Origin of the sequence: Ruegeria sp. HKCCA4812 (assembly GCF_013034245.1) — a bacterium.
In the GTDB taxonomy this organism is placed as follows: Bacteria; Pseudomonadota; Alphaproteobacteria; order Rhodobacterales; family Rhodobacteraceae; genus Ruegeria.
In genome coordinates, this window is record NZ_WQFQ01000001.1 from 614,724 (window position 1) to 670,742 (window position 56,019).

Sequence of the window (56,019 nt, forward strand, 5' to 3'; positions counted from 1 at the left end):
AGAGCGGCGCGAGATCGGGTTGATGTTTCAGGACTTTGCGCTGTTTCCTCATTTGAGCGTGGCCAACAACGTGGCCTTTGGCCTGAAAGGCAGCAAGGACGAAAAACGAGCCCGGGTCGAAGAGCTTTTGCGCAAAGTGGACCTGATGCGGTTCATCGACGGGTTCCCGCATCAGTTGTCGGGCGGCGAGCAACAACGCGTGGCCCTGGCCCGCGCTTTGGCGCCACGGCCCCGGATCATGCTGATGGACGAGCCCTTTTCGGGCCTCGACAACCGTCTGCGCGACGGTATTCGGGATGAGACGCTGTCCATTCTCAAGGAAGAGGATGCGGCCGTTCTGCTGGTCACGCACGAACCGGAAGAGGCGATGCGGATGGCGGATGAGATCGCGCTGATGCGGCGCGGCAAGATCGTTCAGCAGGGCGCGCCATACAATGTCTATACCCGGCCGGCGGACAAGGCGGCCGTGGCCTTTTTCAGTGATGTCAACGTGTTGAGGGCGCAGGTGAACGGAGCGCTGGCAGACACGCCGTTCGGCCAGTTTCTGGCGCCGGGTATTCCGGATGGAACGGATGTCGAGATCGTGTTTCGCCCCCAGCATGTCAAACTGGATTTCGATCGCAACGGCAAAGGCCCGCTGCCGACCGCAACTGATGGCGTTGCCGCGCGGGGCGTGGTCGAGCGCGCGCGTTTTCTGGGAAACGAAAGCCTGGTCGAGTTTCGCATGGACTACGACGGCTCGATCCTCAGGGCGACGGTTCCGAATGTCTTTGTGCCCAATCCGGGCCGTGTCATGTGGCTGACCATTCGTCGCGACAAATGTTTCGTTTTCCCCGAGGCGCAGAGTTAACCTCTCGATTTCCGTGCAAGTGGTGCGCGAAAGCCTCAGATTGCAGGGTCGCGTCGCTTGCCGCATCGCGGGGCTGGGTCTATCAAGGGCCAAACGCGGGGGTAAATCGGGCACATGCGTATTCTTCTGACCAATGATGACGGGATCAACGCTCCGGGCTTGATCACGCTGGAGGCGATCGCTGCCGAACTGGCAGGTCCGGGTGGTGAGGTCTGGGTGGTCGCGCCCGCCTTTGAACAATCGGGTGTCGGGCATTGCATCAGCTATACCCATCCCACGATGATCGCCAAGTTGGGCGAACGGCGTTATGCGGCGGAGGGGTCGCCTGCGGATTGTGTGTTGGCAGGGCTGCATGACGTGATGTCAGACTGCCCGCCGGATCTGGTCCTGTCCGGCGTGAACCGGGGCAACAACTCGGCCGAGAACACGCTTTATTCGGGCACTATCGGCGGAGCGATGGAAGCGGCGCTGCAGGGGGTACCTGCGATTGCTCTGTCACAGTATTTCGGCCCGCGAAATCTGGGGCTGGACGACCCGTTCGAGGCTGCCGCGCGGTTCGGGGCCGATCTGGTCCGGCGTATTTTGGATGCAACCCCGGTCGAGCAGGGCGATTACCGCTTGTTTTACAACGTGAACTTCCCACCTGTCCCGGCAGATGAAGTGCGCGGTACGCGCGTTGCCGCGCAGGGTTTCCGGCGCGACACGCATTTTTCGGTCGAGCCGCACAGCTCGCCCTCGGGGCGGCGGTTCCTGTGGATCAAGGGTGGCTATCAGCATAACCCGACTGCGCCGGGAACGGATGCTGCGGTCAATCTGGAAGGCTATATCTCGGTTACGCCGATGCGTGCCGACTTGACCGCATATGACATGCTGGAGGCATTGAAGGCGGTCGAATGAGCGGACTGGACCCGGAAACCGTGATGCAGTTCCTGTTTGCCCTGCGCAAACGGGGGGTCACGGATGCGCGCGTTCTGGAGGCAATGGAACAGGTTGATCGGGGCCGCTTTGTCACCGGCCTGTTCGCAGATCGCGCTTACGAGGACATGCCATTGCCGATCTCCTGCGGTCAGACGATCAGTCAGCCGTCGGTCGTTGGTCTCATGACGCAGGCGCTGGACGTTCGGCCGCGCGATACCGTGCTCGAGATCGGAACCGGGTCAGGTTACCAGGCCGCAATCCTGTCGAAACTGGCGCGCAGGGTCTATACGGTCGAACGCCATCGGCGGCTGGTCAGCGAGACAGGGAAGCTTTTTGCCGATTTGGGGCTTACGAATATCACGGCCATGTTGTCGGATGGATCCTTTGGCTTGCCGGAACAGGCTCCGTTTGATCGGATCATCGTGACGGCTGCGGCCGAAGACCCTCCGGGACCGCTCTTGGCGCAGCTGAAAATCGGGGGTATTATGGTTTTACCCGTGGGTCAGTCGGACACGGTGCAGCAGTTGATCAAAGTAACGCGCACCGAGGCCGGTCTGGACTATGAAGAATTGACGTCGGTCCGTTTCGTGCCTCTGCTTGAGGGGCTTGGCAAGGACGAGGCGTAACAGGCTTGATAAATTGGTCGTCGAAACCCCGGACAACAGGGGCAGGCGTTGAGGACAGAATTATGAGTGCAGTATCCAAATCAGCTATGCGTCGCTGCGCGACCGGAGTGGCCGCTCTGGCCATTCTGGCCGGGTGTGAGGGGCCACTGGATTACGACCTGCGCGGTCAGGTCGGCGGATTTTCGACCACTGATGCAGTGCAGTCGGCAACAACGTCGCGCCCGTCGCCCGACAGCCGGGGGGTGATAACCTATCCGAACTACCAGGTTGTCGTGGCCCGACGGGGCGACACGGTGCGCGATGTGGCCGCGCGTGTCGGCCTGCCCGAGGGTGAGCTGTCGCGGTTCAACGGCCTTCAGACAACCGACACCCTGCGAGAGGGCGAAGTTCTCGCCTTGCCGCGTTCGGTAGGTGCAGGCAGTGGCGTAGATATCGCATCAGTTGCCGGAGCCGCCATTGATCAGGCCCCTGAAACGGGGGGCGTCCGGACAACGACGCTGGAGCCTGCCAAGCCAGCCCCGGCGCCCGTCGCAAGCGGGCCGGAACCTGTCCGCCACAAGGTCAAGCGCGGCGAAACGGCTTACACGATCTCGCGCCTCTATCAGGTGCCGGTGGAATCGCTGGCGGAATGGAACGGCCTGGGGTCCGACTTCACCGTGCGTGAAGGTCAGTTTCTGTTGATCCCGGTCAAGAACCAGTCCGCGCCACGTCAAAGCGCTGCTGCAGCGGCACCGGTTGCGGCCACCGAGGTAACGGAGCCGGGGCAGGGATCGCCGACGCCGACGCCTCCAAGTGCCACGCAGCCCTTGCCCGACGAAAAGGTTGCGCCGCGTGCTGAAGCCCCTGATGTGACGGCCGAAGCCCCGACAAACACGCGATCTACGGCCCTTTCCCTGCCGGTCAGCGGCACCATCATCCGCGGCTATAAAAAGGGCAAGAACGAAGGTATCGACATCGCTGCGGCCCCCGGCACAGCCGTCAACGCGGCTGAGGCGGGAACCGTAGCGGCAATCACCGCGGACGCGGATCAGGTTCCGATCATCGTGGTCAAACACAAAAACGATCTGCTGACGGTCTATGCCAATGTTGATGACATCGCCGTCAAGAAAGGGGATCGTGTGCGCCGTGGACAAAAGCTGGCGCAATTGAGGGGCGGAGACGATGCCTATGTGCATTTCGAGGTGCGCAAAGGTTTTGAATCAGTGGATCCGGATCCCTACCTAAAATGATACATCGCTCGTTTCGGGCTGTGCCTCTGCCCGAAACACTTCTGAATACGGCTGCCTGTCAGGCGTTTGGGTCGTAGTCGCTCAGACGTTTGCCGGGCTCGTCTGCGAAGATCTCTGGCAGCGGCGAGACGGATTCGATCAGGTCGATGCGGAAGACGCGGAAGCCGTTGCGCAGTTCGCACCATGCTGTGAGCGTCCAGACGCGGCCCCAGTACTCCATGTGAAGCGGACGGATTGTGCGTTCAGTCAGAACGCCGTCAATGCGACGGTAGGACAGCCGAAGCTTTTGGCGTGATTTGATGGCCGCGCGGATCGGAGCCATATAAGCAAGCCCGCGGGCTGCATCTGCAAAAGGGTAGACCGCGAATTTCCAGCTATCGGCTTCGGCCACAACCTGTGTGGGCAGAACGGCATCGATCTTGTCTGCCAGAGAGTTGGCGGCGGCTTTCAGGTCTGGATCTGCGGCCTCGGCCACGATCGCCATGCCGAGGTTCAGGGCCTCAAGCTCGGCCGGGGTCAGATTCAGCGGCGGCAGGGTGATCTGCTCGCGCACCATGTAACCCACGCCGCGCTCTCCTTCGACCGGAACACCCGAGGCGACCAGTGTGTCCATGTCGCGATAGATGGTACGGACCGACACTTCCAGCTGGTCCGCGATGTCCTGCGCGCGGTGCAGTTTGCCGTCGCGCAGGATCTGGATGATATCGAACAGGCGGTCAGTTCGTCGCATGACACGCCGTCCGGACCGCGCCTAGGCAGTCATGTTCCATAATACAGCCTCATGGCGCATCTGAACGCTTTCAGGGTTGATGGCCGCCATCATGCCTGCTGCACATTCCTGTTGCGGGAACTGCGCCGCAGCGTCCTGCGCGGCCTTCATGTCCGTCCAGACAACATAGTCGGTCCAGCGGCCGTCTGCGCCCTGACTGAGCTGTCGATGGGCAAAGCCGGGCGCGCTGCGAACAAAGGCTTCGGATGCCTTGCTGAGCTTTACGAACTCTTCAGGGGTGGTGCCGTTGGCAAGAGTGAAGGTGACGATTTCAGCAACATGGGTCATGTGAGTCTCCGTTGACCAGGTTTCGATGCCATCGTTTTAGCCACTTCCAACTGACATAAACCTGTCAGTTGGAAAATGCGAGCCCATAGTTTTTTGCAGATGAGGTCAATTTTCGACCTCAATCCGTGCCGGATCCCTTTTGGGACAGGGCCTGGCGGCGTAAACACGGACCCAGTTCATATTCCCGGCGCACAAAGGCGCCGATGAAAAAGGAGAAATGAGATGCTGAACAATATTGGCCTTCCCGGTCTTCTGCTGATCGCCGTTGTGGTTCTGGTTCTGTTTGGTCGCGGCAAGATCAGCTCGCTGATGGGCGAAGTCGGCAAAGGCATCACCGCGTTCAAGAAGGGCGTGAAGGACGGTTCGGAAGAACTGGAACAGGACGCGTCGGAACTGGCCAAGGACGTGACGCCTGAAACCGAGAAAGACAAGGCGTAAGCGCAGATGTTTGATCTGGGCTGGACCGAACTTCTGGTCATCGGCATTGTCGCCCTGATCGTCGTCGGGCCGAAGGACCTGCCGGTTTTGTTCCGCAATGTCGGGCGGTTTGTCGGCAAGGCCCGTGGCATGGCACGCGAATTCAGCAGCGCCATGAACGAGGCCGCCGATCAGGCTGGTGTGAACGAGATCAAGAAAGGTCTCAACGCCGCTGCGAATCCGGTTGGCTCGGCCATGGACGGCGTGAAACAAGCCGCGCAGGATATGGCAAAAAGCATGGATCCCACCAAGTTCGATCCTGACAGCGAAACCGGTAAACTGGCAGCCGAGCGAGCCGAACAGGCCAAGAAAATTCAGGCCTCAACGGCCCGCGCTGCCGCCGAGCGCAAGGCCAAGGAAGCTGCCGAGGCACTGGCCAAGGCCGAAGAAGCCGAAGCGGCGCTGAAGACTGAAGGCGAAACATGACCAAGACCGACGAGATCGAAGATACCTCGGCCCCATTGATCGAGCACCTGGCCGAGCTGCGCACGCGGTTGATCCACTGCGTCGTGGCTTTTCTGGTCGGGATGATCATCTGCTTTACGGTGGCCACGCCGATCTTCAATTTTCTGACCAACCCTTTGTGTGAGGTCCTGACCGAGCGCGGACAGGATTGCGGCCTGATCTTCATCTCGCCGCAGGAAGGGTTCTTTGTCGCGATCAAGGTCTCGCTTTTGGGGGGCTTCATTCTGGCGTTTCCCTATATCGGGATGCAGATGTGGCGCTTTGTGGCTCCGGGCCTCTACAAGTCAGAGAAGAATGCGTTTCTGCCTTTCATGCTGGCCTCGCCCTTCATGTTCCTTCTGGGCGCGAGCTTTGCCTTCTATGTCGTCACGCCCCTGGCTTATGACTTTTTCCTTGGGTTCCAGCAATTCGGCGCTGAAGGCGAAGCCGTGGCTGATGGCGCGACGGCCGCGCCGCTGAGCGTGGTGTTTCAGGGCTCGGCACAGGAATACCTGAACCTCACGATCAAGTTCATCGTGGCCTTTGGGCTGTGCTTCCAATTGCCGGTTCTTCTGACCCTCATGGGCAAGGCAGGTCTGGTCAGCGCCGAGGGTCTGGGGGCCGTGCGCAAATATGCTGTGGTCGGCATTCTGGTGCTGGCGGCGATCGTGACGCCTCCTGACGTGATCACGCAGATTATCCTTTTTGTCGTGGTCTATGGCCTCTACGAGATTTCGATCTTCCTGGTTGCCCGGGTTGAAAGGAAGCGAGAAGAGCAGTTGCGGGCCGACGGCTATTATGACGATGAAGAAGCCGAAGCGGACGAAGATCTGATGCGGGAATTCGAAGACGACAAGTAACCTGCTGAAACAACAGCCGAGGCGCGCCCCGTTCGGGCGCGCCTTTTTCGTTCGCGGGCCTTGTTGCGCCAATCAGAACATGCTTTGAACCGATCCGTATCTGACCGGAGGAGCCGATGGACGACCAAGCCCTGAACCGTATTGCTGCCGCGTTGGAGCGCATGGCGCCGGCGCCTTTGGCCACACCGGATTTCAATGCGGCCCCGGCCTTTGTCTGGCATGTGGAACCGGAACGCTTGGAGCCGGTTGAACAGGTCAATCGCGTCGATCTGGATCTGCTGGTCGGCATCAATCGGTCGCGCGACACGTTACTTGACAACACCCGCCGCTTCGCGGCCGGCTACAAGGCAAACAATGCACTGTTGTGGGGCGCGCGCGGGATGGGCAAATCCAGCCTCGTGAAGGCCGTCCACGGCACGCTGAGCGCAGATCATCCTGACCTGAAGCTTGTGGAGCTACAGCGCGAGGATATGGGCTCGGTCGCGCGTCTGCTGAACCACCTGCGCGCGGCGCCTTATCGGTTCATCCTGTTTTGCGACGACCTCTCGTTCAGTCACGATGACCAGCATTACAAATCGCTCAAGGCCGTTCTGGATGGCGGTATTGAAGGTCGCCCGGAAAACGTGGTGTTCTACGCGACCTCGAACCGTCGCCACCTGATGCCGCGGGACATGATTGAAAACGAACGTTCCAGCGCCATCAACCCGTCAGAGGCGGTCGAGGAAAAGGTATCATTGTCCGACCGCTTCGGTTTGTGGCTGGGATTCCACCCCTGCGATCAGGACGAATATCTTGCCATGATCGACCGCTATTGTGCCGCCTATGGCGTTTCGGTCGATGCCGAAATCCTGCGCGCCGAAGCAATCGAATGGCAGGCCACACGCGGATCGCGTTCAGGCCGTGTCGCGTGGCAGTTCTTCGTCGATCTGGCCGGGCGCAACGGCGTTCATATCGCCTGATCCCGGCTTCATCTGGCCAAAAATATCCCCGCCGGAGGCATGGCCCGTCAGGGCCATTTCCTAAAGCAGCGCCAGGATCCGCGCAGCCTCATCAGCCGTGCTCGTCAGTGCATCGCGATCTTCGCCCGGGTGGAACCGGGCACGCACGGCGGTCGGCATCGGTGCTGGTTCCACGATCGAAACGCGCGGACCGGTGCGTTCGGTCTCGGCCGCCCAACTGCGGGCCAAGGCCATTTGCGCGGCCTTGGTGGCACCATAGATGCCATAGAACTTCTGTCCGGCTTTCGGGTCATCGAAGAATACCGCGTGGCCGTTTTCACCCAGCAGCGGCGAGACATATGGGATCAGAACCGAGGTTGCGTTTGCATTCGTGTTGGCTGCCTTGGTCCATTCCTTTGGGTCAACGAAATGTACCGGCGTCAGCGCCGAGGTGTGAATGGCCGTATGCAGCCACAAATCCACCTTGCCCCAACGGTCATGGATCCCGCGGCACAGGGTTGCCATCGCGTTCGGATCGGTGATGTCCATCGGTGCCAGCGTGGCAGAGCCACCCTTGGCCTTGATGCGATCGTCCAGTTCTTCCAGCCCGCCAGTGGTCCGGGCGACGGCGACGATGTGGTACTCGGGCGCCAGCGCTTCGGCCAAGGCAGCGCCCAGCCCGCGCGAGGCCCCGGTTATCAGGGCGATTTTGGTCGTATCGGTCATGCCTGCGGTTTGAACCCCCGCGCGCGGGGCGTCAAGATGTGATCAGCCGCCAGGGATGGCGATACGTCTGGTCTGGCCGCTTTGTCGCAGCATTATGCCATGCTCATCAATCGCGATAACTGTGCCCGAGGCAACGCGGCTTCCGGGTTTTACTTCTTTCACGCGGCCTGATGACAGGCGCATCAGGGCGCGCATATCCGCTTTCGGCCCGAATACGCCCAGAACCGAGACGGAATTCTTCTTCAGCGCGCCCCGCTGTGTGGCCGCGCTTTGGACTTTGGCGTTCGACATGATCCGCGGTCCGGGGCGTGGCCCGGACCCCTTTTTGAGTGAGTGGTCGCGGCCAGATAGCAAAACGCTCAAGCGAACAAAAGCGCTGCACGGACAGGTGTCATCGCGATTTGGCGCCCTTGAAAAAAGCCCTTGTGATTGCGTGGAATTCGCCGACTGGTTGTGGCAGATTTCCACTCATTCACATCACATGACAGCAATCAGTCCGGTCGACAGCTATCGGCTGGCCGGGATGATCCGCCGTTTTGATTCGCTTTTCAGAACGGAAAATTGACTGTGTCAGTCCCGTTTCGTCCGCTCAGCCCGAGGCCAGTTTCGCCGCATTCCAGGACCCGCCCGGAACCTGCATGTCGGCGCGCTTCTGGCTGACACGGCTGCTGTTCTCCAGATTGTCCAGATAACCTTCGCTGACGCTGCCCGTGATGTATTTGCCGTCAAAACAGGAACAGTCGAAGGCTTCGATCTCGGGATTACCTTCCTTGGCGGCCCAGATCAGATCTTCCAGGTGTTGATAGAACAGGGCGTCGGCACCCAGTTCTTCGCGGATCTCTTCGATTTCCTTGCCGTTCGCGATCAGCTCGGCCTTGGTGGGCATGTCTATACCATAGACATTGGGGTATTTCACCGGCGGCGATGCGCTGGCGACATAGACCTTCTTGGCCCCGGCATCGCGGCACATCTGAACGATCTTCTTGATGGTGTTGCCCCGTACGATGGAATCGTCGATCAGCAGAACACTGTGGCCGTCGAATTCCAGCGGCACGGCATTCAGCTTGCGGCGGACGGATTTCTGCCGTTCCGCCTGACCCGGCATGATGAACGTACGCCCGACATAGCGGTTTTTCACCAGCCCTTCGCGATAGGGGATGCCGGTGATCTTTGCGGCTTCCAGAGCCACGGGGCGGGCGCTGTCGGGCACCGGTATGATCCGATCGATTTCCAGCCCCGAGTCCTGAATCTGTTTTGCCAGCGTCTGGCCCATGCGCATTTGCGTCTTGTAAACCGAAACACCGTCCAGCAAAGAATCCGGGCGCGCCAGGTAGACATACTCGAATATGCAGGGCGTCAGCTTGCCTTCGACCGCCTGATACTCGTGCATGTTGCCGTCCAGATCGATCAGGATCGCCTCACCCGGGCGAAGATCACGCAGCTTTTCAAAGCCGTTGATGCCAAAGGCCACGTCTTCCGAGGCAAAGGCATAATCATCACCGTCTCCGTCCACTTCGCGTTTGGCGACCGAAAGTGGGCGAATGCCAAACGGATCGCGGAAGGCCAGCATACCGACACCCGCGACCAGACAGATCACGGAATAGGCGCCCTGAACGCGTTCCATCGTCATCTTCACACCGGCAAACAGATTGCGGATGGGTTCGCCGTTGCCATTCACCTTGATCGCGTCCGCCACTTTGTCGGCCAGCACGTTCAAAAGGATTTCAGAGTCTGACGTGGTGCGCAGGTGCCGGCTGTATTTGCCGGTAACCTTTTCGCGCTGCTCAGCGGTGTTGGTGATGTTGCCGTTGTGAACCAGATAGATGCCGTAAGGGGCGTTCACGAAAAAGGGTTGCGCTTCGGCCGCGCTGAGGGACCCCGCCGTCGGATAGCGCACATGACCCATGCCCACACGACCCAACAGGGTTTCTGCATCCTGGGCGTTGAACACATCCTTGACCAGACCGTTGGCCTTCTTTTCGCGGAAGAACTCGCCGTTGTAGGTCACGATCCCTGAGGCATCCTGACCCCGGTGCTGCAACATCAGCAGCCCGTCATAGATTTCGGCAAACACATCATGTGTCCGGCTTGCGATTCCCAAAATCCCACACATTTACGGGGCTCCAACTTCTATGACGATTTGACCTGAGGGTTGACCGCCGTTCGGCTTCGGATCCTCTGCAAGGCGCGTGCTGTCAGTTTGGTGGCAGGCGACAACGACGCCAATAGGGCGACCATCACAACGACCAGCGCGCATTCGAACAGAAAGAACAAGATCGGTGGCTCCGATTCCGTGGCGGGTTGGCCTCCACATAATGCCTAATGGCGTGGCTGTCATCAAAGGATCACACTCACCTATTGCCGCAGGTCAGGATTTCGCAGATCGGGGCAAGTTCACGAAGGAGATGACATGTGCAATCATATGTGCTGTCATGCCAATTAATATGTGCAAATCAGGATGGGTGAAGCACGCAAAGGGCCGGAATGTGGCAACATAAACCTCAAAAGAAGCAGGAGCGGATCAAACAACGGTGCCACAGGTGCCGGGGAATGGGCCGGGCGCCCTGTCAGATCTGCAACGGGGCGGGCGAAGTTGTCAAAAGCCGGGATATTCTTGGCAAACCGATCTCCAGCCGGTGCGACGGGTGTTTCGGGCTGAAAACGATCCGCTGTACGGTTTGTGGCGGGGAAGGGTACATTTGAATAGAAAAAGCCCGGACAGTGCCGGGCTTTCATCATGCAATGCACCTTGAGTTTACCCGTCAGCTGGTGCCGTGGTTTCGGGTTGTTCGTTTCCTGCCGTGCAGCTGGCAACCAGTTCCTCGTATTGTGCGGTCACCCAACCCAGAGCGGCTTCGGGGTTTTGCTCTTCAATCTGACTGCTGAACTGCTCGAACACCTTGGCCGAACGGCTTTCGTCCACGATTGTATAGGACTGGCCGGTCATGACCGTGTCATAGACAAAGAAGGCGATTGCAACCAGCAGAATACCGCGCGCGATGCCGAAGAACAGCCCCAGCGCCTGATCCAGGCCGCCCAAAGCCGAACGCTGCACCAGCGATGAAAACAGCGGTGTGAAGATGCTGACCACAATCAAAGCCAAGGCAAAGACGGCTGCAAAGCCGGTGATCACCGAAAGTTCACAGCTGTCGCGCAGGAAATCCCCAACCACCGGGATTTCTTTGACCAGCGGTACAGCCTGTGGGGCAAAGATGAATGCCAGAACGGCCGCCGCGACCCAGCCTGCAATGGCCAGAACTTCGCGCATGAAGCCACGTGAGTAGGCCAGCAAGCCCGACAGCACGATGATCAGGGCGACGACCCCGTCAATTATTGTAAAACCTTCCATGGCCCTCGCCTGTTCTTTTTCTGCCCCTCAAGGCGCGACTTTAACCTGCTCCGAAGGTTTCGCCAACAAACCCCACCAAATCAGAGGGTCGGGTGAGTGTCAGACCTGCCACAGTGCCGGTTTTACCACCAGCCGGAGCAATTGCCGCCGTGAAACCAAGTTTTTGCGCTTCTTTCAACCTGTTTTCGGTCTGTGGGGCCGGTCTAAGTGCCCCGGACAGCGAGATTTCTCCGAATACGACCGTGTCGGCGGGCAATGCTGTGTCTTCGCGGGCACTCAGAAGGGCGGCGGCCACAGCCAGATCGGCGGCGGGTTCGCTGACTTTCAGACCTCCGGCAACGTTGAGATAGACGTCGAGCCCGGCAAAAGGAATGCCGCAGCGGGCCTCGAGCACCGCAAGGATCATTGCCAACCGCCCGCTGTCCCACCCGACAACGGTGCGGCGGGGCTGTGAGTGGGGCGAGGGTGCGACCAGAGCCTGCAATTCGACCAGCACGGGACGGGTGCCTTCAATGCCCGCAAAAACAGCAGAGCCGGGGCTTGGCCTGCCACGTTCGGACAGGAACAGGGCCGAGGGGTTGGTCACTTGCGCCAAGCCCTTGCCGGTCATCTCGAACACGCCGATTTCGTCCGCTGGCCCAAAGCGGTTCTTGACCGCGCGCAGGATGCGGAACTGGTGGCCGCGCTCGCCCTCGAAGTAAAGGACGGTGTCAACCATGTGTTCGACCACACGAGGGCCCGCGATCTGGCCTTCCTTGGTGACGTGGCCAACCATGATGATCGAAACACTGTGCCGTTTCGCAAACGTGGTCAGTTCATGGGCCGCGGCCCGGACTTGTGATACGGAACCGGGTGCGCTGTCGACATTGTCCGCCCACATCGTCTGAATCGAATCGATGATGGCCAGGCCTGGTTTTTCGGCTTCCAGCGTCGTGAGGATGTCGCGCAGGTTGGTTTCGGCGGCGAGTTGAACGGGGGCGTCCTCAAGCCCAAGACGGCGGGCGCGCATACGAACCTGTGCGCTGGCTTCTTCGCCCGAGACATAGATGGTTTTCACGCCCGCACGCGCGAAACGCGCTGCGGCTTGCAGCAGCAGGGTGGATTTCCCGATGCCGGGGTCTCCGCCCACCAAAAGGGCGGAGGCCGGGACCAGCCCGCCGCCCAAGACGCGGTCCAGCTCCTCGACCCCGCAGAGGGTGCGGGGCGGCGGTGTTTCCTCGGTGGACAAATCCGTGAGTGCGATGGACTGGCCGCGTTTGCCGCCGAGGGATTTTCTGGCCGGGCCAGTCGATATGGGCGCGTCCTGAACAATGGTGTTCCATTCGCCGCAACCGTCGCAGCGTCCGGACCATCTTGTATGCGTCGCACCGCAGGCCGAGCAGGAGAAGGATGTCGTCTTTGCCATGACGCACTTGGTGCCCGAGCTTGGGCGGTTCTTCAAGCCCTTGCGGGCTTTCCTCACCGCCGATGGCGCGCTGCGGCCTCAGGCCCGGTTGGGTCATCGCCCGAAGCGGGCGCTGGCGCGCCTATTCCGCCGGTCGAAGGGGCGACATTGCAACCACGCTGGACGCCTTTGAGGCGCCATTGTTGCGCGGTGTGTGCAGTTGGGTCGACAATTCGGGCAGAAGCTCGAACAGCTCATCCCGCAGGCGGGTAAGTTGCGACCTGGCGATCGTCTCTTCCATTTCCACATCCCGCGTCCATTGACGCAATTCGTTCTGGATGACCTGCGCCTCTTCCAGACGTTGTTGAAACAGTTCGATCTCTTCCTGCCGTTGTTGCAGGAACATCCGCGCGCGTTCGACCTGCGCATCGCCATAGGTCCGGGCCAGTTCCTGACTGATCTGGCTCATCTGCGCGGCCAGTTCCAGGATCTCGGGCTCGAGCGATTGCAGGTCGGGGTGCTGGCGCAGAAACCCCATGCGTTCCTTGACGGCGTCAAACTCGGACGACATCATGAACAGCCCGCCGCGATCGGCGGCATGGGCCATTTGGTACGCGTCCGCGATGTCCTGCATATTGAGCGCAAATTTGCGGTGGTTGTTTTCTAGCGCCATCATTCGGGCATTTGCCGGCAGGTAAAACGCCAGCATGAGAATCAGCGCTGTCAGGCCAATCTGGATGAACATGCCGGCATCCTTTGCCGGTACCTCGCCAAATCCGGCCTGCATAGAAAGCCAGGGCAATACGCCAAAAGCGGATAGCAGTGTGGCTGAAACGGCCAATAAGGCCGCCAAGCAGATCAGGAAAAAAGTCAGTCTTAAAAAGGCATTCTGAAATTGCAATGTAATACTGTGGAGGGCGGCCATGATCGTCGAACTCCTTCTCAAACCGGTACACACCGGGCCAAAGCGGAAGGTAATCTAACGATTGCGTGCGATCCGCTGCGGACCCGAAAACTACAAAACACTGCTGCTCGAAATATGAAGATGATACTTAGATTTGTGTTTTCAATCAATTAGGTCTGAGCTTTTCGTGAAGTGGATGTCATCTCTGTAATATGGCCAAGCACGATCGACGCCAAAATGCAGGCCGTGAACAGGTAGAGACCCCATGCGGTCTCAACGGTGGCGTAAGAGATGCCCTTGGCCAATGTGATGTAGAGCGCGATCAGGAAAATGTCGGCCATCGCCAGCTTGCCGAGGATATTCAGCGCGGGTTGGACGCGGGCATCCAGCAGATTCCATTGGATCAGCGCGGTGCCGATGGTTTTGATGTAGGGCGCGAAGAGGGCGAAGATGGTGACGATCAGCGCAAGGAAGACGTCGGATTTCCACAAGGATTGCAGCCCGGTGATGACACTGATTTCGCTGAGGCCGAAGATCGGCAGAAACCCCGCGCGCATCAGCGGGGCGAACCACGCGATGGGGTAGAGGATCAGGAGGGAAAGGGTGGCGAGGCGGAGGGGCATGACTGGGCGTCTAGGTAAGATTTCGAAATTTGCGGCGATGATTTGATATGGTTACCTTAAACCAGCACTCGCCACTGAGTTATTTTTAGACGGGGAAGAATGATGTCGGGTTTTGTGGCCTTCAAGTCAATTGTCGATCCATCGGACTGTGATTTTCTGGGGCATATGAACGTGTCCAAGTATTTTGCGGCATGTTCGGATTCCGTTTTTGCGTTGCAGGCAGAGTTGGGGCTGACGTCCGAAGACATGCGGTCGGGAAGAAAGCTATCCTTTGCGGTGGTCTATGCAGAAAGCAATTTCCTTGCGGAATTGAGTGCCGGCGAGGCGATCCAAATGGAAAGCGAAATCCTGAAAGTAGGAACGAAGTCCATGACTTTCAGCCACAAATTAGTTCGAGTGATGGACGGTGAAACGACATTTTCGACGGTTTTCAAATGCGTCTTGCTCAACCTGCAGACAAGGCGCGCCGAAGCTATTCCTCAGGACGTTATCGAACGCTCGGCAAAGTGGCTGGCAAAGAGCGAAGATTAACGCACAGCCTCAATCGGCCCCTCTGCACTCCCGCTGATGAACTGCTCAACATAGGGATCACCAGACGCATCCATCTGGCCCACCGGACCGGTCCATTGGATAACACCACCGTGCAGCATGGCGACGTTGTCGGCAATCGCGCGGACGGAACTCATGTCGTGGGTGATGGTCATCGCGGTGGCGCCCATCTCGGTCACGATTTCGCGGATCAGATCATTGATGACGCCGGACATGATCGGGTCGAGGCCGGTGGTGGGTTCGTCGAAAAAGATGATCTCGGGCTCGGCGGCGATGGCGCGGGCAAGGCCCACACGTTTTTGCATCCCGCCTGACAACTCGGCCGGAAAGCGGTCGGCCACGTCGGATTTCAGACCCACGCGGCGCAGTTTTTCGATGGCGATTTCGCGCGCTTCCTCGGTTGGGCGCTTCAACGATCCGCGCAGCAGGCGGAAGGCGACGTTCTGCCAGACGGTCAGTGAATCAAACAGCGCCGCGCCCTGAAACAACATCCCGAACCGGGCCAGAAACGCATCTCGGTCGCCCTTGCTGGCATCTTTGCCGTCCACATAGATCATGCCGCTGTTGGGTTTGATCAGGCCCAGAATGCATTTCAGGGCGACCGATTTTCCGGTGCCCGAACCGCCGATGATGACCATCGAGGTGCCCTTGGGGATCTCAAGGTTCATGCCTTGCAGCACGTGGTTGTCGCCAAAGGCCTTATGTACGTTCTCCATCCGGATCATAGCGAGAAGAATACCCCTGTGAGAACGAAGTTTGCGGCCAGGATCAGCACCGCTGCGGCCTCGACCGAGCCCTTGGTGGCGCGGCCCACGCCTTGTGCGCCGCGGCCGGAATTCATGCCGTAGTAACAGCCCATGATCGCCGCGATCAGGCCAAAGGCCGCGCCTTTGACCAGCGACGAGACGATGTCACGGGTTTCAAGGAAATCGACCGTGTTTTTCAGATAGGCGGCCGGGTTGAAGCCCAGATTTTGCGTGGCGACGGTGTAGCCCCCGGCAATTCCGATGATGTCACCCACTGCCACCAAAGCCGGCACTGTGATCAGGGCGGCCAGAACCCGCGGGGCGGTGAGGTATTTCATCGGATGCGTGGACAGCGTGACCAGCGCGTCGATCTGTTCGGTCACTTTCATCGTGGCGATCTCGGCCGCGATCGAGGATGTCACGCGGGCGGCAATCATCAGGCCGACCAGAACCGGGCCGAGCTCTCGCACCATGCCGATGGCGACGATCTGGGGCACCACGGCTTCGGCGTTGAAACGCGCGCCGCCGGCGTAGATCTGCAACGCCAGCGCACCGCCGGTGAAAATCGCGGTCAGGCCGACGACCGGCAGGGACAGCCAGCCGATGTTCAGCAGGGCCATGCCAAATTCGCGCGGATAGAAGGGGGGGCGCAGAATATGCGAAATCGCATCAAGCGCGAACAATGCCACCCGGCCAAAGGCCGCAAGCAGGCTAAGAACTGTGCGGCCCAGACCTCCGAGCGCGGTGAGCGGGTTCATTCCACATAGCCCCGCGAATAGCGATTGCCCATTGATGTGAGAATTTCATAGCCAATTGTACCGGCAGCTTCGGCCAGGTCATCGACGGTCTGATGGCCATTCAGGATACGCAGGCGTTCCGGGTCTTTGGGCAGGTCTGTGACGTCCACCGTGATCAGGTCCATCGAGATACGGCCAACAACCGGGCAGGGCTGATTTCCGGCGAAGGCGTCGATGCCGCCCCCGATGGCGCGATGCAGGCCGTCCGCATACCCGGCCGCGACGGTGGCGATACGGGACGGCCGGCGCGCCACCCAACTGTTGCCGTAACCAACGGTTTCGCCCACGGCCAATCTGCGCACCTGAATGACAGGCAGATCGACGGTGACAACGGGTTTGGCATCCGCAAAGGGCAGGCCGCCATACAGGCCGATGCCCGGGCGGCAGAAATCGAAATGGAACTCGGGCCCCAAAAGCATACCGCCGGTCGCAGCCAAAGAACGCGGCGCGGCGATGCCGTCGGTCATCTCGCGGAAGGTTTTGAGCTGCTGCCGGTTCATCGGATGGTCCGGCTCGTCCGAGCAGGCCAGATGAGACATAACAACGGCTGGGTTCAGGGCCTCGGCCCTTTGGCGTAGTTCGGCCCAGTCGGCGGGTTCCAGCCCCAGCCGGTTCATGCCACTGTCCAGCTGAATGCCAAAGGGATGGTCGGGCAGGGCCTCCATATGGCGCTGATACTGCTCGCCCGAGTTGATCAGCGGCGTCAGGTCGTTGGCGCGCAGAAGGTCTGTGTCGCCCTCCATATGGCCGGAAAAGACTCCGATCATCGGGCCGGGGCCGACCGCATTGCGGACAGCGGCGCCTTCTTCTGCGGCCGCCACAAAAAACTTGCGAACGCCTTCCTCGGCCAGCGTATCGCTGACGGGCCCGGCACCCAGCCCATAGGCATCGGCCTTGACCACGGCGCCGGTTTCGACCCCGGTTTTCGCGTCGAGCGCCCGCCAATTGCTGGCGAGCGCCTGAAGATTGATCGTCAAACGTGCAGTACTCATGGCACTGTTCATGACATTGCGCCGTCCAAGGTCAAGAGGGAATGGCGCATTTACCTGTCGGTTTATGTTGGTGTTTGGTCTGTTGTTACGGAAAACACCATAAAACCAGAAGAAATGGCAGCATTCCGCCATGGTTGCACGTTTTGGGATTGTCTTCACATCAACGTTAAAGCGATCCTGGGAACCGGATCGTTCGGTTCCGGTAAAGACCGGGCGCAGCGTCAACTCATGAGGGAGCCATGGATTTTTCTACCGGTTTGACCCGGGACCCGTCAGAGATCATCCGTCTTTTTGCAGGCGTTTTTTCCGCATCGGAAGGGCCAGAGGAGGGGGCGGCAATAGGTGAATTCGTACGTGAATTGCTCAACAGCACGCCGCCTGAAGATATCCTGGTGTGCACGGCTCAACACGATCACGAGCTGCTTGGCTGTGCCATCTTTTCCCGGATGACGTTTTCGCAGGATACGCGCAATGTGTTCATCCTGTCGCCGATGGCCGTGCAAACGGGCAGGCAAAAAACAGGTATTGGACAGGCGCTGATTTCCTATGGTCTGGATCGCTTGCGGGCCGCAGGTGTGGACGTGGCACTGACCTATGGCGACCCGGCCTATTATTGCAAAACGGGTTTTGTGCAGATCACCGAGGATACTGCCCAGCCACCGCTGAAACTAAGCCATCCGCACGGCTGGTTGGGGCAGGCGCTGGACGGTTTTGACCTGAAACCGCTGAAAGGCCCGTCGCGATGCGTTTCCGCGCTGAACAATCCATTGCTGTGGTAGGCGGGATCGGTTTTTTCGCTTTGGTCGATGGCCTTGGTTCCACAGCCTAGAACAGGGCCTCATCTATGATCGCCTTGCTGTTCCGGACATGTCGGGCCACCAGCTTTTTCTGTCGCCTGCCGCTGGGGATATAAAAGGCAGGGTCCATATCCTTATTGCAGTCGAGACCCGGAAAAATCTGCAACAGCTCGTGCAACGCTTCGGGCGGAAGGGATTTGAGGGCTTCGGGGCCGGCGAACAGGCTTTCACTTGGCGCGCCTTCGGCAAAAAGAACCACGTGACGGTCACAGACAACGTGATGATAAACCACCTGCGTCGCATCGTAATCCACGTAAACGCCCGGCAGGTCTGTCAGCCGGATGGCCGAGACCAAAACGTCCCTTGTGTCGAACATGCGCTGCGCGATGTCCGATCGGACCAGCATTCGGTGCTGTCGCGAAACCGTCAGGTCTCGGCGGGGCAGGCCGTGCCCCAGGGCGCCGGCCGTGATGCGGACTGGGCGCAGTTCGGGTGATTTCAACAGATCGACCTGGCGCAATGACCGGGACAGAACAAGCCGAACGGTGGCCGCGCTGCCTTCGGTCGTCATCACTTTGTCACCGGGGCGGATATCCTGAACGCTGATTTCGCCACGGTCCGTCAGGATCAGGGTGTCCGAAACAAAACAGGGGGCGCCGGGGCTGGGATTGGGATCCTCAACAAAGTTGACCCCGTCCTTCGATGACAGAGACGCGGTATCGTCCGTGCCGTTGCTGCCGATCTGGGTCGAGGTCTGGCCGCTGGCCGGTCCCTGTGTCGCAGTCACCTGCGAGTCAAAGGATACAAAGCTGAGAACCGAACCATTGTCCGAAAGAGAGACCGCCCCAAACCGGTTGATGCGCGCCGAAATCACGTAATAGTCGAACCCGCCCACAGTGGTCATCGTTCCATTGTCGACATCCGTCGAACTGCGCACCGAGCCATTGGGGTTGTAAACATCGACCTGCAAGCCGGTGACGTCGGTTCCGGTCGGAACCCGGATTTCAATGAAATCTCCGTCCGGAGCAAAGTTCGGGCCGTTGCGATATCTTATTTCCGATATGATCGCGGGCAAATCAGTGGGTCTCCGGGCGGGTTTGGCGCGTTGGGTTGAACGTCACCGTCACGTTAACACCGGGCAGGAAAAACACCAAAGGGCTTGGCGTTTCATATCTGGGGCAGGTGTTCTGTCCGCGATCAATAACCCTCGATTTCACCACCCTGTTGCCAGGGTTTGACCAGATTGCCAAAGCGGGTGAATTGGGCTTCGAACGACAACTCGACCGTACCGATGGGGCCATGACGCTGTTTGCCGACGATGACTTCGGCCTTGCCGTGCAGACGTTCCATCGCCTGCTTCCACTCTTCCATCTTTTCCAGTTCGTGATCACCGGGCTTTTCGCGCTCTTTGTAGTATTCCTCGCGGAACACAAACATCACAACGTCGGCGTCCTGCTCGATCGAGCCGGATTCGCGCAGGTCGGACAGCTGCGGGCGCTTGTCGTCGCGGTTTTCCACCTGGCGCGACAGCTGTGAAAGAGCAATGACCGGGATGTTCAGTTCCTTGGCGATGGCTTTCATGCCCATCGAAATCTCGGCGATTTCGTTCACCCGGTTGTCGGCCATGCCGCGGCAGAGCTGTAGATAGTCGATGACCAGCAAGTCCAGCCCGTGCGTTCGTTTCAACCGACGTGCACGGGCGGCAAGTTGCGAGATCGGCAAGGCAGGGGTGTCGTCAATAAACAGGGGACACGCCTCAAGCTCTTTGGCCGCATCCACAAATCGACGGAACTCGGCCTCGGTCATGTCGCCCTGACGGATTTTGTGGCTGGAAATCTCCGAGGCTTCCGCCAGAACCCGGCCCGCAAGCTGTTCCGCGCTCATCTCGAGTGAGAAGAAGCCAACAACGCCGCCATCGATCGCGCCTTCGCTGCCGTCGGGCTTTGTGCCGCGCTTGTAGGCCTTGGCAACGTTGAAGGCGATGTTGGTCGCCAGCGAGGTTTTACCCATGGATGGACGCCCGGCCAGAATAATCAGGTCGGACGGGTGCAACCCACCCAATTGCTTGTCCAGATCGGCCAGGCCGGTGGAAATCCCGGCCATGCCGCCGCCGCGCTGGTAGGCCTCGTTGGTGACGTTGACGGCTTCGGTGACAGCCTTGAGGAAGGATTGGAAGCCTTGCTCGGTCTGGCCCTGCTCGGACAACTGATACAGCTGCTGCTCGGCCTCGACGATCTGTTCTTTCGGCTCGCTTGAGACATCGACCCGCGCCGCTTTGTCCGAGATGTCGCGGCCCAGCCGGATCAGCTCGCGCCGGATGGCAAGGTCATAGATCATCTGGGCATAGTCGTGCACTGCGAATGCGCTGATCGAAGCGCCCGCCAGTTTGACCAGATAAGCGGGACCGCCCAGTTCTTTCAGGCCCTCATCCTCGGCCATGAATGATTTGAGCGTCACGGGCGAGGCGAGCGCATTCTTTGCAATACGGGCCGAGGCCACCTCGTAAATCCGGGCATGGACCGGATCATAGAAATGTTCAGCCCCGATGATCGAGGCGACCCGGTCGTACAGGTCGTTATTGGTCAGGATCGCACCCAGAAGCTGTTGTTCGGCCTCAATGGAATGCGGCATGGTTTCGGCGTTCTGAATCTGTGCCGCTGCCTGCTCGATACTGCTGATCTCGTTCATTTTGTCCCCGCTGCCCGTTCCGAGGTTCTACACGCGAAACGTCACCGCAAGCTATCTGGAAATACCTGTGACTAACTTGGGGTAAAGCCTAGGGATAACTTTCCAGACCGCTTGGATGCCTGCATATACATCGCTTATTATGTAGGAATTGTCGGAAAAGTCACCATATATCGTGGCGAGCTGCCCGATTCTTTCGGGTTTATCCCCAATCCTTCCACAAGAGGTTTACGCTGGTTTATTGGCCTCTTGCCATCCGCGCGGGTCGTTCAGGAAAGCTTCGACACCCTCAAGTGTTTCCTGATCAAAGGCTTTCTGTGCCTTGGCCTCGGCCAGAACATCCCACCATGTGCAGAGCGAGTGCAGCTTGACGCCATGATCACCCAGCGTTTTCTCGGTCTCGGGGAAGATGCCGTAGTAGAAGATGACGGCGGTGTGCCCGCAGGTGGCACCGGTTTCGCGGATCGCATCGACAAAGGACAGTTTCGAGCCGCCATCAGTGGTCAGGTCTTCAACCAGCAACACACGCTCACCTTCGCTCATCGCCCCTTCGATTCGGGCGTTGCGGCCATAGCCCTTGGGTTTCTTGCGCACGTAGGTCATGGGCAGCGCCATGCGCTCGGCGACCATGGCGGCAAAGGGGATGCCCGCCGTTTCCCCGCCTGCGATGTTGTCGAATGCCTCAAAGCCAGCATCCCGCATCACCGTGACGGTCAGGAAATCCATCAGGGTCGAGCGGATGCGCGGGTACGAGATCAGTTTGCGGCAGTCGATATAGGTCGGGCTGGGCAGCCCGCTGGCCAGCGTGAACGGTTCCCGCGAGTTGAAATGCACGGCCTTGATCTCCAGCAGCATCCGTGCAGTCAGGCGGGCGATTTCGGTGCTGTCGGGAAAAGAACTGGGGATCATGGCGCAAACCTCGGGGCTGAAAACACGTTGCGGGCTGATAGCCCGACCCTTGGGCCGGAGTCGAGAGGGATTGGACAAAAGAAAAGCGGACCCCCAAGAGGTCCGCTTTTGCCCATACGGGCGATGGGCAGCCAAGGTGGGCTTAACTGCTCATGTCATAGGCCCGCTCGCCATGTACCGAGAGGTCGAGGCCATTTGTCTCGGTCTCGGCGTCTACGCGAAGTGGCGTGATCTGTGCAACCAGTTTGACCAACACAAACGTGACAACTGCCGTAAAGGAACCCACGATAACGAGCCCGCCCAACTGAGCGGTCCAGGTTCCAAGGCCAAACAGGGCGATCATGAGCGTGCCGAATATACCGCCGACACCATGCACGGCGAAGACATCCAGCGTGTCGTCGATATTCAGCTTGTTGCGCACGATGCTGACGGCTTCCTGACACAGAACACCGGCCACTGCGCCAATGATCAGGGCCTGAACCGGACCGACGAAACCCGATGCAGGTGTGATCGAGGCCAGACCCGCGATTGTGCCGGTGACCAGACCGACCATCGAGGCCTTGCCAAAGCGGATACGCTCCCACAGGGCCCAGCTTAGCGATGCCGTAGCCGCGGACAGGTGCGTGACGGTCAGGGCCATCGCCGCTCCGCCATCGGCGGCCAGTTGCGAACCACCGTTGAAACCGAACCAGCCGACCCACAGCATTGCGGCGCCGACCATGACATAACCGGGGTTGTGCGGCGGAGTGGTGCGGTTGCGACGCGGCCCGAGGATGATCGCAACAATCAGCGCTGCCAGACCAGCGGTTTCATGCACCACGATGCCGCCTGCAAAGTCGCGCACACCGATCTCGCCCAGAATGCCGCCATCAGCCAGCATCCCGCCACCCCAGATCCAGTGCACCACGGGCGCATAGCACAGCAGCATCCACAGCGCCGAAAAGGTCAGGACAAAGCCAAAGCCCACACGTTCGACATAAGCGCCCACGATCAACGCAGGGGTTATGATGGCAAAGGTCATCTGGAAGGCGAAGAACAGGATCTCGGGCAGGGTTCCGGCAAGGCTGTCCACATCGACGCCGTTGAGAAAGGCCTTGCCCAAACCACCCCAAAGCCCGCTTTCACCGGGTCCGAACGCGATGGAATACCCCGCGACCAGCCACAGGACGCTCATCAAACAGGCAATGGCAAAGCAATGCATGAAAACGCTGAGGACATTTCGGGCACGCACGAGCCCGCCATAGAACAGGGCGAGGCCTGGCAATGTCATGAAAAGGACCAACGCGGTTGCTACGATGATCCAGGCTGTATCGGCTCCGTTCATGGGCCATTCTCCCTTCCGAATGAGTGCGCGGATCCGTGGAAACTGGGCACGGATCGGCGCTGCGTGAGCGGTGTGGGCTGTTTCAAGCCACCGTCGGTTGGAGAAAAAAGAGGCAAAGCGAAAAAAAGTGCCTGTTTTGGCAGCCTTTTTTCAACTGACTTCAAAAGAAGCGGTTTTTTTGGCCATGTGCTGAAAGTTTAGGCGCCTGCGGAAAGGGCCGTGTACAGCAGGGTCAAGGCGTGGTCACGCGCCGCGCGCCGCACGGCATCGCGACCGGGTGCGCCGAATTCAACGGTGTCAACATGCGTCGGCTGTCCCTTGACGGCCAAGCCGAAACACACGCGCCCTTCGGGTTTGAATTCGGACCCGCCCGGCCCGGCAATTCCCGTGATCGAGACGGCAAGTTGAGCCAGTGAGTTGCGCAGCGCGCCATCTGCCATTTCACGGGCCACCTGTTCGGAAACCGCACCGTGCGCGTTCAGCGTTTCGGCCCGAACGCCCAGCATGTCCTGTTTGGCCTCGTTGGTGTAGGTGACAAAACCCCGATCCACGACCGCCGAGCTGCCGGGAATATCGGTCAGGGCCGCAGCGACCATGCCGCCGGTGCAGCTTTCGGCGGTGGCGATCATCACGCCCTGCGCCTTGGCGCGGTCCAGCAGGTCTGTCACGTTCATAACCCCAGAACTCCGTGTGCGATACCTGCCAGAACCATCACTCCGATGGCTGCAAATATACCTGCAATCACGTCATCCAGCATCACGCCCATCGGATCGCCGCGGCGATCAGCCCAGCCGACAGGGCCGGGTTTGGTGATGTCGAACAGACGAAACAGGATGAACCCACCAACCCAGCCGGGCCAGAGCGCGGTAATGTCGATTCCATGCGCCCAGGACGGATAGGAAATTGCCCAAAGCGCAATGAACTGGCCTGCGACCTCATCGATGACGATTTCAGATGGGTCGTGGTCATCCTGACCTTCGGTCATCACGCGTGTGGCCCACAGGCCGCCGACAAAAACCGCAACCGTTGCCAGGGCCAGCAACGGGAAACCACCCAGCATGTGCAATACCCAGGCCATTGGCAGGGCCACCAGCGATCCCCAGGTGCCCGGGGCAGGGCGCAAATAGCCAACGCCACCGACAGTCCCGATCATCTGTGCCGCGTTCACGCTTTCACCAGACATGCCGTGGCCAAAGAGGCGATGCCCTCGCTGCGGCCGGTGAAGCCCAGACGCTCGGACGTTGTCGCCTTGACCGAAACCTGATCTGCACGCAGGTCCATGATTTCAGACATTTTTTCTCGCATGGCTGGTGCATGAGGGCCAATCTTTGGATATTCGCAGACCAGCGTGCAATCGACGTTCGAGATACGGTATCCCATCTGCCCCGCCAGCTCGACCGCGTGGCGCAGGAAAATCTCGCTGGCGGCGCCTTTCCATTGCGGATCCGAAGGCGGGAAATGTTGCCCGATATCCCCCTGCGCCAGTGCGCCATAGATCGCATCGGTGACCGCGTGCATTCCGACATCGGCATCCGAATGGCCTTGCAGTCCGCGGTCATGCGGCACTTTCACACCGCAAAGGATCACATGATCCCCATCGCCAAAACGGTGCACATCGTACCCGTTGCCCAGCCTTACATCCATTTCCGTTCCCATTATGCGTTCCGCCCGGGCAAAATCCTCGGGTCGGGTGATTTTCAGATTGTCCGCATCGCCCGGTATGATGCAGACATCAAGGCCGGCGGCGCGGGCCACCTCGACATCATCCGCAGCGCCGCCCGGATGGGCGGCGTGGGCGGCGGTGATGGTGTCATAGTGAAACCCCTGCGGAGTTTGCGCGGCGAACAGGTTGCTGCGATCCTGCGTACCGGTCACGGCCTGTTCATGCCCAACCCACAGCGCATCGGTCACCGCCAGCCCGGGCGCCGCCGCCGGACATGTTTCCAGGGCGTTCAGAACGTCGGTGATGATGCGGGGTGTGACGCAAGGCCTTGCAACGTCGTGGATCAAAACGCGCTGTACGTTCCGGTCGGCCAGTGCAGCCAATCCATTGCGCACCGATCCCGCGCGATCCGTTCCGCCCGCAGCCAGGATCAGCTCGGTTTCATGGAATTCTTCCCATGCGGCGCTGTCTTCGTCGGACAACACCAGAACAATGTGATCCACCTGTCCGCGAAAGCGCTCGATCGTCCAATCGGCCACCCGCCGGCCCGCAAGGCTGCGCCATTGCTTTGGCACGCCACCCCCGGCGCGCGACCCGCGACCGGCGGCAACTATGATGGCGGCAGTTGTCATATGTGCGCGCTCTCCTCGTGATGGGCATTGTTTAGGCGGCGGTGAATGCAGAGGCAATCACCCATGGTCATGTGATTAATAATTAGGCAAATGATGATTTTGCGGGCTTGTCGCGTGCCGTTTTGTTGTTCATATGCGCAGAAACCGATATCAAAACCACAACTGCCCAAGGATTAAGCACGTTGACATTGCACCTTGCCGACAAGGAAATAGCACCGCCTGTTTTGCTGGCCCCCATGGCCGGAATCACCGACCGCCCGTTTCGCGATCTGGTGTTGCGTTTCGGTGCGGGTATGGTCGTCAGCGAAATGGTCGCCAGTCAAGAGATGGTACAGGCCAAGCCCGGCGTGCGGGAACGGGCGGAACTGTCCGCGGATGTGGAAAACACCGCCGTGCAACTGGCCGGGCGCGAGGCCCATTGGATGGCCGAGGCGGCCCGTCAGGTGGCCGACCGTGGCGCGCGTGTGATCGACATCAACATGGGGTGCCCCGCCAAGAAGGTAACAAACGGTTATTCCGGCTCGGCCCTACTGAAAACGCCGGACCACGCGCTTGCACTGATCGAGGCCGTGGTGGGCGCGGTCGATCTGCCGGTGACGCTGAAAACCCGGCTGGGATGGGACGACACTCTGTTGAACGCGCCCGACGTGGCACGCCGCGCTCAGGACGCAGGTATTCAGATGGTCACGATCCATGGCCGCACACGCTGTCAGTTCTACAAGGGTCACGCCGATTGGCAGGCGATCCGGGCGGTGAAAGAGGCCGTATCGATCCCGGTCATCGCGAACGGAGACATCTTGGACACTGACGCCGCCCGAACCGCGTTGCGCCAATCCGGCGCGGATGGGGTGATGGTCGGTCGTGGCGCCCAGGGCAAACCTTGGGTTTTGGCGCAAATCTGTCACGACCTGTACGGGGCCGAGGCGCCCGAGATTCCGACCGGTCATGATCTGGTTGATATGGTTTGCGCGCATTATCAGTCGATGCTGGATTTCTACGGCACCGATCTGGGTCTGCGTGTCGCCCGAAAGCATCTGGGATGGTACATGGACGAAGCCGCAACGCCTGCGCCCTTGCGCCGGGCGGTGCTGACGTCGCGCGATCCGGCGGAAGTTCTGCGCCTGTTGGCGGATGCGCTCAGCGATACGGACGAGGTGGCGGCATGAATTCCGATGCCAGCATCTGGAACTCGCTGCCGGTTCCGGCGTTCATTATTGATGAACAGGATCGGATATCCGATGTGAATGCTGCGGGTGAGGGGTTTCTGAACGCGTCGCGCAAATCGGTGATCGGCCATCCGGTGTGGGATCAGATCGCCGTGGACGCGCCGTTGGAAGAGGCGTTCGAGCGCGCCCGCTGGCAGGGCACGCCATTGTTCGTGAATGATGTGGATGTGGGGTCGGGTAGCCGAGCGCCGCTGCAATGCGCGTTGCAGATTGCGCCTTTGGTCGGGCATCCGGGCTCTATGATCATGATCATATCGCCTCGTGAACTGGCAGGTCGGATGACGCGCGGGAATACCGTCAAATCCGCGGCACAATCCGCCATCGGTATGGCAGAAATGCTGGCGCACGAGATCAAGAATCCGCTGGCCGGGATCACCGGTGCGGCGCAGTTGCTCAGCATGAATATACCGCCACAAGACCTTGAACTGACTGACCTTATTGTTGCCGAAAGCCGCCGGATCGTGAAGTTGCTGGAACAGGTCGAGCAATTCGGGAACCTTCAGAAACCTGACTTCAAGCCGGTCAACATCCACGATGTGCTGGATCGCGCAAGACGGTCGGCATTGTTGGGATTTGGCGCTGACATGACGATCGTCGAAGACTATGACCCGTCGCTGCCGCTGGCTTACGGAGACCCGGATCAGATTCTGCAGGTGATCCTGAATCTGCTCAGGAACGCGTCCGAAGCGGCAGGACCGCAGGGCGGAACGATCCGCCTGCGGACCTATTTCGAACATTCCTTCCGGTTACGTCGCAGTGACGGGTCAGGGCATTCGCTGCCCTTGCAGATCGAGATCATCGATGATGGTCCGGGCCTGCCAGAAGACATCCGCGGCGACATTTTTGATCCCTTCGTATCCGGCAAGGAAAACGGCACCGGCCTGGGGCTGGCGCTGGTCAGCAAGATCATCTCGGACCATGACGGCTGGATTTCGGCCGAATCCGTGCCCGGGCGAACGGTATTCAAACTGTCGCTGCGCCGCGCGCCGCGAGACGCAATCGAGGACAAGAAGGAGAGCACCTGATGGATGGCACCGTACTGGTCGCGGACGACGATCGCACGATCCGCACTGTTCTGACACAGGCCCTGACGCGTGCCGGGTGCAAGGTGCATGCGACCTCATCACTGACCACGTTGATGCGCTGGGTCGGCGAGGGGAAAGGGGACGTGGTGATTTCCGACGTGGTCATGCCTGATGGAAACGGTCTTGAGATGCTGCCGAAGATTGCCGAAGACCGCCCCGGTTTGCCGGTGATCGTGATTTCCGCACAAAACACCATCATGACGGCGATTCAGGCGACAGAGGCGGATGCGTACGATTATCTGCCAAAACCCTTCGACCTGCCGGATCTGATGAAGCGGACAGCGCGGGCGCTGGATCAGAAGCAACGCGCCCAGCCAGAGCCGGCCGTGGGCACAAGCGAGCGCCCCGAAGAACTGCCTCTGGTCGGGCGAACACCGGTGATGCAGGCCCTGTACCGGTTGGTCGCCCGGGTGATGAACACGGATCTCTCGGTCATGATTTCCGGTGAAAGCGGCACGGGCAAGTCATTGATTGCGCGGGCCATTCACGATTTTTCCGACCGTCGAACCTTGCCCTTTGTCACTGTCACCGCTGCCGAACTGCGCGATCTGGAAGGCCCGGCCCGTGTGATGGCGCGGGTTCGCGGCGGTACGCTTTTGATAGACGAAATCGCAGATATCGAAGATGAGGTTCAGGCGCGCATCGTCCGCATGATGGATACACCGGGCGATCACGTTCCCCGTTTCATGGCCACCAGCCAATCAGACCTGACCGAAGGGATGGAGAACGGGCGCATCCGTCAAGACCTTTATTATCGCTTGTGCGGGGCGACGATCCACGTTCCATCACTGCGTGAAAGGGTGGATGACATTCCGCTGCTGGCCGAGCACTTTCTGGCTCGGGAAGAGCGGGAAAACGGCACTAAACGCTGGCTCAGCCCCGAGGCGGTAGAACTGGTGCGGCGCTATTCCTGGCCCGGGAACGTGCGGCAACTGGAAAATGCCGTGCGCCGGTTGGGTCTGACCAGCCGTGCTGATGAAATCACCAAAGCCGAAGTGGAAACGGTGCTGGGCAGCCAGCCAGAGGCGGAACCGGTCCTGAGCGGCGGTGAGCGCGAAAAGCTTTCGACCTCGGTCGAGCGGCATCTGCGGAGGTATTTTGACCTGCACGGCAACATTCTGCCGCCCCCAGGCCTGTATCAACGCATATTGCGGGAAGTTGAGGCCCCACTGATCGAAATCGCGCTGGATGCAACTGGCGGAAATCAGGCGAAATGTGCCGATCTGCTGGGAATCAACCGAAATACGTTGCGAAAAAAGATTACGGATCTCGATATTCAGGTGACACGTCGACGCAAACTGATGTAATATCGCCACACAAACCGTGGCATCCCGGCATCTGTTGGGAAAAGATCACGATATATGGCGGTAAGCCGCGCAAGCGGCACATCAGGATGAGGGCAGACAGTGGCAACCCGAGCACAGAGCGGGATGATCCCATCGATCAGTCGATGGCGTAAATCACGGAAACTGCGCAATTTTGGCACGTTTGGCCTGGTTCTCATGGGGCCTGTTCTGGCGCTGGCCACTTACCTTGTCATCGGTCCTTTCGATCTTGGCGCCACTGCACCGACTTTGCGGCTGATTCTGTTGGCCGATCTCGTATACGTTCTGGTTGTCGCTGCACTTGTGCTTGGGCAGGTTGGCAGCTTGATTGCCGCACGTCGGGCCAAGTCGGCGGGTTCGCGCCTGCATTTGCGCCTGATCGGGGCGTTTACTCTGCTGGCGCTGGTTCCAACCGTGACCGTGGCGATTTTTGCCGGATTGACCGTCAATATCGGCCTTGAGGGCTGGTTCTCCGACCGCGTGCGTCAGGTTGTTGGGTCTTCGCTGACCGCGGCAGAAGCGTATGAACTGGAACACCGCCGAGGGTTAACGCAAGACGCGTCTGTTCTTGCGCGATATCTGGATAATGCACGATCGCTGGACTTCTATATCTCCGACGCTGAACTGCGCGAAGTTCTGGCGCAGGGGCAAGCTCAGATTCAACGGGGGCTGCGCGAAGCCTATGTCATCGACGGTGGTGGCGAAATCAAATCGCGCGGGGACCGGTCCTACCTGTTCAACTACGAAGCCCCAACCCCCGAGCAGATTGCAGAAGCCACCGACAAGGGCCTGCTGATCATCGCCGACTGGCCCAACAACGAGTTCCGCGCGCTGGTTCCTCTGAAGGCTTATCTGGATCGCTATCTCTATGTCAGCCGCGAGGTGGATGGGCAGTTGTTGACGCTGCTGGACGATACCAAGGAAACGGCACAGTTCTATCAGCAACTGGAAAGCGAACGGGGCAGGGTGCTGTTCGAGTTCGGCCTGTTGTATCTGGGCTTTGCGTTGATCCTGATCCTTGCGGCAATGTCCCTGGGCATGTGGTTTGCGGAACGGCTGTCGCGTCCCGTGGGGCGGTTGACCACCGCGGCGCAGCGGGTTGGGGCCGGTGATCTGAGCGTCCAGGTGATTGAAGAGGCCAGCGACGACGAAATCGCGATGCTGGGCCGGTATTTCAACCAGATGACCCGGCAGTTGAAAGGACAGCGCGATACGCTGTTGGAGAACACGCGGCAAATTGAAAGCCGGCGCCGTCTGTTCGATTCGGTGCTCAGCTCGGTCACTTCGGGTGTCGTTGGGGTGGACCCGGAAGGATGCATTACATTCGTGAACCGTTCGGCCGAGCGGTTGCTGGATTGGACCGGGGGCGAGCAGCATCTGGCCATCGGCATTGCGGTGCCGGAATTTCTGCCCCTGTTCGAAAGTTTGAAGGACAGCGGGCAAGAGGCCGTTCAGGGCGAAATCAAAGTGACCCGCAAGGGACGGCTTGAGAACCTGTTGGTCCGCATGGCCATCCGTCGCGGAGAAGATGGCGGCCTGGAAGGTTATGTGGTTGCCTTCGATGACGTCACCGATCTGGTCAGCGCCCAACGGATGGCGGCCTGGGGTGACGTGGCCCGCCGCATCGCGCATGAGATCAAGAACCCTCTGACCCCGATCCAGCTGAGCGCGGAACGGATCAAGCGCAAGTTCTCGCGCAAACTAGACGAGGAAGACAGCAGCAGCCTGGATTCGATGACCAACGTGATTGTGCGGCAGACCAACGACCTGCGTCGCATCGTGGATGAATTCTCGAAATTTGCACGGATGCCTGAACCTGAACGCAGGGAAGAAAACCTTGTTGATCTGGTGCATGAGGCGGTCCTGCTGCAACAGGCCGGGCAGCCGGATGTGCAGATTGATGCCGATCTGCCACAACAGCCCATCATGGCTGATGTGGATGCAACCATGCTGAATCAGGCGCTTACCAACCTCATCAAGAATGCCGGGGAAGCCATTGTAACCCTTAAGGAAAAAGGGGCGCCCGACATCCTTCAGCCACAGATCAAAGTGACAGTTACCAGTGATGATGCGGGTACGGTCATAACCATTGCAGACAACGGGATCGGCCTGCCCGAGGATCGGGCACGGCTGTTTGAGCCCTATGTAACGACACGTGACGAAGGGACCGGGCTGGGCCTGCCCATCGTCAAGAAGATCATTGAAGAGCATGGCGGCGCGCTGACCCTCGAGGATGCGCCCGTGTTTGACGGACAGGACCATTTTGGCGCGATGGCCGTGATCCGATTGCCGGGGGTTACTGTGTCCCAAACGGCAGCGCCACAGAAGCAGGCAATTAGAACCAACAAACTGAAAGCAGGCCAAAGATGAGTGACATTCTGATCGTAGATGATGAGCGCGATATTCGCGAGCTGGTGTCCGACATTCTGGAGGACGAAGGCTATTCAACCCGGCTGGCGGCCAACTCGGACGAGTGCATGGCGTCAATCAACTCTGAACCGCCGGGGTTGTTGATCCTGGATATCTGGCTGAAAGACAGCCGCATGGATGGCATCGACATCCTGAAAGCGGTGAAACGCGACAACCCGGATGTGCCGGTGGTGATCATTTCGGGCCACGGCAACATTGAAATTGCCGTCGCCGCAATCAAGCAGGGCGCCTATGATTTTATCGAAAAGCCGTTCAACATAGACCAGTTGATGGTGGTGATCCGCCGCGCGATGGAGACCTCTCGCCTGCGTCGCGAGAATGCGTCTCTGAAGCGGAAAGAAGTCAATAATTCCGACATGATCGGCAAATCCGCCGCGTTCCGCGCCATGCAGGGGCAGTTGGACAAGGTGACCAAGTCGAATGGCCGCGTGATGCTCAGCGGCCCAGCTGGGTCAGGCAAAGAGATTGCAGCACGGTACATCCATGCCCATTCAAATCGCGCCAACGCGCCATTTGTCACGGTAAACTGCGCCGGGATCGAACCCGAACGTGTGGAAGAGGTGCTGTTTGGCCGGGAATCGGCAGAACGCGGCGTGGAATCGGGTTTGCTGGAAGAGGCGCATGGAGGCGTGGTCTATTTTGACGAAGTTGCCGACATGCCCCTTGGGACACAATCAAAAATCCTGCGGGTGCTGGTGGACCAGCAGTTCCAGCGTGTCGGTGGCAGTGACAAGGTGCGCGTGGACCTTCGCGTGATCTCGTCAACAAGCAAGGATCTTGACGAAGAAATCGCGGCTGAACGGTTCCGGGAAGAGCTGTACCACCGTCTGAACGTCGTCCCGATTGCCGTGCCGTCACTGGAAGATCGGCGCGAAGATATCCCGGTTCTGGCGCAGCACTTTATTGAGATGTGCAACGAAACTCAGGGTTTGCCGATCAGGGAACTTTCGGAAGAGGCTGTCGCGCTGTTGCAGACGATGACCTGGCCCGGCAACGTGCGCCAGCTCAAAAACCTGATCGAGCGGGTTCTGATCCTTGGCGATGGCTCCGGCCCGATTGAGGCGCGTGAGTTGCCCAACGAGGAAGAAAAGGCAGAAGATTCAGGTCGTGTCGTGTTGTCTGGCGCATTGGCCACCTTGCCGTTGCGCGAAGCCCGCGAGGCGTTCGAGCGAGAGTATCTGCTGACACAGATCAACCGGTTTGGCGGCAATATCAGCCGCACGGCCAGCTTTGTAGGCATGGAACGCAGCGCCCTGCATCGGAAATTGAAATCTCTGGGCGTGGTGACTTCGAACAAATCCGGTGCGCGCGTGGCGCAAATCGATGAACCCGAACCGGCAGAATAATCTGCCGGTCGCACGGCCTCAGCCGGCCTGACCAGGCGTTATGATCTGAAATGAGCCGTCATCGAATTTTACAAAACACGACGCGCTGTTGAGTGGTGGCAAAGTGGTTGTTCGCGTTGCGGGCACGCGTGATTTTACGTTCTGCTTGCATGGCGGCAGGCTTACGGGTCGAAACCCTTTCTGGGCCATGCATTGCGCTTCGACCGTGTTGCGCAGGCCCTGATTCACATCCACGGTATAAACACGGCCGGGCTGCCACCAGCCGGGTGATCGATAGCAATGACCCCTGCCATCGCAATATGTACGCCCCGGCCAGTAGGTTGGCGGGCTTTGGCGGATCTGATTGGCTACCGGCACCTCTTTGACCGCCTTCAGCTGGCACTGAGTGGTCTCTTTTTGCAGGCGCGATACGGTTTCACCTTCGCGGTAGTAAAGCGAAAGTGGTCCGCAAGAAATCAGCACCATCAAAGGTAACAGCATGGGAAACAGCGTTTTCATGTGCTTATCTTGCCGCAGCCGGGCTGCGATGACAATTCAATTGACCGCTCTGGGGGCATCTGTCATTCAATCCTTTCAGGCAGAAGGGCCAGAAGCATGAAGGTCATTATTTGCGGTGCGGGTCAGGTCGGCTGGCAGATCGCGCGGCATCTTTCGGGCGAGCTGAACGATGTTACCGTCGTGGACAACAATCCCGACCTCGTAAGGCGGGCGACTGAAACGCTTGATGTGCAGGGGATCGCCGGGTTTGCAAGTTATCCGGACGTGCTGGAGCGGGCAGGGGCCCGTGACGCTGACATGATCATTGCCGCCACCCATTCGGATGAGGTGAACATGGTCACCTGCCAGATGGCGCATTCGGTCTTTTCGATCCAGCGCAAGATCGCGCGCCTGCGGTCGAAATCCTACCTCGAGGCGATCCACTCGGATCTGTACCGTCGTGATCATCTGCCGATTGATGTGGTGATCAGCCCCGAACGCGAAGTTGCCGCCGCCGCCATGCGCCGCCTGTCCGCCCCATCCGCCTTTGACACCGAGATTTTCATGGACGGCAAGGCGCAGCTGCTTGGGGTGCGGGTGGAAGAGGATTGCCCGATCGTGAATACACCGTTGCGGCAGCTGACGGATCTGTTCTCGACCCTCAGTTCCATCGTGGTTGGGGTGCGGCGCGAAGGCACGCTGTTCGCTCCCGAATCCGAGGATCAGCTGTTCGTGGGCGATGAATGCTATGTCTTTACCAACGTCAAGGACGTGGATCGCACCATGGAGGTGTTCGGCAAGGCGCAGAAGCGGCAGGATCGCGTGGTGATCGTGGGCGGCGGAAATGTCGGGCTGGAAGTGGCCAGAACGCTGGAAGAACGCGAAAGCCGCGTGCGGGCCAAGATCATCGAACGCGACCGCCATTGCGCTGAACTTGCCGCCGAAGCTCTGGAACGGACGATCGTGCTGCATGGCGACGGGCTGGATGCCGGGTTGCTGAGCGAAGCGGGGATCGAGCGGGCCGATGCGATGCTGGCAGTTACGGATGACGACCGTACGAACATGCTGGCTGCGGTGCGTGCCAAGGCCGAAGGCTGCGCTCTGGCGATTGCATTGATCAACGATCCCAGCATGGTGGCCCTGATGGGGCCTTTGGGGATCGATGCCTATATCAACCCGCGGGCCACGACCGTCAGCTCGATCCTGCGGCACATCCGGCATGGACGGGTGCGTCAGGTCTATTCCATAGGGGACGCCGAGGCCGAGGTGATCGAGGCCGAGGTTCTGTCAACCTCGCCTATGGCCGGGCAACGTCTGCGCGATATCGACTTTCCCGAGGGGGTGCTTGTGGGCGCGGTCCGCAAGGGAGACGAGGTTTTGCGACCGACAGGCAGCCTGCGGATCGATGAAAAAGATGTGGTCGCAATCTTTGCCATGGCCAAGGACGTACCAGAGGTTGAACGCCTGATGCAGGTTTCAATCGATTTCTTCTGATGGCGCATGCAGGGACACAACAGGTTGGATTGTTGCGGCGGTTGCCGTTGTTCCTGCTGATCTGGGGCATTGCATCCCTGACCATGTGGATTCCAGCGATCTATGCGTTGGCTCTGGACGATCACGACACGTCACGATCCTTTCTGTATTCCGGGATCCTGGGCTTGTTTCTGGTTGCCACCATCGCGATGGCGTCCTCCAACCGCATACCCCGGCGCGGCACGTTGGGGCAGCTGGCGGTGATGCTGGCCTGTTTCACGCTGCTACCCATCTTTCTGGCGATCCCATTTCACGACGCACTTGGAACGACCACCTTTCTGAACGCCTATTTCGATATGGTCAGCTCTCTGACGACCACGGGGGCGGACCTGTTTCCAGATCCGGCCCGCCTGACGGCCCCGTTGCATTTGTGGCGCGCCATGGTCGGTTGGATGGGCGGCCTGCTGATGTGGATCGCCGCTGCGGCGATCCTTGCGCCGCTGTCGCTTGGTGGGTTCGAGGTCACTGCCAAAGGCCAGCCGGGGCGCCCGGTGTCAGGGGTGGCACAGAGCGAGCGCGTGGACCCGCGAGGCCGTCTGATCCGTGTCGCCAGGACCCTGACGCCAGTCTATGTCGGGCTGACGACCGTGATCTGGGTTCTTCTTCTGATCGCCGGTGAAGTCGGTCTGACGGCCGTGTGCCATGCGATGGCAGTGATGGCCACGTCCGGAATCTCTCCGGTCGGCGGCATGGAAGGGGCGCAGGCCGGGTTTACGGGCGAAGCCATCTTGTTTCTGTTCCTGTTCTTTGCTCTCTCGCGTCTGACTTTTTCGAAGGATACCGCGACAACAGGCTATTCCCGTCTGGATACGGACCCAGAGTTTCGCATTGGTCTGATGATTGTCCTTGCTGTCGCAATCCTGTTGTTCTTCCGGGTTGTCGCGGGCGTGACGGAAATCGGTGGTCAAATGGAACCAATGCAGGCGTTGCAAGTCATCTGGGGGATGCTGTTCACCGTTCTGGCTTTCCTGACGACGGCCGGATTCGAAAGCGCGAACTGGAACGACGCACAGCAACTGTCGGGTTTGGGAACGCCCGGTTTGCTGTTGATGGGGCTGGCACTGATCGGCGGCGGGGTCGCGACGACGGCCGGAGGGGTCAAGTTGTTGCGGGTCTTCGCGCTGTATCTGAATGGCGCACGAGAGATCGACCGCCTGATCTATCCCTCGTCCGTCAGCGGTGCAGGGGGTGGCAATCGCCGCATTCAAAGCGACGGGGCGTTCATCGCCTGGATCTTTCTGATGCTTTTTGCGCTGACCCTTGCGGTCTTCAACCTATTGCTTGCGGCGATGGGGTCCGGGTTCGAACAAGCCATGGTGCTCAGCGTGGCCACGCTCAGTACGACGGGGCCGTTGATCGAGTTGGCCACCGACGTACCAATTCGACTGATCGATCTTTCTGCTGGCGCCAAGCTGACGCTGTGCGCGGCCATGGTCATCGGGCGTCTGGAAACGCTGGCGATCATCGCCCTGATCACCCCGTCGCTTTGGCGGGATTGAGCCGGGCACATCATGCGGCGGCTAACGCCTGATTTTTCATCTGGAATATCTGTGCGTAGCACTCCATACTCTGCCGGAGGGAGCGCGTTGGTCCGCAGCGCGTAGCAAGAACAATGGCGAGATTATAAAAATATGGCTTCGGACAGACAGAATCTTCAGGATGCCTTCCTGAACAATGTACGGAAAGCTAAGGTTCCGGTCACGATTTTCCTGATCAACGGTGTGAAATTGCAGGGTGTCATCACCTGGTTCGACAATTTCTGCGTATTGTTGCGCCGCGACGGACAGTCGCAGCTGGTCTACAAACACGCGATTTCGACCATCATGCCGTCACAGCCGATCAACCTGTATGAGGGCGAAGACGCCTCTTGATGGAACATGAGCGGGCGCACACCCGGGCCTGGGTGCTGCATCCCGAAATCAAATCAGACGAACAGCGCCGTGTCCCCGAACCGGCGCTGGAAGAGGCGGTGGCACTGGCCGCCGCATTGCCCGATCTGGACGTGATCGGGTCAGAAGTCGTGCGACTTCAACGCGCGCAGGCCGGGTATTTGTTCGGCAGCGGCAAGATTGAAGAACTTGGCGAGCGTTTTCGCGACAACGAGGTTGAACTGGTTCTGATCGACGGGCCGGTGACCCCGGTGCAACAGCGCAATCTGGAAAAGGCGTGGAAGGTCAAGATCCTCGATCGGACCGGCTTGATCCTTGAGATTTTCAGCGATCGCGCCCGCACGCGGGAAGGCGTGTTGCAGGTCGAGATGGCCGCGCTCAGCTATCAGCGGACGCGGCTGGTACGGGCGTGGACCCACCTTGAACGTCAGCGCGGTGGTTTGGGATTTGTCGGCGGACCCGGCGAAACCCAGATCGAAGCCGACCGCCGCGCCATTGACGAACAACTGGTGCGCTTGCGGCGGCAGTTGCAGAAGGTGGTCAAGACCCGGACACTGCACCGGGCCGCCCGGGCCAAGGTGCCTTATCCAATCGTCGCACTCGTGGGCTACACAAACGCGGGTAAATCCACGCTGTTCAATCACCTGACCGGGGCCGAAGTGATGGCCAAGGACATGCTGTTCGCCACGCTGGACCCGACCATGCGCCGCGTACAGTTGCCCGACGGCCCCGAAGTGATCCTGTCGGACACGGTGGGCTTTATCTCGAACCTCCCGACCGAGCTTGTGGCGGCATTCCGGGCCACGCTGGAAGAAGTCCTGGGGGCCGACCTGATCGTCCATGTGCGTGATATCAGCCACGCGGAAACAGAGGCGCAGGCGCAGGATGTCGAGGCGATCCTGACCTCGCTGGGCGTCGACGAAGAGAGGCCCCGGCTTGAGGTCTGGAACAAGATAGACCTGCTGAGCGCCGATGAGCGCGAGGCGACGCTGGCGCGGGCGGACCGAGATCCTGAGATATTCGCGATTTCGGCTGTAACCGGGGAAGGCATCGCGCCGTTGCTGTCCGAGATCGCGATGCATCTGCAAGGTGCACGGCGTGAGGCGGTATTGGATCTGTCTTTCTCGGACGGGGACAAGCGGGCCTGGTTGTTCCGCCAGGATGTGGTGCGTACAGAAGAACAGACCGATGACGGTTTCCGCATCACGGTATTGTGGACCGACAAACAGGCGGCTCAGTTTGACTCGTTGTAGATCTGGCGACGGGGCTGTTCATGTCTGACAAGCCGGACCAAAGAGTGTTCCTGACCGGCCATATCGATGTGCCTGCGAACCGGCTGGAAGAGGTGCGCGCGGCGTTGCCGGACCATGTGAAACTGACCCGTGCGGAACCGGGCTGCATATCCTTCGACGTGATCGAGGATCAGACCTGTCCGGGTCGGTTCAACGTGTCAGAAGTGTTTGCGGATCAGCAGGCTTTCGATGCACATCAGGCCCGGACACGGGCGTCTGACTGGTCGCGGGTCACTCAGGGGATACCGCGGGACTACAGGATGGAACGCGCATCCGGCAGACGGTGAGTCAGGCCCCGTCTATTTGCCGTTGATGGTCGTCCGCGTCGAACCAGCCCGATGATGATTGTACAAGGTAATCTGACGTCAGTTCCCACTCTTCCCAGCCGCGCGCTATGACGTGATTGCCGGTTACGGAATGGTGCCCTTCGCGGGTCCAGACGAATATGGCATGAGATCCGGCCCATCGCATCATGTCGCAACGCAGCTCGAGATCCGGAAAATCCGCGTAAAAACTCCGGGCCATGTCGGCGATCGCCGCGCGCCCCTCGATCGGGTCGCCCCGGTTGATGGTGACCTGCCCGTTTGACGCGAAGAAGCCGGCAACCGCGTCGGGGTCACCTGAGCTCCAGGCTATTGCGTAGTCTCGCGCGAGGTTATTCAGAGTATCCCGAATGCTGGCCATACTCGCCCCCTTTTGGTCCCACATGATCGGTGCCGTTATGTTAGGCGAATAAAGCTGTGGGTGCCACGATGCCCCCGCGAACAGGGCGGGGACTTGCCGAATAGGCGGATTATCGCGGGATCAGATTGGTTACCCCGACAGCCGCGGCGCGGGCCAGATCAAGATCCAGTGACATGGGTATGTATTCGCCACGCCGCCACAGCTGCGCCTGATCGTCATAGTAACGCGACAGGAAATGACCCGATTGCCCGGTCGCTGTAATGAAGACCGAGCTGTTGGGGTCGGCAAAGTCATAAACCCCGCGATACCCGGCGCCGTGCACATTCTGGAACGGATCAGGCCCTTCCCCCGATGTTCGACCACGCAGCAATGTGTTGTCGCCGCCGCTGGTCGATTGGCGAATGTTCACAAAAAACCGCAATATCGGGACAGAGCCCAGCACGGGGTGATCATGAGTTGCCTGATGCGCGTCGCCCCAACGAAGGGATTCAAGCGCGCTGCCATATCGTTCAGAGATCCAGATCAGCGCGTCGTCCAGCGCAAGCCGCGCCATTTCGGTGCATGTCTCGACCGGTGCGCTTTGGATCACGTCGCACCAGACACCCGCGCCGTCAATGTCGCGATAGACCCGTTCGATGAACAGCGGTTCGACATGTTTGTATTCGCTGGCCAGAGGCCCAAGCTCGTCCGAGATCAGCCGGATTTGCAGCGCACGCAGCCAGGCCGCATAGATCAACGGCTCGGGCAGGTGTTCGTTCATCTCACCGTTCCAGTCCGCAAGCAGCGACAGCGCGATCTGGCGCTGGCGTTCCGGTGTTCCTTCGGGGGCCGAAGCCCCGGTGAACCAAAGATCGGCACCGATCAGCGGCAGCAGGGACCGCGCGGTAAAGCTGACAGTGTCCAGCTGTGCCTCGATAAAACTGTCGCGGGTATGCACCTCGCGCGATTGCATCAGGCGCTCCCAACGATGCACGCGCTGCGTATCGCCCCATTCATACGAGACGTGATCCGGGAACGGGCGGTCGATGATCTTGTTGTTCGTGTTGCCCAGAACGCCGCCGACGGGGGCCACGAATTCCGGGTTGTCGGCATAGGGCAGGCGGCCTTGCCAGCGATTGGCCTCGATCCAGCCGGGCGAGGGGATGCGCCCCCGGCTTTGGTTTAGCGGATCACGCCGCGGCATGGCGCCGATCAGCTTCATCCCGATTGTCGTCTTGTCGACCAGCGACAGGTTCTGAGAAGGCGCGATGAACTGCTCACCGACTGCGATGGCCTGTTCCACGTTGTCGGCGTTCATCAGCGCCATGGACGCCGACATCGACGTGTCCTGCGGGCTGAGCGCCGTCCAGGACAGCGATGCCACATGGCCCGGCGGCGTGATGGTTTCCAGCTTGTAATCCGTGCCCGGCAGCACCGGCCCATTGTCCGTCCAGCGCAGGGTCAGCGTTACCGGAGCTTCCCCCTTGATCTCGATGATCGAAGGGCGGGTCTGGAATTCCTTGAAGCCGGTCGGGGTCAGGTATTCCTCGGGATTGTCAGGATTCAGCTGCTCGATATGAACGTCCTGATCGTCAAGATACGAGGATGTAAGCCCCCATCCCAGCCGGTCGCTGCGTCCGGTCATGATGGCGGGCACACCAGGGATCGAGGCCCCGATGACACCGCCTTTTTCGAGGCCGAGATGTGCCAGGTACCAAATCCCGGGCGCAGTGAAACCCAAATGAGGGTCGTTGGCCAACAGAGTCCCGCCACTTGCAGAACGTGACGGCGCGGCGGTCCAGGCGTTAGAAGCTCCGGCCAGACCACGTTTGGGAAGGGGTGAAAGAGGTGTTTCGGGAATGTCCGTTCCCGCCACATAACGCGGAAGATCTGGGAACAGGGTGGCATATTCGGGCAGCGCGGCAATGCCGGGTCCGGGAACGTCGGGCAGGATGTCGGCCAGACGTTCTGGGTTGTTCAGCATCAAGGACGTGCGCGCGCGCAGAACTTCATCGGTCAGGTGGCCTGACAGTTGCAGCGCCATCAGCTTGATTATTGCGATACTGTCACCCGGTTGCCAGGGCGAGACCGGAGCGTTGAACAGGAACATCTCGGGTGCGCCGCGACCCAGCGCCTCTTCGTTGATCTCGGTCAGGCGGGCATTGACCCCGGCGGAATAGGCGCGCAAGGCGGCCTTGGTATAATCGTCCTGCACCTCGACTGATCGGTGGGCCAGCCCGTAAAGGTCCAACCTGCGCAGCAGCTTGTCGATGTGAAGCGTGCGCGGGCCAAAGACCTCGGACAGACGGCCTTGCGCGGTACGGCGCATGACCGTCATCTGCCACAGTCGATCCTGTGCGTGGGCATATCCCAATCCAAAGAACACATCGGGATCGGTCTGGCCCAGAATATGCGGTACGTTGGCGGTGTCGCGTACGATCTCGACCGGGGCGGTCAGACCTTCGACCTCAAGCGTTTGGTCATAGTCCGGCAGGGATTGGCTGGCCAGAAAATAGACAAGGCCCATGGCGGCGAGGATCAGGATGATCAGACCCGACGCGATGCGCACCAGCCAGCGGAAAACAAGACCCATTACTGCCCCTATTCTTGTTCAGATGAATGTAGCGCAGAGACTAGAGGATGGTCGGTCTAACCGAAAGAGGAACGCGGCAAGAACCTGCGCGGGAAGGGTTGTAATCAAATGCCCCGCCGCAGTGTTGTGCTGCGACGGGGCCGTGTGTGGGGGAAGTGGTAATCCGGGTTATGGGATGATGCGGGTGTATTTCGTACCTTCGACGGTCGCGCCGAATTTAAGACCGGCCTGGCCAAAGACCACCGCCAGCACCGGCGAACGCAGTGTTGTCGTGTCCGTGGACAAGGAATTCCCAGTTGCGTCAACTACATATCCAATGTCAGCACCGGCTGTCCATCCGCTGGAACGGCGGAAATCGTTCAGCGCATCTTCGGTCATGAAGAACAGGATATGCGCATATTGCTGCGCACCGATTTGCAGACCTGCGGTTCCTGAAATTGCAGAATAGTAATCGACCGTGGCGCCGTTGATGCGCAGCGCGCCTTGGCCGTAGGCACCGCCAAAGAAGATCAATCCGGCGTCGGTGATCAGGGGCATAACCAACATGCCGTTGGCTTTGTTTGCGATTTCCACGGTGTTGGGATACCGGGTGTACATTTCGGTCAGCGTGGCATCGACGCGGGCGTCGATCGTGGCCGAGTTTGAATTGCCGACGCCGTTGCCGCAGGCGGCGGTCAGGGACAGGCCTGCCATGCCCAAGGCAAAGCCGCGACGGTTCAGTCGGGGGGAGTTGGAACTGCTCATGGTTTTTTCTCTGTAACTGTGCCTGATGTGTCGGGTGATCCCGATCTTGCCGGCAAGGATACGCCGATTACGGCGTTGTGTCACGGGAAAGCTGCCCGCTCAAGGGGGCTTGTCGGCGAAAAGTTGCGACTCTTCGGGGTTTTAGCCCTGTAGGATGCGGGCAACCTGAGGCGAGAAATAGGTCAGAATACCGTCGCACCCGGCGCGCTTGAAGGCCAGCAGGCTTTCCAGCATCGCCTTTTCTCCGTCGATCCAGCCATTCTGGGCGGCCGCCTGGATCATCGCGTATTCTCCCGAAACCTGATAGGCATAGGTGGGCGCACCAAAGCTGTCTTTCACACGACGGCAGATATCCAGATAGGGCATTCCGGGTTTGATCATCACCATGTCCGCGCCTTCGGTCAGATCGCGTTCGATCAGGCGCAGGGCTTCGTTCGAGTTGGCCGGGTCCATCTGATAGGTTTTCTTGTCACCGGTCAGCGCGCCCGAGGCGCCGACGGCGTCGCGGAAGGGGCCGTAAAAAGCGCTGGCGTATTTCGCGGCATAGCTGAGGATCATCACGTTGTGATGCCCGGCACCTTCCAATGCGCGGCGCATTTCCCCGATCCGGCCGTCCATCATGTCAGACGGTCCGATGATGTCGGCACCGGCATCGGCCTGGGCAAGGGTCATCTTGACCAACGCTTCGATGGTCTGATCATTCACGATCTCTCCGTCGACGACATAGCCGTCATGACCATTGATATTGTACGGGTCCAGCGCCACGTCCGTCATCACCGCAATGTCGGGGGCTGCCGCCTTGATCGCCCGGATGGCCCGGTTCGACAGGTTGTCGGGGTTCCAGGCCTCGGCGCAATCCTCGGTCTTGAGCGCGGAATCCGTGTAGGGAAAGATGCATATCGCCGGGATTCCAAGCGCTTGTGCTTCGACGGCCGCTTTTGCAATCAGATCCACCGACCGGCGCACCACGCCCGGCATCGAGGGAACGGGTTCTTCAACCCCTTCGCCGTCGCGGACGAAAACGGGCCAGATCAGGTCGTCCGTGGTCAAGGTGTTCTCGCGCACAAGTCCGCGGATTGCCCGGGATTGACGGGCACGCCGAAAGCGGGTCATGGGATAGGGGGCAATGGTCGGTTTCATGGTGCGTTCTCCTTGAACATTCGTGCATTGGGTGGCATGAATTCACAAAGGTCTCAAGGGTATCAATGGACGCGGCAGCGTGGCCAATCCTCCCTGAGTGGTTTGAATAAAGGGTTGGGTTTGGACTGGTACTCTTCGATCTTTGAAGTCATCGACATGCGCAGCTTTTCGAATCTCTGGTTCTGGATCGTGCTGGCGGTTGTCTGGTCTTCGGCGAGTCACTGGGTAATGGGCATTCCCTACGATCTGGTGGTGCGTGCCCGACGCATTGGCGGGCAGGTCGAGATCGACCTACTGGACATCGTTCGCATACACACCAACCGGATCTTGTTGATCGTCGACATGTCAGGCACCATCCTGTTGGCCTTCGGGTGTTTTCTGTTCACCGGGCTGGCCACGCTTGGGTTCTATTACGGCGTCGAGTTCGCGCAGGCCGTGTTCCTTCTTCTGTTTCCACTGACGCTTGTTCTGGTGGTGAACATCGTGCACGCGCGACGATTGCGGCGGCAGGAACTGACGCTCGAGTCCGTTTCGAAAACCATTGCGCGCTGCCGGCTCTATACCCAGATCATAGGCATGATCTCGATACTGGTCACTTCGTTCTGGGGCATGTATCAGAACATCTCGATTGGCGTTCTGGGATAGCAAAATCTGAAAGGCGAGGCGATGAAGGCTCCGAACCACGTGACAGTTGGCGGCGCCCCCGAAGGGTTTGACGCGCAGCTTGTGCTGAACGAAATCGCCCGCAGCAACGGGCCGGTGGCCCATGTCGCACGTGACGACAAGCGGATGGAGGCGATGCGCGCGGCACTGGCCTTCTTTGCCCCCGACATGCCGGTCTTCGTGTTTCCGGGCTGGGATTGTCTGCCTTATGACCGGGTGTCACCCAACGCCGACATTTCAGCGGCCCGCGTTGCGACGCTGGCGGCGCTGGTTCACCAGATGCCGCAGAAATTCGTGTTGTTGACGACATTGAATGCGGCAACCCAACGCGTCCCGGCACGAGACGTGCTGCGCGAAGCTGCGTTCACCGCCCGTGTCGATCAGCGCATAGATGAGGCCGCGCTACGCAACTTCCTGGTGCGCATGGGCTTCACGCAAAGCCCCACCGTGATGGAGCCAGGCGATTACGCCATTCGCGGCGGTATCATCGACATCTTCCCGCCGGGTGAATCGGGCCCAGTCCGTCTGGACCTGTTCGGAGACGTACTGGACGGCGCGCGCCGTTTTGATCCCGTGTCTCAGCGCACGACCGAAAAGCTGGACGTGGTTGAACTTGCGCCGGTGTCCGAGGTCATTCTGGATGATGCGGCCATCACGCGGTTCCGCCAGAACTATCGGATCGAATTCGGCGCCGCGGGCACGGATGATCCGCTCTACGAAGCGGTAAGCGCCGGTCGCAAGCATCAGGGTATCGAACATTGGCTGCCCTTCTTCCACGAGAAGCTTGAAACACTGTTTGATTATCTGCCGAATGCCACGATCACCGTCGATGATCAGGTTACACCGGCCAGACTGGCCCGATGGGAGACGATTGCCGATCAATACGAAACCCGGCGTCTGGCGCTGGAAAACCGATCCCGCATGGATACGGTCTATAAACCCACACCTCCGGGGCTGCTGTATCTGGATGATGCCGCGTGGGAGGCGGCTGTTGCGGATCGGCGCATCATGCAGTTCAGTCCTTTGCCGCAGGCCTCGGGACCGGGTGTCATCGATGCCGGTGGGCGGATTGGGCGCAACTTTGCTCCGGAACGTCAGCAGGAAAGCATCAGCCTGTTCGGTGCTTTGGCCAGCCACATCAGCGCCAAGCTTGACAAAGGTCCGGTGCTGATCGCGTCCTATTCAGAAGGTGCGCGCGAACGTCTGACTGGCCTGATCGAGGATGAAGGTCTGGCCGAGGCGATTCCCATTGCCAATGGAACGCGCATCGGAAAGCGCGGCCTGCACCTTGCCGTCTGGGCGCTGGAACACGGTTTTGAGACGCCAGACCTGACGGTGATCGCCGAACAGGACGTTCTGGGCGACAGGCTGATCCGCCAACCCAAAAAACGCCGCAAGGCCGAGAATTTCCTGACCGAGACCCAATCACTGAGCCCCGGTGATCTGGTGGTGCATGTGGATCACGGCATTGGTCGTTATATAGGGATGGAGGTCGTCACGGCCGCCGGTGCCGCCCATGAATGCCTGCTGCTGGAATATGCCGAGCAGGCAAAGTTGTACCTACCGGTCGAAAACATCGAACTGCTGTCGAAATACGGCCATGACGAAGGGCTCTTGGATCGACTCGGCGGTGGCGCCTGGCAGGCCAAGAAGGCCAAGCTGAAAGAGCGCATTCGCGAGATGGCGGACAAGCTCATCCGCATCGCGGCGGAACGTGCTTTGCGTAAAGCCCCCGTGATGGACCCACCGCCGCACGCGTGGGAGGAGTTCAGCGCGCGTTTCCCCTATCAGGAAACCGATGACCAGTTGCGCGCCATCTCGGATGTGATGGAAGACATGCATTCTGGTGCCCCCATGGATCGCCTGATCTGTGGCGACGTCGGCTTTGGCAAGACCGAGGTTGCGATGCGTGCCGCCTTTGTCGCGGCCATGTCCGGCGTGCAGGTTGCGGTCGTGGCTCCGACAACACTGCTTGCCCGACAGCACGCTGCAAGCTTCAGGGAACGGTTCCGCGGCTTCCCTCTGGAAGTGCGGCAATTGTCGCGCTTCGTCTCGGCCAAAGAGGCGCAGCAGACACGTGAGGGGCTGGCCAAGGGCACGGTCGATATCGTGATCGGGACCCATGCGCTGTTGGCCAAGAACATACGGTTTCACAATCTGGGTCTACTGGTCATCGACGAAGAACAACATTTCGGCGTGGGACACAAGGAACGGCTGAAGCAACTGCGCAGTGACATCCATGTTCTCACCCTGACCGCAACCCCGATTCCGCGAACCTTGCAATTGTCGCTGACCGGGGTGCGCGATCTGTCGATCATCGGCACACCGCCCATCGACCGCTTGGCGATCAGAACCTATGTCAGCGAATTCGACGCGGTCACGATCCGAGAGGCGCTGCTGCGCGAACACTATCGCGGCGGGCAGAGTTTCTACGTGGTTCCGCGCATCTCGGACCTGCCCGAGATCGAGGAGTTCCTGAAAAACCAGTTGCCGGAACTGACCTATGTTGTTGCACATGGCCAGATGGCGGCGGGTGAACTCGATGACCGAATGAATGCGTTTTATGACGGTAAGTATGATGTGCTGCTGGCGACGACAATTGTGGAAAGCGGTTTGGACATTCCAACGGCGAACACGATGGTCGTGCACCGCGCCGATATGTTCGGTCTTGCGCAGCTCTACCAGATCCGGGGCCGGGTGGGGCGGTCCAAAACCCGGGCCTATGCCTATCTGACCACCAAGCCACGGCAGAAACTGACAGCTACGGCCGAGAAACGTCTGCGGGTTCTGGGCTCGCTGGACACGCTGGGCGCCGGGTTCACGCTGGCGTCTCAAGACCTCGATATTCGCGGCGCAGGTAACCTGCTGGGTGAGGAACAATCCGGTCAGATGCGCGACGTGGGCTATGAGCTTTATCAATCGATGCTGGAAGAAGCGATTGCCAAGATCAAGGCGGGCGAGATGGAGGGGCTGTCGGATGCTGACGATCAATGGGCCCCGCAGATCAATCTGGGCGTCCCGGTTCTGATCCCCGAGGACTATGTACCCGATCTGGACGTGCGTCTGGGTCTCTATCGACGTCTGTCGTCGCTGTCGACCAAGGTTGAGCTGGAAGGTTTTGCCGCAGAATTGATCGACCGTTTCGGCAAATTGCCGAAAGAGGTGAATACTCTGATGCTGGTCGTGCGCATCAAGGCCATGTGCAAAAGGGCGGGCATCGCCAAACTGGACGGAGGCCCGAAAGGCGCGACGATCCAGTTCCACAACGACAAGTTCGCATCCCCTCAGGGATTGGTTGAATTCATTCAGAACCAGCGCGGCATGGCCAAGGTCAAGGATAACAAGATCGTCGTGCGCCGGGATTGGAAGAAAGACAGCGACAAGATCAAAGGGGCTTTTGCGATTGCCCGCGACCTTGCTGAAAAAGTGGTCGCGGAAAAGAAGAAGACCAAGGCTGGTTGATAGGCAGGATGGGGCTCTGCCCCCGATGCGCGTTCCGCGTATCTCCCCCGGGATATTTACGGCCAGATGAAGTCACGGATCCCAGCTTCATCTGGCTGAAAGTATCACCGCCGGAGGCATCGCGCGGCAGCGCGATCCCGCCTATACTTGCATTGCAGCCTGCGCGCAGAAGCAAGACGCTGCAACCGCCCGATCAGCACGGGCCAGAGCCAGATCCAGGCGTTGTTTGATCTGTCGGATTTCAACAACTTCCCCGCGGGCTTTGAGGCAATCGTACAACCCCTTCAGGCTCCAGACGTTGTCGGGATGGATCGAAGCGCGGCTGAGCGAGCCGCCAAGACCAAGATCTTCGCGATAGACGGCTTCTGCTTCTGCGCCATGACCTTGTTCGAACAGCAATGCGCCAAGCGCGTGGCGGGTGGGCTGCATCCAGCCCCAGGGCTCGTCATACGGCAGGGTGTCGTCCAGTTCGACCGAGCGGCGCAGATGGGCAAAGGCGATTTCGAAATTGCCCTTTCGGTACTCGATCTCACCGCGCAGCATCTCCCCCGCGATTTCCAGCAGGTCGATCACGCGATTGTTGTGCAACCGGCGTGTTTCCGGAACGCATTCCCTGGCTGCGAGAAACAGGTTCTCTTCCGCTTCGGCATGGACAACATCACCGGTTGCGGCATGTGCGATGGCGCGGGCGTAGTGGGTCGTTGCCGTCAGGGTGCGGTAGAGATCCGGATCGGAGGGCAGTTCCAGCGCCTTTGCCTCTTCCCAGCGGCCAAAGCGGATCAGGATGTGCGGCCCCATGGACATGTAGCTTTCGAAGTAATCCGCCATAGGGGGGCTTTCGATGCGCAGCATCTCCTCTGGTGTTGTATCCCACAAACCCTGATTGGCGCGCAGGGCAGGTTCGATCTGACCCAGAAACAGCGCGCCGTAGATGGCGAAGTGATAGTTGTGTTGGCGGTATCCGGTGTAGATATTGAACGCGCCTTCGCGTTCGTAATACTTCAGATCCGCATCCGAGGCTTTTTCGTTCCAGTGCACCACGTTGTGATAATGGCCGCACAGCACATCAATATGTGTCGGCATATGCACAAGGTGCCCCGCATCAGGCACCAATGTGCGCAGGACATCACCGGCTTTCAGAGCTTTTTCCGGCGTGGGCGACATCTCCATCAGGTGAACATAAAGGTGCAGCAGGCCGGGATGTGACATGGCGGCCGGATCGTTGGCCATGGCCCATTCCAACGCCTCTTGCGCTTCAAGCGTTGCTGCGCCTTCTGCCGGTTGACCTGTTTGCAGGTCCCACATTTTCCAGGGTGTCAGGTTCAAAAGCGCTTCGACGTAGATCGTGCGCAGGTCCGCATGATCGCGGTGCGCGGCGAAGGCTGCGCGCATCGCTTCGGCAAAATCGTGGTCCCATCGGTGCATGTCCTCTGCCGGCTCTCGTTGCGGATAGCGCGCAGGGAGGGCTCGGATCAGAGCTTGCTCGACAGGGGTACAGCCGTCTGCCAATCGAAGGGCGTTTTGCATGGCATCATAAGCCAGCGCCAGCGCCTTGCGGCGTCCCCGCTCGTCCTGCAAGTCCCATGGCAGGTTGTAATTCGGTCCCGCCGCGTAGGCGACGCCCCAATATGCCATGGCGCATTGGGGGTCATGTTCGGCTGCGCGCTGGAAACAAACCACGGCTTCTTCGTGATTGTACCCATAGGTCCAGTTCAGGCCGCGGTCGAACCACAGCTGAGCCTCGGGAACGGAGGTCGTTACCGGACAGGAATAGCTGCCCAGATCATAGTATTCACGCATCAGAAGCCCTCCGCTTGGTTCAGGTCGAGGGTAGCGTGATTCAGATGAGTCGCACAGATCAGGCTGGCAGACGTTCTTCAACGCGGCCCATGTGCAGCATAAGCCCGAAGGCCAGAATGCACATGCTCAGGATGCCGAAGGTCAAAGGCGCGATCGAACCGTCGAACAACAACCCGATCGGGGCGGCGATGGCAGCGGCCAGCACCGTCGATATCGATCCGATGACCGAGGCTGCCATTCCGGCAATATGTCCCATCGGCTCCATCGCGATGGCGTTCAGGTTGCCCAGTGTCACGCCGGCCATGAAAAACACCATGGTTTGCCAGAACACGAACAGCGCGAATGAAGCGTCTGGTGAAAGATGCGCGGCGTTCAGGGTCATGACAAAGGTGGTAATCAGGATTTGCCCCCCCAGCGCCCATGTCACCATCCGGCGCATGCCCACACGTACCACTAGTGCCGCATTCAGCAAACTGGCCGACCCGGACATCAGCGCCACGAACCCGAACCAGAACGGAAAGCTTTCGGCGCGGTCATGGATAACGTCATAAACGGGCTGAACCATTGTCAGCATGGTGAACAGCACCCCCATGCACAGGGTCTGAACCATGATCGAAAGGCGCACGGTCGGATGCGAGAACATTTCCTTCGTGGCCGAGAACATCAACGGAACGCGGAAGGGACGACGGTTTTCACGGGCCAGAGATTCCGGCAACCGAATGCCCATCCAGGAAATGATGATCAACGCAAACAGAATGAAAGACACAAAGATCCCGCGCCATCCGAACAAAGCGATCACACCGGCGCCCAGCATCGGTGCCGCCGCGGGTACCAACGTGAAAATCATCATCGCGATAGAGATGATCCGCGCCATTTCGCGGCCTGAATACAAGTCGCGAATGATCGCCATGGCCACCACGCGCGGACCTGCGGCGCCCAGGCCTTGAACCACACGTGCAATCAAGACCAGTTCCAGTGAAGAACTGGCCCATGCGACAGCAGACGCCGCAATGTACAAAGCCGCGCCGCCGTAAATGACCGGCTTGCGTCCCAGCGCATCCGAAAGCGGGCCTGTGAAAAACGTGCCGATCCCCATGCCCAACACAAATGACGTCAGGATCAGTTGGGCACGGTTAACGTCATCGGGACTGAGCTGCGCGCCGATCTCGGGCAGCGCAGGCAGCATGGAATCGATCGAAAAGGCGATGGTGGCGAACATCATTGCGATCAGCGCAATGAACTCCGCCTTCGACATGCGATTGGCCATGAAGAACTCCTAACCCGTTCGCGCTATCACGGCGGGCCGGCATAGGCCAGACTGGAATTTTGCACAGACCTCTGTGCTATTCTGCAGGGGAAGCCTCAAGTTGAGACATGATCTCGGCGATCACTTTCTCCCACATTTCAGGAGGTTGGGCACCGGGAACTGCATGTTGGTTCGCAACAATGAAGGTCGGGACCGAGCTCACGCCCATTTTGCGGGAATGGGCATCGCGGCTGCGGATATCTTCGCGGTCGGCGTCTGATTTCAGCAGCTTCATGACCACGGCGGCGTCCATTCCGGCGCTGTCTGCGATGTCGGCCAGCACCTCGTGGTCGCCGATGTCGCGACCCTGCACGAAATAGGCATCGAACAGCGCGTCGACGACGGCATTCTGCTTGCCTTCGATGCCAGCCCAATGGATCAGGCGATGCGCATCCAGCGTGTTGGGGGTGCGCTTCATGGCTTCGAAGTTGATGTTCAGACCGGCCTTTTCGGCATGTTCCACCACCGGCGCATAGGCGCGAACCGCGCCGTCCTTGCCGCCGAACTTGCGCTCGAGATATTCGCGCCGATCCATTCCCGCATCCGGCATGTCAGGATTCAACTGGAACGGATGCCATTCAATGACAAACGGGTGGTCGGGTACGTTGGCCAGTGCCTTGTCCAGTTGAGTCTTGCCGATATAGCACCACGGGCAGATCGGATCGGACAGGATGTCGAGCTTGACGGTCTGGGTCATTTTGTTGGTGCCTCGAAATAGGCCGGCAGCGCCCGGCGCAGGAGTTTGCCGTTTCCGCCGGTCGGCAGGGCGGGCAGATGGATAAAGGCGCGCGGTTGTTTGTAACGCGCCAGGTTGGCTTCGACATAGGTGCGCAAGGCCGCATCGTCCAGCTTTTCCGGGCCCGTATAGAAGGCCGCTATCACAAATGTGTCCGGTTTGACCTCAACCGCGGCGGCGCCGACCTGCGTGATGCCCGGAAAGCGGGACAGGGCGGCTTCGACCTCGACCGGGGACACGCGATAGCCACCCGCGTTCATCATATCGTCGTCGCGGCCCAGATAGCTGATCTGACCATCCACGGCCATGGCGCCCTGGTCGCCGGTCAGAAACCACTCTCCCTGCATCCGCGTTTCAACCTCATCGGGTGCGTTGAGATAGGTCAGCATCAAACCGGGGTCAGTGCGGTGAATGGCGATGGTGCCTTCTTGGCCCTTTGGCACCGGACCGTTCGGACCAAGGATCGCCACACGACGCCCCGGTTGCGGTTGTCCCAATGCGTCGCCGCGCGCGGGGTGATCCGGGCTGGAGGAAATGAAGGTAGAGCATTCGGACATGCCATAGGCTTCGAACAACTCGGTGCCGGTGGCCTTTCGCCATTTTTCGTGCAGCGCGCGCGACAGTTTCTCACCCGCGCACAAGCCGTGGCGCAGGTCTGGCAGCTCCATTCGATCGCACCCTTGCACCATCTTGCGAAAGACCCCGGGAGCCGCTGCAAAGATCGTTGCGCCATGCTGGCGCAGCAGGGCAGGCAGGGCCGTGATTTCGGTGCCGGGCGCGGGGATCAGGGCAGTTGCGCCCATGGTCCATGGATCCATCAGGCCGGTGCCCAGCGTATAGGTCCAGTTGAATGCTCCGGCGTGGCACAGCCGGTCGGTCTCGCGCAGGCCATACCAGCCATCGACCATCATCTGCCGCGCCCAGATTGCCCGGTGGGCATGGGCCACGGCACGAGGCTTGCCCGAGGTTCCAGAGGTATAGACGACATAGGCCATACGTTCCGGATCGCCCATGTCAAATTCTGCCGGGGGCAGGCATCGCATCGCTTTCAGCGCGTCCAGCCCGATCTGCTTGGAATGCGAGGCGCAGGCAACGCCTGGATCACGCAGAATCACAGCCGGAGAAAGCTCGTCGATCATTTTGGCGGTTTCGGGTTCCGTCAGTTGTGACGATGTCGGCACCGGCACGATGCCCACGGCAATTGCCCCAAGGTAGGCGATCGGGAAATCCACCGTGTTTCCCAGCCGCATCAGCGCGATATCACCGGGTTTCAACCCGGCCCGCAGCAATCCCGTGCCTGTGCCCAGCACAGCCGCTTTTAGATCGCGATAGGTCCAGTCCTGCGCGCCGTTCGGGCGCAGTATCGACAAAGCCACTTTATCCGGCACGTGATCGGCGCGGCCCAGAACATGAGCCGCCAGATTGAATGGCGTGGGGCAGGGTGCGGGCGACCCCTGATCGAAGATTGACAACATGGCCTCTGGCTATCGCGCCGCCTGCCGCGTTGCAAGCGTGGCTGGCCGGGCCTATAGAAGGGTCATGAGCACTCAAGATCCCAAATCTCTGATCCGAATTGCCCGCGACTCTGGCGACCATACCGAAGTCGAACCGCTGGACCTTGGCGCACGTGTGCGAGAGCTGCGCAAAGCGCGGGAATGGACATTGGAACAGGCCGCCAGTCAGGCCGGATTGGCACGCTCGACCCTCAGCAAGATTGAAAACGGGCAGATGTCGCCGACTTACGACGCGCTCAAGAAGCTTGCGACCGGGCTGGAGATTTCTGTTCCGCAACTGTTTACGCCGCCCCAGCGCGATCAGGTGATCGGACGCATGGCGATCACCCGTGTGGGCGACGGCACGGCTCATGCCACCACAACCTATGAGCATGAGCTGCTAGCCGAAACCCTGACCAAGAAACAGATGCTGCCCTATCGTGCGCGGGTCCGCGCAAGATCAATGGATGAATTTGACGGCTGGGTGCGCCATGACGGCGAAGAATTCATGTATGTGCTGACCGGTGTCGTCAAGCTTTACACCGAGTTTTACGAGCCGGTTGAGATGCGCAGAGGGGACAGCGCGTATTACGACGGCAGCATGGGCCACAACGTGATTTCCGTCAGTGATGAAGACGCGACGATCCTTTGGGTTACATCACTTGCCTAAAGCGGTTCTGCTGAATTCCCGGTTCAGCCCTTCGGTGAACAGGAAATCTTCGACCTCTTCATGCGCCTCATTCATCGTAAGTTGGTGACGTTCGGCCAAATAGGCTTCAAACCCTTTTCGATCCTTCAACACGCGCATCATGTCCTTGTCACGCAGGTTCGGAAAACGCCGCTTTGCGCGTTCGCATGCCGCATTCCAGTCGTTTGTAAGATCGGTCCAGTTCATCATCAATGAGCTTCCCTTAGCAACGATTAGGACTGCTCTCCCCCGCTTCAGAGTACGGATAGGGTGCCGTTACGTAAGACATGACAAAATGTCGCAGCGCTGGACCTTGCCTTCTTGAGGGGAAAAGTGCCCGCTGCGAAGTTTCCGCAACGGGCCGACGGGCCTACATTTGGTGTGAGTGGTGGCGGGCCCGGTTGTTCTGTAATCCGCAGCGCCAGATTGTCCCGGCAGGCAGAGAGGCGGGGTCATCGCCAGCTCGTTTTTAAGCCTAAATGCGCAAAATATATGCGTATTTTCCAGATAAGTAAAACTGGTTGTAGGTGTTTCTTTCCGGATCGCTTGCATGTGACGATGTTGGACCCTGATTACGATGCTTCCAATGCGGCCAAACGATATCTTGTGTGGGATGGCAATGTGCTGAAATTTGCCGATTGGTGGAAATTTCCTGAGCGCTGTTTGTATGAAACAGCTGGAACTTCAAGCTTCCGTCTTTCGGAAACTTCAATTGGAAAGGCCAGCCGGATTCACATGTACAACGGCTGGTCTTGGGTTTGCGCCTTTTACCGGGCGTCGTACCACCAGACTTCGGGCATGTACTGCGGACCGTCGCCATAGATAGGCAGGGTTTCCGGGTGCTTAAGCTCTTTGACATGCGCGATGCGCCCGATGTCAAAGCTCCAGATCGGGATGACATAGCGGCCTGCCGTCAATACCCGGTCCAGCGCGCGGGTGGCCGCGGTAAAGTCCTCGCGGGTTTTTGAGGCCAGCATGGCATCGATCATGGCATCAACCGCGGGTGAAGATACGCCCATCAGGTTGCGAGTGCCGGGGGCATCGGCAGTTTCGCTGCCCCAGTAAAGGCGCTGTTCATTGCCGGGAGACAGGGAAAGCGCTCGGCGGAACGTCGTGACGTCAAAGTCCAGTTCAGACGTGCGCCCGACATATTGGGCATTGTCGACCTGTTCCGTCGTGACCCGGATGCCGAGACGTTCCAGCGCGCGGGAATAGATCTCGACCACGGTTGCCATCTCGCTGTCACCCTGTTGAAGCAGGAAAGTCATCTGAAAGGGATCGCCATTTGCATTGCGCAGCACGCCATCCTGAACGGTCCAGCCTGACTCGGCCAATAGTCCGGCGGCCTTGCGGAGGTTTGCCCGGTTCCGGGCCGATCCGTCGCCTTTCGGCAGTTCATACCCTTCCAGCGTGCCGGGCAACAGGATGTCAGCGTAAGGAAGCAACAGGTCTTTTACCTGCCCCTGGGCCGGGCCGGGCTGCATCGCAAGGTCGGACCCCGAGAAATAAGACGTGATCCTTGGTTGCGCACCACCGGTTACCGTATCGTTGATGAACTCGAAATTGAACGCGAGCATCAGCGCTTCGCGCACGCGCCAGTCGTCGAACGGAGCCTTTCGTGTGTTCATCACGAACCCGGTCATTCCCGAAGGTTTTCCATGCGGAATTTCGGTCTTGATGACATCGCCGCGCTGCACGGCGGGAAAGTTGTATTGCGTGTCCCATTTGTCGGCGTTGAATTCACGCACGGCTGACAGTTCTCCGGCCTTGAAAGCTTCGAACAAGACGCTGCCGTCGCCATAGAATTCGATCCGCAGCTCATCAAGGTTCATGGTGCCGCGGCGAAACGGGATGTCGTTCCCCCAATAGTTCGGATTGCGTCGCAGATTCACGAAGCGCCCCGCTTCGTAGCTTTCGATCACATAGGGGCCGGTTCCAATCGGTACATCATGCAGTTGCGCATCCGCGAATTCCTTGCCCTCCCATTGCGCCTTTTTCAGGATCGGGCGCATCCCGGCCAGCAGCGCAAGCTCTCGGTCGGGTTCATTGAACGTGATCCGCACCGAACGCGGGCCGGTTTGTTCGATACTGTCGATCTTGCCCCAAAGACCGCGATAGCGCAGATGCCCCTGCGTGCCCAACGTTTCGTAAGACCAGATAACATCATCGATCGTGACCGGACTGCCGTCGGAAAACCGCGCCTCCTCCCGCAGGGTGAATTCGACCCAGGACCGGTCTGGATCGGTCTCAACTGATTCGGCTAACAGCCCGTAAAGTGTGAAAGGTTCGTCCCATGACCGTCCCATCAGGCTTTCATGGGTCCAGAAAGGCAATTGCCATGGCGAGGTGCCTTTTTGCAAAAACGGGTTCAGGCTGTTAAAGCCGCCCGTGTTTCCGAACACGGCTTTGCCGCCTTTGGGTGCATCCGGGTTGGCGTATGGGAGTGACACAAAATCCGGTGGTAGGGCCGGGTCCCCATACATAGCTATGCCATGAGACGATTCTGCATGGGCGACAGAGATCACGAAAATGCTGGCGATTCCCGCCACAAGTGATCGAAACGGACGGAGAAAATCCGGGCTCATTTTGGAAACAATCCTGCTCTGGCCTTATTTTGTTGGTATTCACCGTAGTGATGATTTTTCTTAT

55 protein-coding genes (1 of these 55 cut by a window edge) are annotated in these 56,019 nt (G+C 59.5%); 25 read left to right on the forward strand and 30 right to left on the reverse strand.

Annotated elements, in window-relative coordinates:
* From GOW04_RS03115 to GOW04_RS03130, 4 genes are all read left to right on the forward strand, one after another.
* Positions 1-850: the 3' portion of an ABC transporter ATP-binding protein gene (locus GOW04_RS03115; protein WP_171231521.1), read on the forward strand. 245 nt of this gene lie to the left of the window's left edge; 850 of the gene's 1,095 nt are visible here — the last part of the coding sequence; the start codon falls outside the window, past its left edge; the stop codon is at positions 848-850.
* A 114-nt stretch (positions 851-964) separates the two neighbouring features.
* A complete protein-coding gene (gene surE, locus GOW04_RS03120; protein WP_171231522.1) occupies positions 965-1,747 on the forward strand; it encodes a 5'/3'-nucleotidase SurE in 783 nt (260 codons plus the stop codon).
* Positions 1,744-2,394, forward strand: a complete 651-nt coding sequence (locus GOW04_RS03125) for a protein-L-isoaspartate(D-aspartate) O-methyltransferase (RefSeq protein ID WP_152458180.1) — start codon at positions 1,744-1,746, stop codon at positions 2,392-2,394. The genes surE and GOW04_RS03125 overlap by 4 nt, the downstream gene beginning before the upstream one ends.
* Positions 2,395-2,456: 62 nt before the next feature.
* On the forward strand, positions 2,457-3,623 hold the full coding sequence (locus tag GOW04_RS03130; RefSeq protein WP_171231523.1) for a peptidoglycan DD-metalloendopeptidase family protein: 1,167 nt from the start codon (positions 2,457-2,459) through the stop codon (positions 3,621-3,623).
* 58 nt (positions 3,624-3,681) lie between these two features.
* Here the strand turns inward: GOW04_RS03130 and GOW04_RS03135 are convergent, their stop codons facing one another.
* Both GOW04_RS03135 and GOW04_RS03140 read right to left on the reverse strand, forming a co-directional pair.
* Positions 3,682-4,353 (reverse strand): YafY family protein, encoded by a 672-nt coding sequence (locus tag GOW04_RS03135; protein WP_171231524.1) that lies wholly within the window; start codon positions 4,351-4,353, stop codon positions 3,682-3,684.
* 21 nt (positions 4,354-4,374) lie between these two features.
* Positions 4,375-4,680: a hypothetical protein gene (locus tag GOW04_RS03140; RefSeq protein WP_171231525.1), complete on the reverse strand. Its 306-nt coding sequence runs from the start codon at positions 4,678-4,680 to the stop codon at positions 4,375-4,377.
* A gap of 222 nt (positions 4,681-4,902) precedes the next feature.
* On the opposite strand from GOW04_RS03140, the gene GOW04_RS03145 reads away from it, so the two are divergent.
* The 4 genes from GOW04_RS03145 (at position 4,903) to GOW04_RS03160 (ending at position 7,420) form a co-directional block, all read left to right on the forward strand.
* Positions 4,903-5,118, forward strand: coding sequence for a twin-arginine translocase TatA/TatE family subunit (locus GOW04_RS03145; protein ID WP_152458176.1), 216 nt, complete (start codon positions 4,903-4,905; stop codon positions 5,116-5,118).
* A 6-nt stretch (positions 5,119-5,124) separates the two neighbouring features.
* Positions 5,125-5,583: a Sec-independent protein translocase protein TatB gene (gene tatB / locus GOW04_RS03150; protein WP_152458175.1), complete on the forward strand. Its 459-nt coding sequence runs from the start codon at positions 5,125-5,127 to the stop codon at positions 5,581-5,583.
* A complete protein-coding gene (gene tatC, locus GOW04_RS03155) occupies positions 5,580-6,461 on the forward strand; it encodes a twin-arginine translocase subunit TatC (protein ID WP_171167848.1) in 882 nt (293 codons plus the stop codon). Before tatB ends, tatC begins: the two co-directional genes overlap by 4 nt.
* Before the next feature lie 116 nt (positions 6,462-6,577).
* The gene (locus tag GOW04_RS03160; protein WP_170344072.1) at positions 6,578-7,420 is read left to right on the forward strand and encodes an ATP-binding protein; all 843 of its coding nucleotides are present in this window, start codon (positions 6,578-6,580) and stop codon (positions 7,418-7,420) included.
* A gap of 60 nt (positions 7,421-7,480) precedes the next feature.
* On the opposite strand, the gene GOW04_RS03165 is transcribed toward GOW04_RS03160, so the two are convergent.
* Together GOW04_RS03165 and GOW04_RS03170 are read right to left on the reverse strand one after the other, a co-directional pair.
* Complete coding sequence (locus tag GOW04_RS03165) at positions 7,481-8,125, reverse strand: SDR family oxidoreductase (RefSeq protein WP_171115611.1); 645 nt, start codon at positions 8,123-8,125, stop codon at positions 7,481-7,483.
* Between the two features lie 42 nt (positions 8,126-8,167).
* Positions 8,168-8,416, reverse strand: a complete 249-nt coding sequence (locus GOW04_RS03170; protein ID WP_152458171.1) for a hypothetical protein — start codon at positions 8,414-8,416, stop codon at positions 8,168-8,170.
* On the opposite strand from GOW04_RS03170, the gene GOW04_RS03175 reads away from it, so the two are divergent.
* The gene (locus tag GOW04_RS03175; RefSeq protein ID WP_171231526.1) at positions 8,415-8,690 is read left to right on the forward strand and encodes a hypothetical protein; all 276 of its coding nucleotides are present in this window, start codon (positions 8,415-8,417) and stop codon (positions 8,688-8,690) included. The two genes, GOW04_RS03170 and GOW04_RS03175, sit on opposite strands and share 2 nt — an antisense overlap.
* Positions 8,691-8,714: 24 nt before the next feature.
* On the opposite strand, the gene purF is transcribed toward GOW04_RS03175, so the two are convergent.
* From purF to GOW04_RS03195, 4 genes are all read right to left on the reverse strand, one after another.
* A complete protein-coding gene (gene purF / locus GOW04_RS03180) occupies positions 8,715-10,238 on the reverse strand; it encodes an amidophosphoribosyltransferase (RefSeq protein WP_152458170.1) in 1,524 nt (507 codons plus the stop codon).
* Positions 10,239-10,880: 642 nt separating this feature from the next.
* Positions 10,881-11,474: a CvpA family protein gene (locus GOW04_RS03185; protein ID WP_152458169.1), complete on the reverse strand. Its 594-nt coding sequence runs from the start codon at positions 11,472-11,474 to the stop codon at positions 10,881-10,883.
* Positions 11,475-11,514: 40 nt separating this feature from the next.
* The gene (radA, locus tag GOW04_RS03190; RefSeq protein ID WP_171231527.1) at positions 11,515-12,879 is read right to left on the reverse strand and encodes a DNA repair protein RadA; all 1,365 of its coding nucleotides are present in this window, start codon (positions 12,877-12,879) and stop codon (positions 11,515-11,517) included.
* Positions 12,880-13,000: 121 nt separating this feature from the next.
* Complete coding sequence (locus GOW04_RS03195) at positions 13,001-13,603, reverse strand: DNA repair protein (protein WP_253286103.1); 603 nt, start codon at positions 13,601-13,603, stop codon at positions 13,001-13,003.
* Between GOW04_RS03195 and GOW04_RS21860 the strand changes: the two genes are divergently transcribed.
* Positions 13,596-13,751 carry a hypothetical protein gene (locus GOW04_RS21860; RefSeq protein ID WP_254430054.1) on the forward strand — a complete coding sequence of 52 codons (156 nt, stop codon included), beginning with the start codon at positions 13,596-13,598 and terminating at the stop codon, positions 13,749-13,751. The genes GOW04_RS03195 and GOW04_RS21860 overlap by 8 nt on opposite strands.
* Before the next feature lie 181 nt (positions 13,752-13,932).
* On the opposite strand, the gene GOW04_RS03200 is transcribed toward GOW04_RS21860, so the two are convergent.
* The gene (locus GOW04_RS03200; RefSeq protein ID WP_152458166.1) at positions 13,933-14,385 is read right to left on the reverse strand and encodes a paraquat-inducible protein A; all 453 of its coding nucleotides are present in this window, start codon (positions 14,383-14,385) and stop codon (positions 13,933-13,935) included.
* 102 nt (positions 14,386-14,487) lie between these two features.
* Between GOW04_RS03200 and GOW04_RS03205 the strand changes: the two genes are divergently transcribed.
* Positions 14,488-14,916 (forward strand): thioesterase family protein, encoded by a 429-nt coding sequence (locus tag GOW04_RS03205; protein WP_171115623.1) that lies wholly within the window; start codon positions 14,488-14,490, stop codon positions 14,914-14,916.
* On the opposite strand, the gene GOW04_RS03210 is transcribed toward GOW04_RS03205, so the two are convergent.
* Genes GOW04_RS03210 through alr form a run of 3 tightly spaced genes read right to left on the reverse strand, consistent with a single transcriptional unit; the run spans position 14,913 to position 17,469 of the window.
* Positions 14,913-15,659 carry an ABC transporter ATP-binding protein gene (locus GOW04_RS03210; RefSeq protein WP_171231529.1) on the reverse strand — a complete coding sequence of 249 codons (747 nt, stop codon included), beginning with the start codon at positions 15,657-15,659 and terminating at the stop codon, positions 14,913-14,915. The two genes, GOW04_RS03205 and GOW04_RS03210, sit on opposite strands and share 4 nt — an antisense overlap.
* Positions 15,656-16,438, reverse strand: coding sequence for an ABC transporter permease (locus GOW04_RS03215; RefSeq protein ID WP_152458163.1), 783 nt, complete (start codon positions 16,436-16,438; stop codon positions 15,656-15,658). The genes GOW04_RS03210 and GOW04_RS03215 overlap by 4 nt, the downstream gene beginning before the upstream one ends.
* Positions 16,435-17,469: an alanine racemase gene (gene alr, locus GOW04_RS03220; protein WP_171231530.1), complete on the reverse strand. Its 1,035-nt coding sequence runs from the start codon at positions 17,467-17,469 to the stop codon at positions 16,435-16,437. Before alr ends, GOW04_RS03215 begins: the two co-directional genes overlap by 4 nt.
* A 239-nt stretch (positions 17,470-17,708) precedes the next feature.
* On the opposite strand from alr, the gene GOW04_RS03225 reads away from it, so the two are divergent.
* The gene (locus GOW04_RS03225; RefSeq protein ID WP_171231531.1) at positions 17,709-18,248 is read left to right on the forward strand and encodes a GNAT family N-acetyltransferase; all 540 of its coding nucleotides are present in this window, start codon (positions 17,709-17,711) and stop codon (positions 18,246-18,248) included.
* A 46-nt stretch (positions 18,249-18,294) separates the two neighbouring features.
* On the opposite strand, the gene GOW04_RS03230 is transcribed toward GOW04_RS03225, so the two are convergent.
* The 7 genes from GOW04_RS03230 to GOW04_RS03260 all read right to left on the reverse strand — a co-directional run bounded on the left by GOW04_RS03230 (position 18,295) and on the right by GOW04_RS03260 (position 25,479).
* Positions 18,295-19,341 (reverse strand): Hint domain-containing protein, encoded by a 1,047-nt coding sequence (locus tag GOW04_RS03230; protein WP_171231532.1) that lies wholly within the window; start codon positions 19,339-19,341, stop codon positions 18,295-18,297.
* 122 nt (positions 19,342-19,463) lie between these two features.
* Positions 19,464-20,954: a replicative DNA helicase gene (locus GOW04_RS03235; RefSeq protein WP_152458159.1), complete on the reverse strand. Its 1,491-nt coding sequence runs from the start codon at positions 20,952-20,954 to the stop codon at positions 19,464-19,466.
* A gap of 225 nt (positions 20,955-21,179) precedes the next feature.
* Positions 21,180-21,860, reverse strand: coding sequence for an orotate phosphoribosyltransferase (locus tag GOW04_RS03240; RefSeq protein WP_152458158.1), 681 nt, complete (start codon positions 21,858-21,860; stop codon positions 21,180-21,182).
* 142 nt (positions 21,861-22,002) lie between these two features.
* Positions 22,003-23,184, reverse strand: coding sequence for an ammonium transporter (locus GOW04_RS03245; protein ID WP_171167865.1), 1,182 nt, complete (start codon positions 23,182-23,184; stop codon positions 22,003-22,005).
* A gap of 197 nt (positions 23,185-23,381) precedes the next feature.
* A complete protein-coding gene (locus GOW04_RS03250) occupies positions 23,382-23,858 on the reverse strand; it encodes a CinA family protein (protein ID WP_171167868.1) in 477 nt (158 codons plus the stop codon).
* Positions 23,855-24,367: a phosphatidylglycerophosphatase A gene (locus tag GOW04_RS03255; protein WP_174830205.1), complete on the reverse strand. Its 513-nt coding sequence runs from the start codon at positions 24,365-24,367 to the stop codon at positions 23,855-23,857. The genes GOW04_RS03250 and GOW04_RS03255 overlap by 4 nt, the downstream gene beginning before the upstream one ends.
* Positions 24,349-25,479 (reverse strand): bifunctional 2-C-methyl-D-erythritol 4-phosphate cytidylyltransferase/2-C-methyl-D-erythritol 2,4-cyclodiphosphate synthase, encoded by a 1,131-nt coding sequence (locus GOW04_RS03260; RefSeq protein ID WP_171231533.1) that lies wholly within the window; start codon positions 25,477-25,479, stop codon positions 24,349-24,351. Before GOW04_RS03260 ends, GOW04_RS03255 begins: the two co-directional genes overlap by 19 nt.
* A 182-nt stretch (positions 25,480-25,661) precedes the next feature.
* Between GOW04_RS03260 and dusB the strand changes: the two genes are divergently transcribed.
* From dusB to GOW04_RS03285, 5 genes are all read left to right on the forward strand, one after another.
* A complete protein-coding gene (gene dusB / locus GOW04_RS03265) occupies positions 25,662-26,645 on the forward strand; it encodes a tRNA dihydrouridine synthase DusB (RefSeq protein ID WP_256368232.1) in 984 nt (327 codons plus the stop codon).
* Positions 26,642-27,730, forward strand: coding sequence for a nitrogen regulation protein NR(II) (locus tag GOW04_RS03270; RefSeq protein ID WP_152458153.1), 1,089 nt, complete (start codon positions 26,642-26,644; stop codon positions 27,728-27,730). The genes dusB and GOW04_RS03270 overlap by 4 nt, the downstream gene beginning before the upstream one ends.
* Positions 27,730-29,097: a response regulator gene (locus tag GOW04_RS03275; protein WP_171167875.1), complete on the forward strand. Its 1,368-nt coding sequence runs from the start codon at positions 27,730-27,732 to the stop codon at positions 29,095-29,097. The genes GOW04_RS03270 and GOW04_RS03275 overlap by 1 nt, the downstream gene beginning before the upstream one ends.
* A gap of 123 nt (positions 29,098-29,220) precedes the next feature.
* Positions 29,221-31,485, forward strand: a complete 2,265-nt coding sequence (locus GOW04_RS03280) for a PAS domain-containing sensor histidine kinase (protein WP_171232034.1) — start codon at positions 29,221-29,223, stop codon at positions 31,483-31,485.
* Positions 31,482-32,891: a sigma-54 dependent transcriptional regulator gene (locus GOW04_RS03285; protein WP_152458151.1), complete on the forward strand. Its 1,410-nt coding sequence runs from the start codon at positions 31,482-31,484 to the stop codon at positions 32,889-32,891. The genes GOW04_RS03280 and GOW04_RS03285 overlap by 4 nt, the downstream gene beginning before the upstream one ends.
* 18 nt (positions 32,892-32,909) lie before the next feature.
* On the opposite strand, the gene GOW04_RS03290 is transcribed toward GOW04_RS03285, so the two are convergent.
* Positions 32,910-33,389, reverse strand: coding sequence for a hypothetical protein (locus GOW04_RS03290; protein WP_171231535.1), 480 nt, complete (start codon positions 33,387-33,389; stop codon positions 32,910-32,912).
* Between the two features lie 96 nt (positions 33,390-33,485).
* On the opposite strand from GOW04_RS03290, the gene trkA reads away from it, so the two are divergent.
* The 5 genes from trkA to GOW04_RS03315 all read left to right on the forward strand — a co-directional run bounded on the left by trkA (position 33,486) and on the right by GOW04_RS03315 (position 38,369).
* A complete protein-coding gene (gene trkA / locus GOW04_RS03295; protein ID WP_152458149.1) occupies positions 33,486-34,862 on the forward strand; it encodes a Trk system potassium transporter TrkA in 1,377 nt (458 codons plus the stop codon).
* The gene (locus tag GOW04_RS03300; RefSeq protein ID WP_171167880.1) at positions 34,862-36,400 is read left to right on the forward strand and encodes a TrkH family potassium uptake protein; all 1,539 of its coding nucleotides are present in this window, start codon (positions 34,862-34,864) and stop codon (positions 36,398-36,400) included. The genes trkA and GOW04_RS03300 overlap by 1 nt, the downstream gene beginning before the upstream one ends.
* A gap of 132 nt (positions 36,401-36,532) precedes the next feature.
* Positions 36,533-36,772, forward strand: coding sequence for an RNA chaperone Hfq (gene hfq / locus GOW04_RS03305; protein ID WP_005982826.1), 240 nt, complete (start codon positions 36,533-36,535; stop codon positions 36,770-36,772).
* Entirely contained in the window at positions 36,772-38,043 is a 1,272-nt protein-coding gene (gene hflX, locus GOW04_RS03310; protein ID WP_171231536.1) for a GTPase HflX, read from the forward strand. The genes hfq and hflX overlap by 1 nt, the downstream gene beginning before the upstream one ends.
* Positions 38,044-38,063: 20 nt before the next feature.
* A complete protein-coding gene (locus tag GOW04_RS03315; protein WP_171231537.1) occupies positions 38,064-38,369 on the forward strand; it encodes a putative quinol monooxygenase in 306 nt (101 codons plus the stop codon).
* Position 38,370: 1 nt separating this feature from the next.
* Here the strand turns inward: GOW04_RS03315 and GOW04_RS03320 are convergent, their stop codons facing one another.
* The 4 genes from GOW04_RS03320 to hemB all read right to left on the reverse strand — a co-directional run bounded on the left by GOW04_RS03320 (position 38,371) and on the right by hemB (position 43,222).
* Positions 38,371-38,766, reverse strand: a complete 396-nt coding sequence (locus tag GOW04_RS03320) for a nuclear transport factor 2 family protein (protein WP_171231538.1) — start codon at positions 38,764-38,766, stop codon at positions 38,371-38,373.
* 109 nt (positions 38,767-38,875) lie between these two features.
* Positions 38,876-41,338, reverse strand: coding sequence for a penicillin acylase family protein (locus GOW04_RS03325; protein WP_171231539.1), 2,463 nt, complete (start codon positions 41,336-41,338; stop codon positions 38,876-38,878).
* Positions 41,339-41,506: 168 nt separating this feature from the next.
* Positions 41,507-42,082: a YSC84-related protein gene (locus GOW04_RS03330; RefSeq protein WP_171231540.1), complete on the reverse strand. Its 576-nt coding sequence runs from the start codon at positions 42,080-42,082 to the stop codon at positions 41,507-41,509.
* Between the two features lie 141 nt (positions 42,083-42,223).
* Positions 42,224-43,222, reverse strand: a complete 999-nt coding sequence (gene hemB / locus GOW04_RS03335) for a porphobilinogen synthase (protein WP_171231541.1) — start codon at positions 43,220-43,222, stop codon at positions 42,224-42,226.
* 120 nt (positions 43,223-43,342) lie between these two features.
* Between hemB and GOW04_RS03340 the strand changes: the two genes are divergently transcribed.
* Positions 43,343-43,867: a component of SufBCD complex gene (locus GOW04_RS03340; RefSeq protein WP_152458141.1), complete on the forward strand. Its 525-nt coding sequence runs from the start codon at positions 43,343-43,345 to the stop codon at positions 43,865-43,867.
* A 21-nt stretch (positions 43,868-43,888) separates the two neighbouring features.
* A complete protein-coding gene (mfd, locus tag GOW04_RS03345) occupies positions 43,889-47,347 on the forward strand; it encodes a transcription-repair coupling factor (RefSeq protein WP_171231542.1) in 3,459 nt (1,152 codons plus the stop codon).
* Positions 47,348-47,488: 141 nt separating this feature from the next.
* Here mfd and GOW04_RS03350 read toward each other — a convergent pair whose 3' ends face one another.
* From GOW04_RS03350 to GOW04_RS03365, 4 genes are all read right to left on the reverse strand, one after another.
* Positions 47,489-49,147 carry a tetratricopeptide repeat protein gene (locus GOW04_RS03350; RefSeq protein ID WP_171231543.1) on the reverse strand — a complete coding sequence of 553 codons (1,659 nt, stop codon included), beginning with the start codon at positions 49,145-49,147 and terminating at the stop codon, positions 47,489-47,491.
* Between the two features lie 58 nt (positions 49,148-49,205).
* A complete protein-coding gene (locus tag GOW04_RS03355) occupies positions 49,206-50,414 on the reverse strand; it encodes a multidrug effflux MFS transporter (RefSeq protein WP_171231544.1) in 1,209 nt (402 codons plus the stop codon).
* Between the two features lie 76 nt (positions 50,415-50,490).
* Positions 50,491-51,150: a DsbA family oxidoreductase gene (locus tag GOW04_RS03360; protein WP_152458137.1), complete on the reverse strand. Its 660-nt coding sequence runs from the start codon at positions 51,148-51,150 to the stop codon at positions 50,491-50,493.
* Positions 51,147-52,664: a class I adenylate-forming enzyme family protein gene (locus tag GOW04_RS03365; protein ID WP_171231545.1), complete on the reverse strand. Its 1,518-nt coding sequence runs from the start codon at positions 52,662-52,664 to the stop codon at positions 51,147-51,149. The genes GOW04_RS03360 and GOW04_RS03365 overlap by 4 nt, the downstream gene beginning before the upstream one ends.
* Before the next feature lie 64 nt (positions 52,665-52,728).
* On the opposite strand from GOW04_RS03365, the gene GOW04_RS03370 reads away from it, so the two are divergent.
* Complete coding sequence (locus GOW04_RS03370; RefSeq protein WP_171167898.1) at positions 52,729-53,352, forward strand: helix-turn-helix domain-containing protein; 624 nt, start codon at positions 52,729-52,731, stop codon at positions 53,350-53,352.
* Here GOW04_RS03370 and GOW04_RS03375 read toward each other — a convergent pair.
* Together GOW04_RS03375 and GOW04_RS03380 are read right to left on the reverse strand one after the other, a co-directional pair.
* Positions 53,341-53,580 (reverse strand): hypothetical protein, encoded by a 240-nt coding sequence (locus GOW04_RS03375; RefSeq protein WP_170344111.1) that lies wholly within the window; start codon positions 53,578-53,580, stop codon positions 53,341-53,343. The two genes, GOW04_RS03370 and GOW04_RS03375, sit on opposite strands and share 12 nt — an antisense overlap.
* A gap of 557 nt (positions 53,581-54,137) precedes the next feature.
* Positions 54,138-55,955: an extracellular solute-binding protein gene (locus tag GOW04_RS03380; RefSeq protein WP_171231546.1), complete on the reverse strand. Its 1,818-nt coding sequence runs from the start codon at positions 55,953-55,955 to the stop codon at positions 54,138-54,140.
* Between the last annotated feature and the right edge of the window lie 64 nt (positions 55,956-56,019).

Coding starts and splice junctions, on each gene's coding strand:
- surE (WP_171231522.1), top strand. CDS start 965: ATGCGTATTCTTCTGACCAATGATGACGGGATCAACGCTCCGGGCTTG.
- GOW04_RS03125 (WP_152458180.1), top strand. CDS start 1,744: ATGAGCGGACTGGACCCGGAAACCGTGATGCAGTTCCTGTTTGCCCTG.
- GOW04_RS03130 (WP_171231523.1), top strand. CDS start 2,457: ATGAGTGCAGTATCCAAATCAGCTATGCGTCGCTGCGCGACCGGAGTG.
- GOW04_RS03135 (WP_171231524.1), bottom strand. CDS start 4,353: ATGCGACGAACTGACCGCCTGTTCGATATCATCCAGATCCTGCGCGAC.
- GOW04_RS03140 (WP_171231525.1), bottom strand. CDS start 4,680: ATGACCCATGTTGCTGAAATCGTCACCTTCACTCTTGCCAACGGCACC.
- GOW04_RS03145 (WP_152458176.1), top strand. CDS start 4,903: ATGCTGAACAATATTGGCCTTCCCGGTCTTCTGCTGATCGCCGTTGTG.
- tatB (WP_152458175.1), top strand. CDS start 5,125: ATGTTTGATCTGGGCTGGACCGAACTTCTGGTCATCGGCATTGTCGCC.
- tatC (WP_171167848.1), top strand. CDS start 5,580: ATGACCAAGACCGACGAGATCGAAGATACCTCGGCCCCATTGATCGAG.
- GOW04_RS03160 (WP_170344072.1), top strand. CDS start 6,578: ATGGACGACCAAGCCCTGAACCGTATTGCTGCCGCGTTGGAGCGCATG.
- GOW04_RS03165 (WP_171115611.1), bottom strand. CDS start 8,125: ATGACCGATACGACCAAAATCGCCCTGATAACCGGGGCCTCGCGCGGG.
- GOW04_RS03175 (WP_171231526.1), top strand. CDS start 8,415: ATGATCCGCGGTCCGGGGCGTGGCCCGGACCCCTTTTTGAGTGAGTGG.
- GOW04_RS03170 (WP_152458171.1), bottom strand. CDS start 8,416: ATGTCGAACGCCAAAGTCCAAAGCGCGGCCACACAGCGGGGCGCGCTG.
- purF (WP_152458170.1), bottom strand. CDS start 10,238: ATGTGTGGGATTTTGGGAATCGCAAGCCGGACACATGATGTGTTTGCC.
- GOW04_RS03185 (WP_152458169.1), bottom strand. CDS start 11,474: ATGGAAGGTTTTACAATAATTGACGGGGTCGTCGCCCTGATCATCGTG.
- radA (WP_171231527.1), bottom strand. CDS start 12,879: ATGGCAAAGACGACATCCTTCTCCTGCTCGGCCTGCGGTGCGACGCAT.
- GOW04_RS21860 (WP_254430054.1), top strand. CDS start 13,596: ATGAACATGCCGGCATCCTTTGCCGGTACCTCGCCAAATCCGGCCTGC.
- GOW04_RS03195 (WP_253286103.1), bottom strand. CDS start 13,603: ATGTTCATCCAGATTGGCCTGACAGCGCTGATTCTCATGCTGGCGTTT.
- GOW04_RS03200 (WP_152458166.1), bottom strand. CDS start 14,385: ATGCCCCTCCGCCTCGCCACCCTTTCCCTCCTGATCCTCTACCCCATC.
- GOW04_RS03205 (WP_171115623.1), top strand. CDS start 14,488: ATGTCGGGTTTTGTGGCCTTCAAGTCAATTGTCGATCCATCGGACTGT.
- GOW04_RS03210 (WP_171231529.1), bottom strand. CDS start 15,659: ATGATCCGGATGGAGAACGTACATAAGGCCTTTGGCGACAACCACGTG.
- GOW04_RS03215 (WP_152458163.1), bottom strand. CDS start 16,438: ATGAACCCGCTCACCGCGCTCGGAGGTCTGGGCCGCACAGTTCTTAGC.
- alr (WP_171231530.1), bottom strand. CDS start 17,469: ATGAGTACTGCACGTTTGACGATCAATCTTCAGGCGCTCGCCAGCAAT.
- GOW04_RS03225 (WP_171231531.1), top strand. CDS start 17,709: ATGGATTTTTCTACCGGTTTGACCCGGGACCCGTCAGAGATCATCCGT.
- GOW04_RS03235 (WP_152458159.1), bottom strand. CDS start 20,954: ATGAACGAGATCAGCAGTATCGAGCAGGCAGCGGCACAGATTCAGAAC.
- GOW04_RS03240 (WP_152458158.1), bottom strand. CDS start 21,860: ATGATCCCCAGTTCTTTTCCCGACAGCACCGAAATCGCCCGCCTGACT.
- GOW04_RS03245 (WP_171167865.1), bottom strand. CDS start 23,184: ATGAACGGAGCCGATACAGCCTGGATCATCGTAGCAACCGCGTTGGTC.
- GOW04_RS03250 (WP_171167868.1), bottom strand. CDS start 23,858: ATGAACGTGACAGACCTGCTGGACCGCGCCAAGGCGCAGGGCGTGATG.
- GOW04_RS03255 (WP_174830205.1), bottom strand. CDS start 24,367: ATGTCTGGTGAAAGCGTGAACGCGGCACAGATGATCGGGACTGTCGGT.
- GOW04_RS03260 (WP_171231533.1), bottom strand. CDS start 25,479: ATGACAACTGCCGCCATCATAGTTGCCGCCGGTCGCGGGTCGCGCGCC.
- GOW04_RS03270 (WP_152458153.1), top strand. CDS start 26,642: ATGAATTCCGATGCCAGCATCTGGAACTCGCTGCCGGTTCCGGCGTTC.
- GOW04_RS03275 (WP_171167875.1), top strand. CDS start 27,730: ATGGATGGCACCGTACTGGTCGCGGACGACGATCGCACGATCCGCACT.
- GOW04_RS03280 (WP_171232034.1), top strand. CDS start 29,221: ATGATCCCATCGATCAGTCGATGGCGTAAATCACGGAAACTGCGCAAT.
- GOW04_RS03285 (WP_152458151.1), top strand. CDS start 31,482: ATGAGTGACATTCTGATCGTAGATGATGAGCGCGATATTCGCGAGCTG.
- GOW04_RS03290 (WP_171231535.1), bottom strand. CDS start 33,389: ATGAAAACGCTGTTTCCCATGCTGTTACCTTTGATGGTGCTGATTTCT.
- trkA (WP_152458149.1), top strand. CDS start 33,486: ATGAAGGTCATTATTTGCGGTGCGGGTCAGGTCGGCTGGCAGATCGCG.
- GOW04_RS03300 (WP_171167880.1), top strand. CDS start 34,862: ATGGCGCATGCAGGGACACAACAGGTTGGATTGTTGCGGCGGTTGCCG.
- hfq (WP_005982826.1), top strand. CDS start 36,533: ATGGCTTCGGACAGACAGAATCTTCAGGATGCCTTCCTGAACAATGTA.
- hflX (WP_171231536.1), top strand. CDS start 36,772: ATGGAACATGAGCGGGCGCACACCCGGGCCTGGGTGCTGCATCCCGAA.
- GOW04_RS03315 (WP_171231537.1), top strand. CDS start 38,064: ATGTCTGACAAGCCGGACCAAAGAGTGTTCCTGACCGGCCATATCGAT.
- GOW04_RS03320 (WP_171231538.1), bottom strand. CDS start 38,766: ATGGCCAGCATTCGGGATACTCTGAATAACCTCGCGCGAGACTACGCA.
- GOW04_RS03325 (WP_171231539.1), bottom strand. CDS start 41,338: ATGGGTCTTGTTTTCCGCTGGCTGGTGCGCATCGCGTCGGGTCTGATC.
- GOW04_RS03330 (WP_171231540.1), bottom strand. CDS start 42,082: ATGAGCAGTTCCAACTCCCCCCGACTGAACCGTCGCGGCTTTGCCTTG.
- hemB (WP_171231541.1), bottom strand. CDS start 43,222: ATGAAACCGACCATTGCCCCCTATCCCATGACCCGCTTTCGGCGTGCC.
- mfd (WP_171231542.1), top strand. CDS start 43,889: ATGAAGGCTCCGAACCACGTGACAGTTGGCGGCGCCCCCGAAGGGTTT.
- GOW04_RS03350 (WP_171231543.1), bottom strand. CDS start 49,147: ATGCGTGAATACTATGATCTGGGCAGCTATTCCTGTCCGGTAACGACC.
- GOW04_RS03355 (WP_171231544.1), bottom strand. CDS start 50,414: ATGGCCAATCGCATGTCGAAGGCGGAGTTCATTGCGCTGATCGCAATG.
- GOW04_RS03360 (WP_152458137.1), bottom strand. CDS start 51,150: ATGACCCAGACCGTCAAGCTCGACATCCTGTCCGATCCGATCTGCCCG.
- GOW04_RS03365 (WP_171231545.1), bottom strand. CDS start 52,664: ATGTTGTCAATCTTCGATCAGGGGTCGCCCGCACCCTGCCCCACGCCA.
- GOW04_RS03370 (WP_171167898.1), top strand. CDS start 52,729: ATGAGCACTCAAGATCCCAAATCTCTGATCCGAATTGCCCGCGACTCT.
- GOW04_RS03375 (WP_170344111.1), bottom strand. CDS start 53,580: ATGATGAACTGGACCGATCTTACAAACGACTGGAATGCGGCATGCGAA.
- GOW04_RS03380 (WP_171231546.1), bottom strand. CDS start 55,955: ATGAGCCCGGATTTTCTCCGTCCGTTTCGATCACTTGTGGCGGGAATC.